51 protein-coding genes, 1 tRNA gene, 1 pseudogene and 1 riboswitch (2 of these 54 only partly in view) are annotated in these 56724 nt (G+C 72.7%); of the genes and pseudogenes, 22 read left to right on the top strand and 31 right to left on the bottom strand.

What is annotated here, in order from left to right; genetic code table 11:
* The 8 genes from ACZ7KX_RS06260 to ACZ7KX_RS06225 form a co-directional block, all read right to left on the bottom strand.
* On the bottom strand, positions 1-217 hold the 5' portion of the coding sequence (locus ACZ7KX_RS06260; protein WP_350626643.1) for a LysR family transcriptional regulator. 689 nt of this gene lie to the left of the window's left edge; only the first 217 of its 906 coding nucleotides appear in the window; it begins with the start codon at positions 215-217; the stop codon falls past the left edge of the window.
* A gap of 142 nt (positions 218-359) precedes the next feature.
* Positions 360-1229 carry an amino acid ABC transporter permease gene (locus tag ACZ7KX_RS06255; RefSeq protein ID WP_470325533.1) on the bottom strand — a complete coding sequence of 290 codons (870 nt, stop codon included), beginning with the start codon at positions 1227-1229 and terminating at the stop codon, positions 360-362.
* Positions 1226-1870, bottom strand: a complete 645-nt coding sequence (locus tag ACZ7KX_RS06250; protein WP_470325532.1) for an amino acid ABC transporter permease — start codon at positions 1868-1870, stop codon at positions 1226-1228. The genes ACZ7KX_RS06255 and ACZ7KX_RS06250 overlap by 4 nt, the downstream gene beginning before the upstream one ends.
* A gap of 13 nt (positions 1871-1883) precedes the next feature.
* On the bottom strand, positions 1884-2765 hold the full coding sequence (locus ACZ7KX_RS06245) for a glutamate ABC transporter substrate-binding protein (protein WP_470325570.1): 882 nt from the start codon (positions 2763-2765) through the stop codon (positions 1884-1886).
* 108 nt (positions 2766-2873) lie between these two features.
* The gene (locus tag ACZ7KX_RS06240; RefSeq protein WP_470325569.1) at positions 2874-3602 is read right to left on the bottom strand and encodes an amino acid ABC transporter ATP-binding protein; all 729 of its coding nucleotides are present in this window, start codon (positions 3600-3602) and stop codon (positions 2874-2876) included.
* Between the two features lie 47 nt (positions 3603-3649).
* Positions 3650-3895 (bottom strand): LapA family protein, encoded by a 246-nt coding sequence (locus ACZ7KX_RS06235; RefSeq protein ID WP_350524239.1) that lies wholly within the window; start codon positions 3893-3895, stop codon positions 3650-3652.
* A 151-nt stretch (positions 3896-4046) separates the two neighbouring features.
* Positions 4047-5819: an ABC transporter ATP-binding protein gene (locus ACZ7KX_RS06230; protein WP_470325531.1), complete on the bottom strand. Its 1773-nt coding sequence runs from the start codon at positions 5817-5819 to the stop codon at positions 4047-4049.
* 54 nt (positions 5820-5873) lie between these two features.
* The gene (locus tag ACZ7KX_RS06225; protein ID WP_470325530.1) at positions 5874-7649 is read right to left on the bottom strand and encodes an ABC transporter transmembrane domain-containing protein; all 1776 of its coding nucleotides are present in this window, start codon (positions 7647-7649) and stop codon (positions 5874-5876) included.
* 609 nt (positions 7650-8258) lie between these two features.
* Here ACZ7KX_RS06225 and ACZ7KX_RS06220 point away from each other — a divergent pair.
* Complete coding sequence (locus ACZ7KX_RS06220) at positions 8259-9122, top strand: aldo/keto reductase (protein ID WP_470325529.1); 864 nt, start codon at positions 8259-8261, stop codon at positions 9120-9122.
* Between the two features lie 195 nt (positions 9123-9317).
* Here ACZ7KX_RS06220 and ACZ7KX_RS06215 read toward each other — a convergent pair whose 3' ends face one another.
* Positions 9318-10214 (bottom strand): MarR family winged helix-turn-helix transcriptional regulator, encoded by an 897-nt coding sequence (locus tag ACZ7KX_RS06215; protein WP_350524235.1) that lies wholly within the window; start codon positions 10212-10214, stop codon positions 9318-9320.
* A gap of 372 nt (positions 10215-10586) precedes the next feature.
* Between ACZ7KX_RS06215 and fabG the strand changes: the two genes are divergently transcribed.
* Positions 10587-11354, top strand: a complete 768-nt coding sequence (gene fabG / locus ACZ7KX_RS06210) for a 3-oxoacyl-ACP reductase FabG (protein ID WP_470325528.1) — start codon at positions 10587-10589, stop codon at positions 11352-11354.
* Positions 11355-11768: 414 nt separating this feature from the next.
* Positions 11769-12440 (top strand): phosphatase PAP2 family protein, encoded by a 672-nt coding sequence (locus ACZ7KX_RS06205; protein WP_470325527.1) that lies wholly within the window; start codon positions 11769-11771, stop codon positions 12438-12440.
* Positions 12441-12553: 113 nt separating this feature from the next.
* Here ACZ7KX_RS06205 and ACZ7KX_RS06200 read toward each other — a convergent pair whose 3' ends face one another.
* Positions 12554-12772 (bottom strand): I78 family peptidase inhibitor, encoded by a 219-nt coding sequence (locus ACZ7KX_RS06200; protein WP_350524232.1) that lies wholly within the window; start codon positions 12770-12772, stop codon positions 12554-12556.
* Positions 12773-12849: 77 nt separating this feature from the next.
* Here ACZ7KX_RS06200 and ACZ7KX_RS06195 point away from each other — a divergent pair, with 77 nt between their 5' ends.
* A complete protein-coding gene (locus ACZ7KX_RS06195) occupies positions 12850-13122 on the top strand; it encodes a DUF6343 family protein (RefSeq protein WP_350524231.1) in 273 nt (90 codons plus the stop codon).
* 161 nt (positions 13123-13283) lie between these two features.
* Here ACZ7KX_RS06195 and ACZ7KX_RS06190 read toward each other — a convergent pair whose 3' ends face one another.
* From ACZ7KX_RS06190 to ACZ7KX_RS06120, 15 genes are all read right to left on the bottom strand, one after another.
* On the bottom strand, positions 13284-14684 hold the full coding sequence (locus ACZ7KX_RS06190; RefSeq protein WP_470325526.1) for an aspartate aminotransferase family protein: 1401 nt from the start codon (positions 14682-14684) through the stop codon (positions 13284-13286).
* Positions 14674-16584 (bottom strand): 1-deoxy-D-xylulose-5-phosphate synthase, encoded by a 1911-nt coding sequence (gene dxs, locus ACZ7KX_RS06185; RefSeq protein WP_470325525.1) that lies wholly within the window; start codon positions 16582-16584, stop codon positions 14674-14676. Before dxs ends, ACZ7KX_RS06190 begins: the two co-directional genes overlap by 11 nt.
* A gap of 116 nt (positions 16585-16700) precedes the next feature.
* The gene (hpnH, locus tag ACZ7KX_RS06180) at positions 16701-17729 is read right to left on the bottom strand and encodes an adenosyl-hopene transferase HpnH (RefSeq protein WP_470325524.1); all 1029 of its coding nucleotides are present in this window, start codon (positions 17727-17729) and stop codon (positions 16701-16703) included.
* A gap of 2 nt (positions 17730-17731) precedes the next feature.
* A complete protein-coding gene (locus tag ACZ7KX_RS06175; protein WP_470325523.1) occupies positions 17732-18412 on the bottom strand; it encodes a 5'-methylthioadenosine/S-adenosylhomocysteine nucleosidase family protein in 681 nt (226 codons plus the stop codon).
* Positions 18409-20490 (bottom strand): squalene--hopene cyclase, encoded by a 2082-nt coding sequence (gene shc, locus ACZ7KX_RS06170; RefSeq protein ID WP_470325522.1) that lies wholly within the window; start codon positions 20488-20490, stop codon positions 18409-18411. Before shc ends, ACZ7KX_RS06175 begins: the two co-directional genes overlap by 4 nt.
* Positions 20491-20497: 7 nt before the next feature.
* Positions 20498-21586, bottom strand: coding sequence for a polyprenyl synthetase family protein (locus ACZ7KX_RS06165; protein ID WP_396553413.1), 1089 nt, complete (start codon positions 21584-21586; stop codon positions 20498-20500).
* A 242-nt stretch (positions 21587-21828) separates the two neighbouring features.
* Positions 21829-23262: a hydroxysqualene dehydroxylase HpnE gene (gene hpnE, locus ACZ7KX_RS06160; protein ID WP_470325521.1), complete on the bottom strand. Its 1434-nt coding sequence runs from the start codon at positions 23260-23262 to the stop codon at positions 21829-21831.
* A gap of 127 nt (positions 23263-23389) precedes the next feature.
* The gene (gene hpnD / locus ACZ7KX_RS06155) at positions 23390-24247 is read right to left on the bottom strand and encodes a presqualene diphosphate synthase HpnD (protein ID WP_350524277.1); all 858 of its coding nucleotides are present in this window, start codon (positions 24245-24247) and stop codon (positions 23390-23392) included.
* A 41-nt stretch (positions 24248-24288) separates the two neighbouring features.
* Entirely contained in the window at positions 24289-25236 is a 948-nt protein-coding gene (gene hpnC / locus ACZ7KX_RS06150) for a squalene synthase HpnC (protein ID WP_470325520.1), read from the bottom strand.
* Positions 25237-25549: 313 nt separating this feature from the next.
* Positions 25550-26359 (bottom strand): ABC transporter ATP-binding protein, encoded by an 810-nt coding sequence (locus tag ACZ7KX_RS06145; protein ID WP_470325519.1) that lies wholly within the window; start codon positions 26357-26359, stop codon positions 25550-25552.
* On the bottom strand, positions 26352-27293 hold the full coding sequence (locus ACZ7KX_RS06140; RefSeq protein WP_470325518.1) for an ABC transporter permease: 942 nt from the start codon (positions 27291-27293) through the stop codon (positions 26352-26354). The genes ACZ7KX_RS06145 and ACZ7KX_RS06140 overlap by 8 nt, the downstream gene beginning before the upstream one ends.
* Before the next feature lie 137 nt (positions 27294-27430).
* Complete coding sequence (locus ACZ7KX_RS06135) at positions 27431-28330, bottom strand: glycosyltransferase family 2 protein (protein ID WP_470325517.1); 900 nt, start codon at positions 28328-28330, stop codon at positions 27431-27433.
* Positions 28327-29064, bottom strand: coding sequence for a CDP-alcohol phosphatidyltransferase family protein (locus ACZ7KX_RS06130; protein ID WP_350524276.1), 738 nt, complete (start codon positions 29062-29064; stop codon positions 28327-28329). The genes ACZ7KX_RS06135 and ACZ7KX_RS06130 overlap by 4 nt, the downstream gene beginning before the upstream one ends.
* A gap of 91 nt (positions 29065-29155) precedes the next feature.
* Positions 29156-30217, bottom strand: a complete 1062-nt coding sequence (locus ACZ7KX_RS06125; protein WP_470325516.1) for an iron-containing alcohol dehydrogenase family protein — start codon at positions 30215-30217, stop codon at positions 29156-29158.
* Positions 30205-30960 (bottom strand): phosphocholine cytidylyltransferase family protein, encoded by a 756-nt coding sequence (locus tag ACZ7KX_RS06120; protein WP_350524220.1) that lies wholly within the window; start codon positions 30958-30960, stop codon positions 30205-30207. The genes ACZ7KX_RS06125 and ACZ7KX_RS06120 overlap by 13 nt, the downstream gene beginning before the upstream one ends.
* A 522-nt stretch (positions 30961-31482) precedes the next feature.
* Between ACZ7KX_RS06120 and idi the strand changes: the two genes are divergently transcribed.
* Complete coding sequence (gene idi, locus ACZ7KX_RS06115) at positions 31483-32130, top strand: isopentenyl-diphosphate Delta-isomerase (RefSeq protein ID WP_470325515.1); 648 nt, start codon at positions 31483-31485, stop codon at positions 32128-32130.
* 35 nt (positions 32131-32165) lie between these two features.
* Here the strand turns inward: idi and ACZ7KX_RS06110 are convergent, their stop codons facing one another.
* Positions 32166-32747, bottom strand: a complete 582-nt coding sequence (locus tag ACZ7KX_RS06110; RefSeq protein WP_470325514.1) for an ATP-binding protein — start codon at positions 32745-32747, stop codon at positions 32166-32168.
* 333 nt (positions 32748-33080) lie between these two features.
* Here ACZ7KX_RS06110 and ACZ7KX_RS06105 point away from each other — a divergent pair.
* Positions 33081-33165, top strand: a tRNA-Leu gene (locus ACZ7KX_RS06105).
* A gap of 295 nt (positions 33166-33460) precedes the next feature.
* Positions 33461-35119, top strand: a complete 1659-nt coding sequence (locus tag ACZ7KX_RS06100) for an APC family permease (RefSeq protein ID WP_470325513.1) — start codon at positions 33461-33463, stop codon at positions 35117-35119.
* Between the two features lie 163 nt (positions 35120-35282).
* Here ACZ7KX_RS06100 and ACZ7KX_RS06095 read toward each other — a convergent pair whose 3' ends face one another.
* Complete coding sequence (locus ACZ7KX_RS06095; protein ID WP_470325512.1) at positions 35283-36284, bottom strand: class I SAM-dependent methyltransferase; 1002 nt, start codon at positions 36282-36284, stop codon at positions 35283-35285.
* A 344-nt stretch (positions 36285-36628) separates the two neighbouring features.
* On the opposite strand from ACZ7KX_RS06095, the pseudogene ACZ7KX_RS06090 reads away from it, so the two are divergent.
* Positions 36629-36946: pseudogene (locus ACZ7KX_RS06090) on the top strand (DUF6624 domain-containing protein); the annotation flags it as partial.
* A 112-nt stretch (positions 36947-37058) separates the two neighbouring features.
* Positions 37059-38486 carry an aldehyde dehydrogenase family protein gene (locus ACZ7KX_RS06085; RefSeq protein WP_470325511.1) on the top strand — a complete coding sequence of 476 codons (1428 nt, stop codon included), beginning with the start codon at positions 37059-37061 and terminating at the stop codon, positions 38484-38486.
* A 193-nt stretch (positions 38487-38679) separates the two neighbouring features.
* On the opposite strand, the gene ACZ7KX_RS06080 is transcribed toward ACZ7KX_RS06085, so the two are convergent.
* Positions 38680-40137: a glycine hydroxymethyltransferase gene (locus ACZ7KX_RS06080; RefSeq protein ID WP_470325510.1), complete on the bottom strand. Its 1458-nt coding sequence runs from the start codon at positions 40135-40137 to the stop codon at positions 38680-38682.
* A gap of 21 nt (positions 40138-40158) precedes the next feature.
* Positions 40159-40255, bottom strand: a riboswitch (ZMP/ZTP riboswitch).
* Between the two features lie 303 nt (positions 40256-40558).
* Here ACZ7KX_RS06080 and ACZ7KX_RS06075 point away from each other — a divergent pair.
* The 6 genes from ACZ7KX_RS06075 to ACZ7KX_RS06050 all read left to right on the top strand — a co-directional run bounded on the left by ACZ7KX_RS06075 (position 40559) and on the right by ACZ7KX_RS06050 (position 47656).
* Complete coding sequence (locus ACZ7KX_RS06075; RefSeq protein WP_470325509.1) at positions 40559-41536, top strand: ABC transporter permease; 978 nt, start codon at positions 40559-40561, stop codon at positions 41534-41536.
* 147 nt (positions 41537-41683) lie between these two features.
* Positions 41684-43438: an ABC transporter substrate-binding protein gene (locus ACZ7KX_RS06070; protein WP_470325508.1), complete on the top strand. Its 1755-nt coding sequence runs from the start codon at positions 41684-41686 to the stop codon at positions 43436-43438.
* 103 nt (positions 43439-43541) lie between these two features.
* Positions 43542-44534 carry an ABC transporter permease gene (locus ACZ7KX_RS06065; RefSeq protein ID WP_470325507.1) on the top strand — a complete coding sequence of 331 codons (993 nt, stop codon included), beginning with the start codon at positions 43542-43544 and terminating at the stop codon, positions 44532-44534.
* 13 nt (positions 44535-44547) lie between these two features.
* Entirely contained in the window at positions 44548-46320 is a 1773-nt protein-coding gene (locus ACZ7KX_RS06060) for a dipeptide ABC transporter ATP-binding protein (protein WP_470325506.1), read from the top strand.
* Between the two features lie 206 nt (positions 46321-46526).
* The gene (locus tag ACZ7KX_RS06055) at positions 46527-46964 is read left to right on the top strand and encodes a cytidine deaminase family protein (protein ID WP_470325505.1); all 438 of its coding nucleotides are present in this window, start codon (positions 46527-46529) and stop codon (positions 46962-46964) included.
* Between the two features lie 128 nt (positions 46965-47092).
* Entirely contained in the window at positions 47093-47656 is a 564-nt protein-coding gene (locus tag ACZ7KX_RS06050; protein ID WP_350524208.1) for an EF-hand domain-containing protein, read from the top strand.
* Positions 47657-47764: 108 nt separating this feature from the next.
* Here the strand turns inward: ACZ7KX_RS06050 and ACZ7KX_RS06045 are convergent, their stop codons facing one another.
* On the bottom strand, positions 47765-48814 hold the full coding sequence (locus ACZ7KX_RS06045; RefSeq protein ID WP_470325504.1) for an EamA family transporter: 1050 nt from the start codon (positions 48812-48814) through the stop codon (positions 47765-47767).
* Between the two features lie 132 nt (positions 48815-48946).
* Between ACZ7KX_RS06045 and ACZ7KX_RS06040 the strand changes: the two genes are divergently transcribed.
* From ACZ7KX_RS06040 to ACZ7KX_RS06015, 6 genes are all read left to right on the top strand, one after another.
* The gene (locus tag ACZ7KX_RS06040) at positions 48947-49372 is read left to right on the top strand and encodes a gamma-glutamylcyclotransferase family protein (protein ID WP_470325503.1); all 426 of its coding nucleotides are present in this window, start codon (positions 48947-48949) and stop codon (positions 49370-49372) included.
* Positions 49373-49529: 157 nt separating this feature from the next.
* Positions 49530-50801: a precorrin-6y C5,15-methyltransferase (decarboxylating) subunit CbiE gene (cbiE, locus tag ACZ7KX_RS06035; RefSeq protein WP_470325502.1), complete on the top strand. Its 1272-nt coding sequence runs from the start codon at positions 49530-49532 to the stop codon at positions 50799-50801.
* Positions 50798-51559, top strand: a complete 762-nt coding sequence (gene cobM / locus ACZ7KX_RS06030; protein ID WP_470325501.1) for a precorrin-4 C(11)-methyltransferase — start codon at positions 50798-50800, stop codon at positions 51557-51559. The genes cbiE and cobM overlap by 4 nt, the downstream gene beginning before the upstream one ends.
* A complete protein-coding gene (locus ACZ7KX_RS06025) occupies positions 51559-52299 on the top strand; it encodes a cobalt-precorrin-6A reductase (protein WP_470325568.1) in 741 nt (246 codons plus the stop codon). The genes cobM and ACZ7KX_RS06025 overlap by 1 nt, the downstream gene beginning before the upstream one ends.
* 56 nt (positions 52300-52355) lie before the next feature.
* A complete protein-coding gene (locus ACZ7KX_RS06020) occupies positions 52356-52859 on the top strand; it encodes a DinB family protein (protein WP_470325500.1) in 504 nt (167 codons plus the stop codon).
* Positions 52860-52930: 71 nt separating this feature from the next.
* The gene (locus tag ACZ7KX_RS06015) at positions 52931-53128 is read left to right on the top strand and encodes a hypothetical protein (RefSeq protein ID WP_470325499.1); all 198 of its coding nucleotides are present in this window, start codon (positions 52931-52933) and stop codon (positions 53126-53128) included.
* A 25-nt stretch (positions 53129-53153) separates the two neighbouring features.
* Here ACZ7KX_RS06015 and ACZ7KX_RS06010 read toward each other — a convergent pair whose 3' ends face one another.
* Entirely contained in the window at positions 53154-54683 is a 1530-nt protein-coding gene (locus ACZ7KX_RS06010; protein ID WP_350524200.1) for a UDP-N-acetylglucosamine 1-carboxyvinyltransferase, read from the bottom strand.
* A 146-nt stretch (positions 54684-54829) separates the two neighbouring features.
* Positions 54830-55993, bottom strand: a complete 1164-nt coding sequence (locus ACZ7KX_RS06005; RefSeq protein ID WP_470325498.1) for a cobalt-precorrin-5B (C(1))-methyltransferase — start codon at positions 55991-55993, stop codon at positions 54830-54832.
* A 415-nt stretch (positions 55994-56408) separates the two neighbouring features.
* Here ACZ7KX_RS06005 and ACZ7KX_RS06000 point away from each other — a divergent pair, with 415 nt between their 5' ends.
* Positions 56409-56724, top strand: partial view of a TIGR03767 family metallophosphoesterase gene (locus ACZ7KX_RS06000; protein ID WP_470325497.1) — the 5' end (the start) only. The gene runs 1424 nt beyond the window's last position; only the first 316 of its 1740 coding nucleotides appear in the window; it begins with the start codon at positions 56409-56411; its stop codon lies beyond the right edge, outside the window.

The raw sequence follows: 56724 nt of genomic DNA, 5'->3' as shown, positions 1-56724 counted from the left end.
GGATCAGTTCGGCGTGCCGGGAGAGCGCCTCGCCCGCCTCGGTGAGCCGCAGCCCTCGCCCGGCACGGGTGAACAGGGGGACGCCGACGGTGCGTTCGAGCGCCTTCATCTGCTGGGTGATCGCGGGCTGGGTGTAGCCGAGTTCGCGGGCGGCGGCCGAGTAGGAGCCCGCCCGGACGACTTCGTGGAACGTCCTGATGTGCCGCGAGTCGAACACCGGCTCCATGGCCCCTCCCGCCCGGGTGGTCGTCGTCCGAACCGCTCGGGCGGTCCCGTCCAGCCCCGCAATCATAAGAGGAATTTGGAGGTACCGACCCCGACCCCATCCGCACCTATGGTTCAGTGCCGAACCAGGCCTCTCACTGCTGCGCGGACGGCGGCAGCCCCATCGAGACCTCGGCCTTGGCCACCGGCGCCCCGCCCCGCACGCTCGGGCTGCGCCGGCTGCGCTTCTCGACGAAGCGGGCGAACCAGGAGAGCAGCAGACACATGCCGATGTAGATCGGCGCGATCACGATCACCACCGGGATGAACGGCAGGTCGTAGTCCAGGTTCGTGGCGATCAGCTTGCCCGCGTGCAGGAACTCCTCGTAGGTGATCAGGAAGCCCAGCGAGGTGTCCTTGAGCGCGACCACCAGCTGGCTGATGATGGCCGGCAGCATCGCCCTGTTGGCCTGCGGCACCAGCACGTACGTCATCACCTGGGTCTTGCGCATGCCCAGCGCGTACGCGGCCTCCCGCTGCCCCTTGGGCACCGCGAGCACGCCGGCCCGGAACACCTCGGCCAGCACCGAGCCGTTGTAGAGCACCAGCCCGGTGACGAGTGCCCACAGCGGCTGCACCTTCAGGGCCACGAACACGAAGAAGATCATCACCAGCACCGGCATGGCCCGGAAGAACTCCACGACCAGGGTGGAGAGCCAGCGCACCGCCCGGTGGTCGGACAGCCGCCCGGCCGCGAACAGCGCGCCGAAGGGCAGCGCGAACAGGACCGTCCAGCCGAAGGCCTTCAGGGTGTTCCCGAGCCCGCGCAACAGCAGTTCCTGCACGCCGCGGTACTGGAAGGCCGTCCACTTCTCGTACGTGAACTGGTCGGTGTGGAACAGCATGTAGACGACCCAGCCGAGCGCCGCCGCGATCAGCACCAGCGCGATCCCGCCGTACAGCCGGTGGCGGGCGAGCGCCTTGGGACCGGGGATGTCGTACAGCGCCGAGGATTCAACGGTCATCGGGACACCGCCACTCGTCGCTCCAGCAGGTAGAAGACGGCGCTGACGCCCAGGGTGATGATCAGATAGCCGACGGCGATCCAGACGAAGGTCCAGACGATGCTGTAGCCCAGCTCGTTGATGGTCCGGTAGGTGCCCAGCAGCTCGGTGACGCTGAACGAGCCGGCGATCGCCGTGTTCTTCGCCAGCGCGATCATCACGCTGCCGATCGGTGCCACCACCGAGCGGTACGCCTGCGGCAGCACCACCAGGCCCATCGTCTGCCCGAAGCTCATGCCCAGGCTCCGGGCCGCCTCGCCCTGCCCGGTCGGCACGGTGTTGACGCCCGCGCGCATCGCCTCGCAGACGAAGGCCGAGGTGTAGCAGCCGAGCGCGAGCACCGCGAAGGTGTAGAAGGGCAGGGTGATGTCGAAGCGGGGCAGGCCGAGCACCACGATGAAGAACAGCAGGGTCAGCGGCGTGTTGCGCAGGATCGTCACCCACACCGCCCCGAACACCCGCAGCGGCCTGACCGGCGAGACCCGGAAGCTCGCGATCAGCACCCCCAGCACCAGCGACAGCACGGCGCTCACCGCGAACAGCGAGAGCGTGCCGAGGAAGCCCTCCCAGTAGGTCGACCAGTTGTCGGTCAGCGTCTTCACGGCGCGGCCCCTCTCAGTACCGGTTGATCTGCGGCGGGGTCGGCGCCGGCTCCCCGGAGAGGCCGAGGGTCGCCTCGAAGGCCTTGTTCCAGTCGCCGTTCTGCTCGTGGCGCTCCAGTGCGTCGTTCAGCGCGGCGCGCAGCACGGTGTCGTTCTTCGGCACCCCGATCCCGTACGGCTCGGTCGAGAACAGCGGTCCGACCACCTTGAGCTCGTCCGGCACCTTGGCCGCGTAGCCGAGCAGGATCGCGTTGTCGGTGGTCACGGCGTCGACCTGGTTGGTGATCAGGTTGTCCACGCAGGCCGAGTAGGTGTCGTAGCCGATCAGCTTGGCCTTCGGGAACTGCGACTGGATGCGCTGGTACGGGGTCGAGCCGGCCGCCGAGCAGACCTTCTTGCCGTCCAGGTCCTGCGGGCCGTGGATGGTGTTGTCGTTCTTGCGCACCAGCAGCGACTGCCCGGCGACGAAGTACGGCCCGGCGAAGCCGACCAGCTTCTTCCGGTTGTCGTTGATGGTGTAGGTGCCGACGTAGTAGTCCACCTGGCCGTTCTGCAGCGCGGTCTCGCGGTTGGCCGACGCGATGGTCTTGAACTGGATCTCGTCCGGCGGGAAGCCGAGGGAGGCGCCGACCATCTTGGCGATCTCGATGTCGAAGCCGGAGTACTCGCCGGTCGCCGGGTTCTTCTGGCCCAGGTACGGCTGGTCCTCCTTGACGCCGACCACCAGGTGGCCGCGCTTCCGGGCGGCGTCCAGGGTCGGCGAGCCGGTGATCGAGGCGGCGTCCTGCACCTGGTAGCTGGGCAGCGCGCTGGGCTGCGGACCTTTGGGCGGCGGGGTGCCGGGCTTGCCGCAGCCCGCCGCCAGAGCGGTGAGCAGCAGGGCGACGGCGAGCACGAGCGTCCGCGCGCGTGCGCCGGACCTCGTCCGCGCGCCGAGCCCCGTCCGCGCCCCGGGCTTCCCCGCCCCCGCGCGGGGCGTCGTCTCACGGTTCACGCCGCCGCCTCAGTGCTTCAGGATCTTGGACAGGAAGTCCCGGGCGCGCTCGGTCTCGGGTGCGCTGAAGAAGTCCTCCGGGGCACGGTCCTCGACGATCCGGCCGTCCGCCATGAACACCACCCGGTTCGCCGAGGCCCGGGCGAAACCCATCTCATGGGTGACCACGACCATCGTCATGCCCTCGTGCGCGAGTTGGCGCATGACGTCCAGCACCTCGTTGATCATCTCGGGGTCGAGCGCCGAGGTGGGCTCGTCGAAGAGCAGCGCCTTGGGGTCCATCGCGAGCGCGCGGGCGATCGCGACCCGCTGTTGCTGGCCGCCCGAGAGCTGGGCCGGGTACTTGTCGGCCTGGGTCGCGAGGCCGACCCGCTCCAGCAGCGCCCGGGACTTGGTGTCGGCCTCCGTCCTGGGCCGGCCGCGCACCTTGATCTGCGCGAGCGAGACGTTCTGCAGCACGGTCTTGTGCGCGAACAGGTTGAAGGACTGGAACACCATCCCGACGTCGGCGCGCAGCCGGGCGAGCCCCTTGCCCTCCTCGGGCAGCGGCCGGCCGTCGATCAGGATGCTGCCGTCCTCGATCGGCTCCAGCCGGTTGATCGCCCGGCACAGCGTGGACTTGCCGGAGCCGGACGGTCCGATGACCACGACGACCTCGCCGCGGCCCACCGTCAGTTCGATGTCCTGCAGTACGTGCAGGTCCCCGAAGTGTTTGTTGACCCCGCGCAGCTCGATCAGCGGGGTGAAGGCCGAGGTGCCGCTGCGGGCCGACTCGGGATCGGTCGTCACCGGCTGCGCCGGCCCTTCAGCAGCCAGCCCAGCACACCGCCCGCGATCAGCGTGGCCAGCAGGGTGATCCAGAGCGGCGCGGTGACGGTGAACACCCAGAACTGGATCTTCACCCGGTCGAGGTTGGCGAACAGGAACCACACGGCGAGGATGACGATGACGCCGATCCCGATGTAGCGCGTGGGGATCCCGCCGATCTCACCGCGCGGGGAGCGGGACGGGCCGTCTGAAATCTTGGTCACCGGAGCAGTCTGCGGGCCGGACCGCCGATTTGCCCGGTTACGCGCCCTTCCGGGCCGGGCAGTAACCCGCACGGGGCAATCCGACCCCGTGCGGGTTTACCGATCTACGCGCTGCGGCCGGGCTCCCCGGACTGCTACCGCTCGTCCCGTACTACCGCTCGTCCCGCCAGGAGCGCCACAGCGCCGCGTACGGACCGCCGGCCGCGACCAGCTGCGGGTGGCTGCCGTACTCGCTGATCCGCCCGCCCTCGACCACCGCGATCACGTCCGCGTCGTGCGCGGTGTGCAGCCGGTGGGCGATGGCGATGACCGTCCGGCCCTCCAGCACCCGGGAGAGCGAGCGCTCCAGGTGCCGGGCGGCGCGCGGGTCCAGCAGCGAGGTGGCCTCGTCCAGCACCAGGGTGTGCGGATCGGCCAGCACCAGCCGGGCCAGGGCCAGTTGCTGGGCCTGCGGCGGGGTCAGCGCGGTACCGCCGGAGCCCACCTCGGTGTCCAGGCCCTCGGGCAGGCCGTCCGCCCAGTCCCCGGCGTCCACCGCGTCGAGCGCGGCCCGCAGCTCGGTGTCGTCCGCGTCGGGCGCCGCCAGCCGCAGGTTGTCCCGCAGGGTGCCGACGAAGACGTGGTGCTCCTGGTTCACCAGGGCCACCTCCGCGCGCACCCGTTCGGCCGGCATCCGCGACAGCGACGCCCCGCCGAGGGTCACGCTGCCGCGGCCGGGGGCGTAGATCCCCGCCAGCAGACGGCCGAGCGTGGACTTCCCCGCCCCGGACGGCCCGACCAGCGCGACCCGGCTGCCCGGGGCGACGTCCAGGCTGATCCCGTGCAGGACGTCCGCGCCCTCGCGGTAGCCGAAGCGGACGTCCGTGGCCTCCACCCGACGGCCGTCGGGACGGGCGGATTCGTCCCCCTCGTGCTCCGGCACCTCGCGCACGCCGACCAGCCGGGCCAGTGAGGCCTGTCCGATCTGCAGTTCGTCGTACCAGCGCAGGATCAGGTCCACCGGGCCGGTCAGCATCTGTGCGTACAGCACGCCCGTGGTCAACTGACCGACGGTGATCCAGCCCCTGAGCGCGAACAGCCCGCCGAGCACCAGGGTGGCGAGCACGGCGGCGGTGTAGACCGCGTCGATGGTGGGGAACCAGACCGAGCGCAGCCACAGGGTGTAGCGCTCCCAGGCCAGCCACTCCCGCAGCTTGCGATCGGTCAGCCGGATCCGTTGCTCGCCCAGGCGCAGCGCCTCGACCGTCCGACCGGCGTCCACCGTCTCGGCCAGCACGGTGTTCACCGCGGCGTACCCGGCCGACTCGTTGCGGTACGACTGCGGCGCGCGCCGGAAGTACCAGCGGGAGGTGGCCAGCAGCAGCGGCAGCCCGATCAGCGAGGTCAGCGCGAGCAGTGGCGAGGTGACCAGCAGGGCGCCGAGCACCAGCAGCAACGACACCACGGCGACGGCGAGTTCGGGCACCGCCTCGCGCACCGACTTGTCCAGCCGGTCGATGTCGGTGGTGCCACGGGAGACCAGGTCCCCGGTGCCGGCCCGCTCCAGCACGCCGGTCGGCAGTGCGACCGAGCGGACCAGGAAGTCCTCGCGCAGGTCGGCGAGCACGCGCTCGCCGAGCACCGCGCCGCGCATCCTCGACCAGCCGGTGAACGCCGCCTGCGCCACCAGTGCCAGCAGGTACCAGGCGACGGCCACGGTGATGGTGGACCCGGCGGTGCCGGTGGCCAGCGATTCGACCAGCCGGCCGAGCACCCAGGGGCCGACCAGCCCGGCGAGCGTGGCCACCGAGTGCAGCGCCACCACCCCGGAGAACCCGCCGCGGTGCCGCCGCGCGAGCAGCAGGAGGTACCCGCGCACGGCGGCCGGGGAGCCGACCGGCAGGGTGGCGGCGGGCCCCTGCTCCTCATGGACGGGTGGCTTCATGACGTACTCCTCGCTTGCGTGGCAGGGCGGTTGACGAACAGCTCCGGGCGGCGTTCACACGGCCTCACCGACCCGGTGGGCGGCCTCCTCGTCGCGGGTGACCACGGCGCGGTAGGCCGGCTCGGTCCGCATCAGCTCGCGGTGCGGCCCCGCCGCGACCACTCGGCCGTCGCGCAGCAGCACGACCCGGTCCGCCTGGTCGAGCAGCAGCGGACTGGTCGCGAACACCACGGTCGTGCGGCCCGCCCGGGTGTCCCGCAGCCCGGTGGCGATCCTGGACTCGGTGTGGGCGTCCACCGCACTGGTGGGCTCGTCCAGCACCAGGACCGGCGGGTCCGCCAGCAGTGCGCGGGCCAGGGCGAGCCGCTGGCGCTGCCCGCCGGACAGCGAGCGCCCGCGCTCGGTGAGCCGGGCGCGCATCGGATCTCCCGCGCACTCGGGCGAGCCGTCCACCAGCGCCTCCAGGACGTCGTCCGACCGGGCGGCCGCCAGCGCCTGCGCCGGGGAGACCCGGCCCGAGGACGGGATGTCGAACAGCTCGGCCAGCGTCCCGGAGAGCAGCACCGGCTCCTTGTCGTGGACCAGCACGGCCGCCCGCGCCTCGGCGAGCGGCACCGTGTCCAGCTCCGTCCCGCCGAGCCGTACGGAGGGCTGCTCCGGCTCGCCGTCGGCGAGCGGGATGTGGCCGCCGAGCCGTTCAGCGAGCGCCCCGGCGAAGTCCGGGTCCCCGCAGACGACGGCGGTCAGCTCGCCGGCCCGCGCGGTCAGTCCGCTGACCGGGTCGTGGAGGTCGGCCTTGGCCGGCCTGGTCAGCGCGGCGTCGGCCGTTCCACCGGTCCGGCCGAGGGAGAGCACCCGGACGGCCCGCCCGGCGGAGACCCGGGCGACGCTCCAGGCGTGCGCCGCCTCGCCCAGGATGCGCAGCGGCGAGGCCAGGAAGGCGGTCGCACCGTAGACCGCGATCAGGGTGCCGACGTCGAGCTCGCCGGAGGCCGCCAGCCGGGCGCCGTACCAGGTGACGCCGACCACGAACAGGCCCGGGAGCAGCACCTGTTGCGCCTGCATCAGCGACCAGATCCGGGCCGAGCGGACGGCGGCCGCCCGGACCTTCTGCGAGGCGGCGCGGTACCGCTCCAGGAAGAGCTCCTCACCGCCGATGCCGCGCAGCACCCGCAGCCCCGCCACGGTGTCGGCGGCCAGCTCGGTGGCCTTGCCGCCGAGCGCGCGCTGCTGCTCGTAGCGCCGCTCGAACGGCCCGATCAGCGGCCAGACGGAAGCCGCCAGCACGGGTACGCCGAGCAGCACGCCGACGCCCAGCACCGGCTCGACCACCAGCACCACCGAACTGACGGCGAGCCAGACGATCACCGCGGACCGGACCCGGGCGATCAGCTCGACGTACCAGCCGATCCGCTCGACGTCCCCGCTGCCGACCGCGACGACCTCGCCGGTGGCGATCCGGCGGGACAGTCCGGCCCCGAGCCGAGAGGCCTGCCGGGACACCAACTGCCTTACCTGGCAAGCGGCGTGGATCCAGTTCCAGACCGCCTGGCGGTGCGACAGGACGGTACCGAGGGCGGCGCCCGCGGCGAGCAGCAGGGCGAGCCCGCCCGCCCGCCAGATCCCGTCGGCGTCACCGTCGACGGCGGACTGCACGCCCGCCCCGAGCGGCACCGGCAGGGCGGCCTGGCACCCCATTTCGAGCAGGGTCCAGCAGGTGGCGAGCAGCTGCCCGCGCCGCTGACTGCGCTGCAGCCAGCGCAGGAAGGCCAGGGGCGAGGACAGATCGGGGCTGCCGGGGTCGGCCAGCGGCAGGGGGGTGAGCGGCATGACACTCCGATGCGAACGGTGCGGAGGTACGGGGAAGGAGGGAACGGACGCGCGAACGGGTGCGCGCCGGGCTCGCCCGCCGGCCCGGAGCCCGGCTCACCCGAGCAGCGCGGACCCACGGGCGACGGGCAACAGGTGAGAAGCACCGGGCGACGGACGGCCGGCGACGGGCGACGGGCGACGGGCGACGGACCCGCGGCGCAACGGCACGGCGGCGTCGATGCGTCCGGCGGGAGGGCCGGACGGACTGGGAAGGGCACGAAGGGCCCGGAGTTCAGGAGGCCATGTCCGCGAGCCTGCCAACCCCGGTGTGACCCGCGCAACAGGTTTTCCGCCGCCATGACCGGTCGACCGGCCGACGGACCGACGGGGCCGGCCGCCCGCGTTCGCCGGTACGACCCGGCCGGGGCGCCTCCGCCCCTCCTCCGGCCCGCCGGCCCCCCGCCGGCCCTCCTCGGCCCTCCTCCGGCCCGCTCCGCCGACCCCTCCGACCCGGTCGGGGCCCTGCAAAACAACACCCAAGATTCACCCGTTTGGCGGGAACAATCACGTTCCGGCGCCAGTTGCCCCCCACTGGAAAGACCTACGACCAGGAGGGCACCCCGTCCCGTGAGCAACATCCCCAGCGTCACCCTCAACGACGGCGCGCAGATCCCGCAGCTCGGTTTCGGCGTGTGGCAGGTCCCGGACGCCGAGGCCACCCCGGCCGTCCGCACCGCGATCGACGCGGGCTACCGCTCGATCGACACCGCGGCCATCTACGAGAACGAGGCCGGCACCGGCGTGGCGATCGCCGGGGCACTGGCGGGCGGCGTCGCCCGCGAGGACCTCTACATCACCACCAAGCTGTGGAACTCGGGCACCCGCGACTGGTCCGGCGAGCAGGGCCGCGACGCGGTGCTGCGCGAGTTCGACGCCTCGCTGGCCAAGCTCGGCCTCGACTACCTCGACCTGTACCTGATCCACTGGCCGCGCCCGATGCACGGCAGCTTCCTCAACGTCTGGAAGGCCTTCGAGCAGCTGAAGGCGGACGGCCGGGTCCGGTCGATCGGCGTCTCCAACTTCGGCACCGAGCAGCTGACCCGCCTGCTCGACGAGGCCTCGGTCGTCCCGGTGCTGAACCAGGTCGAGCTGCACCCGTACTTCCCGCAGGAGGAGCTGCGCGCCTTCCACGCCGAGCACGGCATCGCCACCGAGGCGTGGAGCCCGCTGGGCCAGGGCGGCGAGCTGCTCGCCGAGCCGACGCTGGTCGCGATCGCCGAGAAGCACGGCCGCACGGTCGCCCAGGTGGTCCTCCGCTGGCACCTGCAGAGCGGTGTGATCGCCATCCCGAAGTCGGTCACCCCGTCCCGGATCCGGGAGAACCTGGACGTCGCCGGCTTCGAGCTGGACGCCGAGGACCTCTCGACGATCGCGGCCGTCGCCACCGGCAAGCGCATCGGCCCGGACCCGCAGGGCTTCGACTGGAACTGATGCGGGCCCGGAGCTCCGGACCGGGGCCCCGAGCCACCGCGCCGGGCCCCGCCGGAGCCTGACGGCCGGCCACGCCGACGACCGCCAACCCCGTCCGGGGTTGGCGGTCGTCGGCGTGCGCGATTCACGGAACCGAAGGCCAGGAACCCTCAGTACGTTGGCGAATCGTTTTGGCTGCTGTTACCAAAGCTTGGTCTAGAACCTGGCCGCCTTGCCGATGAGCGCGAGTGCAGCCTCGTGCTCACCCTCCTCCAGCGGAGCCAGCAGCAGCCGCTGGACCTCGGCCACCCCGGCGGCCGAACGGTGCAGCAGGTCCTGTCCCGCCGGTGAGAGCGAGAGCAGGTTGCGCCGTCCGTCCGAGGGGTCGCGCCGACGCTGCACCAGACCGCGGCGCACCAGCCGGCTCACCATCTCGGCCATGGTGGCCTTGTCCAGCGAGGCCAGCTCGCCGACCGTGCGCTGGTCGGCGCCCGGCTCCAGCTCCAGCGCGTCCAGCACCGCGTACTGCGGGGCCGTCAGCTCGGCGCCGACGTGCTCCGACCAGAGCTTGGTGTGCACCTGCTGGCTCACCCTGATCAGGTAGCCGATCGCCCGCTGGGCGTCCAGTATCGGCCGCGCGTCCGTGAAGACGGCGACCGCCGCGGGCTCCAGCCTGGCTATCTTGGCCATCACCCGGACGATCTCGACCTGCTCCTCCGCCGTCAGCGGCTCGAACAGGACGCGCTGCACGCGGACCACACCACCGGTGGCCTCGCGCACCGCCTGGGCGCCGCTCTGCGAGAGAGCGAGCAGCTTGCGCCGGCCGTCGGCCGGGTCACGCCTGCGCAGCACCAGGCCGCGGCGGACCAGCCGCGCGACCATCTCCGCCATCGTGGCCTTGTCCAGCGAGGCTCGCTCGCCGACCGTCCGCTGGTCCGCACCCGGTTCGAGGGCCAGGACCAGCAGCACGGCGAACTGTGGAGCCGTGAGATCGGCTCCGACGTGCTCGGACCACAGACGGGTGTGAACCTGCTGTGCAACACGAATGAGGTGTCCGGGCGACTGCTGCAGTCGCGCGGACACGCGGGTTGTCGGGATCTCCCCCAGCACCATGTATCCGTCCCGATGTCACACCCGGTGTGTGTGGGACACCCGGGTGGGGCAGTAACGGCGAGTGGGCGTCCAGCTATGAGGGAGGGCGCTCCAGCCGTGCAGCCGGTGGCTGCTGGCGGACACTATACAAACGGCGGGCCCTTGCTGGCAGGCAGGGGCGGATAGTAGACGCAGGTTCGGCAACATTGGCATATTTACGCGCTGCCACGCCCTTGCAGTAACCCGTTCTCAGCAGAAAGCCGACCGGTCGGTCCTTACCGACCGTCACCTGCGCCTCTCCGCTCTGGCCGCCTTCCCTACTCGCCGGTAGGGTGTGGCCACCCTCTCCGGGGGCTCTCCCCGGAGGAACCCCCGAGAGAGACGAGAGCGAGCATGACCGAGCAGAGCACCGCCCCCCGGGTCGCCGTCGTCACCGGCGCCGCCCGCGGCCTGGGTGCCGCCACCGCCGAGCGGCTGGCCGCCGACGGCTACGCGGTCGCCGTCCTGGACCTCGACGAGGCGGCCGGCAAGGACACCGTCGCCCGGATCACCGCCGCCGGCGGCAAGGCGCTGGCCGTCGGCGCCGACGTCTCGGACGCCGAGCAGGTCCAGGCCGCCGTCGACCGCGTGGTCGCCGAGCTCGGCGCCCCCGTCGTGCTGGTCAACAACGCGGGCGTACTCCGCGACAACCTGCTCTTCAAGATGTCCGAGTCCGACTGGGACACGGTCATGAACGTTCACCTCCGCGGCGCCTTCCTGATGACGCGCGCAGTGCAGAAGCACATGGTCGACGCCGGTTTCGGCCGCATCGTCAACCTGTCCTCCTCCTCGGCCCAGGGCAACCGCGGCCAGGCCAACTACTCGGCTGCCAAGGCGGGCCTGCAGGGCTTCACCAAGACTTTGGCCATCGAGCTCGGCAAGTTCGGCATCACCGCCAACGCGGTCGCCCCCGGCTTCATCGCCACGGACATGACCGCGGCCACCGCCGCCCGCGTCGGCATGGACTTCGAAGACTTCAAGCGGGCCGCCGCCTCTCAGATCCCGGTCCAGCGGGTCGGTCTGCCTGAGGACGTCGCCCACACCATCTCGTTCCTCGCGAGCGAGGGCTCCGGCTTCGTCTCCGGACAGGTGATCTACGTCGCGGGCGGCCCCCTCGACTGAGCACGGAACCTACACAGGGTTACCACGGAGTGGGAAGCCGGACCGACCGGCTTCCCACTCCGTTTCCTTTACCGGGGCTTTTGCAGAATCATTCGAAGACCACACGGGCATTCGATCCATGAATGGCGTGAATCACTCCCGGAACGCTCGGGGGTGAGCTCAATTGTCGATTTCACGGGAAAATGACAATTCCCTCCGAAATGGCCCTGTCCGGATGGGTAAGGTCACCCCGTGCAATCCAGAAGTACCCACGCTCCCATCCCGCGACCGCGGTCAGAACACCACGTCGTCACGCCGGGCCGGGAACGACCCGCCACCGCCGGCGGCGCCCACGGCCGGGTCGTCCCCGTCCGCCGCGGACCGGACCGCCGGGGCCCGGCCGGCCCCGGCCACCGCGAGCCCGGCTGGCCCCCGATGAGCCGGCGGCAGGCCGCACTGCTCGCCGCCACCCTCGTCGTCTACCTGCTGGTACTGGCCGGCGTCCTGCTGAACACCGCCCTGGTCGACCTCGACTGGTCGGTCCGCCTGCTGCGCCCGTACGAGCGGTGGCCCAGGCCGGAGCCGCTGCTCGACACCTGGGTGGTCGCCGGGCAGCGCGGCCCCTCGGCGATCGCCGCCTTCGCCTGGCTCGCCTGGCGCGCCCACCGCCTCGGCCGGCTGCGTCCGCTGCTGGTCATGGCCGTCGCGCTGCTGCTGCTCAATGTCACGGTCGGCGCGGTGAAGATCGTCACGGGCCGGCTCGGCCCGCACTACGCCCAGTACGTCGGTTCGCCCGAGCTCTTCTCCGGCGGCACCATCTTCCCGTCCGGCCACACCGCCAACGCCGTGGTCACCTGGGGCGTGCTCGCCTACCTCGCGGTCCGCTGGCGCCGCACCGGCGCGCTGATCGCCGCCGCGACCGCCTGCTCGATCGGCCTGACCACGGTCTACCTGGGCACCCACTGGGTCACCGACGTGCTGGCCGGCTGGGCCGCCGGACTGCTCGTCCTGCTCTCACTGCCCCTGCTGGAACCCCTGGTCGCCGTCGCCGAACAGCGACTGCACCGCCGCTTCGGCCGCCGCGTCGTCCGCTACCGGGCCCGATGAGCGACCGGACCACCGAGCTGCTGAACCGCTGAGCCACTCAGCTGCCGAACCCTCCGAGTCCTCCGAGTCCACCGATCCCCGTCAGCCCGCGGCGGAGGCGGTGGAGGCGACCGCTACCCCTCCCAGCTCCGCTCGACCACGCCGTCCCGCACCGCCAGGTTGAGGCGCCCCTGCCGGTACTCCATGGTCATCAGCTCCCCCGGCTCCAGCACCCGCACCGAGGCCCAGCCGTGCCGCCGTGCCAGCTCCTTGGCCCGTTCGACCCGCAGCCCCGCGTACCCCTCGGCGTCCGCCCCGGCCGCTCCCGACCCCACCGCGTCCGATCCCGACATCGCGCCTCCCCCGGCCAGCTCCCTCGGACGTACGCTGGAATCGTAGCCCGACCCGAGCGGTCCGGAGGTGAACGCCCATGCGCACCACCACCCCGCGACGGTGGCGCAGCGGCACCGAGCCGGCCACCGCCCGCAGCGACCTCAAGCTCCGCTACCTGCTCTCGCTGGTCTTCACGCCGCTGTTCATCCTGGGCACGGTGGGCTTCGCCGTCTGGGCGGCCACTTCCCCCGTCAACGGCGCCCCCAGCCGGGGCACGCTCACCGGCTTCGCCATCGCCTGCGGCCTGCTCTCCCTGTTCGCCGTTGTCGATCTCGTGGTGGTCGTCCGGCGCCGCCGGACCGAGCTCTGACGCGGTGTCTCCCATGGAGTGGGAAGTCGGCCCGGCCGACTTCCCACTCCTCGCGTCCGCTCCCGCGCTCCCGCCGGCACCTCCCCGCGCTCCCGCCGGCACCTCCCCGGGCTCCCGCCCGCCGTGCCCCGGGGGCCCCGGCGCCCGCCGCGCCCCGGGCCTCAGCGACTGCCGACCGCCTGCTTCACCAGCGTCCGCCCGAAGTCCCACATCAGACCGCTTCCCCGGTGCGCCTCGTCCATGATGTCGGTGAAGGCGGTCATGAACCGGTCGACGTCCCGCTCGGTGATGATCAGCGGCGGAATCAGCTTGATCACTTCCAGGTGGTCCCCGGACACCTGGGTCAGGATCCGGTGCCGCTGCAGCAACGGGACCACGACCATCTGTGCGAACAGTCCCTTGCGTGCCGCCTGCAGGGCCGTCCACCCGGTGCGCAGCTTGAGCGATTTGGGCCGCCCGAACTCGATGCCGATCATCAGCCCGCGCCCGCGCACCTCGGCGAGCAGCTCGTACCGGTCGACCAGCGCGGTCAGCCGCTCGCGGAACAGGTCGCCGACCGCGCGGGCGTTCTCGACCACCTTCTCGTCCCGCATCACCTCCAGGGTCGCCAGGCCGGCCGCCATGGCCTGGGCGTTCGACCCGAAGCTGGCCGAGTGCACCAGCACCCGGTCCATCGAGGAGTAGACCTTCTCGAAGATCCAGCCCTTGCCGAGCGTCGCCCCGACCGGGATGTACCCGCCGGAGAGCGCCTTCGCCGCGCAGACCAGGTCGGGCAGCACGCCGTCCTCGTGCTGGTAGGCGAAGAACTCGCCGGTGCGGCCGATCCCGGTCTGCACCTCGTCGCAGATCAGCAGCGCCCTGTGCTCGTGCAGCAGCGCCTGGGCGGCGCGCAGCCAGCCGGGCGGCGGCGCCTGGACGCCCTTGCCCTGGATCGGCTCGACGATCAGCCCCGCGACGTCGCCGCGCTTCAGCTCCTTGGCCAGTGCCCCGAGATCGCCGAGCGGGATCGCGGTGTCCGGGAGCAGCGGGTCGAACCCCTTGCGGAAGCCGCTCTCCCCGTTGACCGACAGCGAGCCGGTGGTCAGCCCGTGGAACGCGTGGTCGACGTAGAGGATGCGCTTGCGGCCGGTGGCGTACCGGGCGAACTTGAGCGCGGTCTCCACCGCTTCCGTGCCGCTGTTGCCGAAGAACACCCGGTCCAGCCCGGGCGCGTACGACAGCAGCCGCTCGGCCAGCAGTCCGGGCAGGGGCGAGCAGTCGAAGCGGACCAGGTCCGGCAGGTCGAGGTCCATCACCTGCCGGATCGCCGAGCGCACCACCGGGTGGTGGCGGCCGAGGGCGAAGATGCCGAAGCCGGCCAGCATGTCGAGGTACTCGTTGCCCTCGGCGTCGTAGAAGTACGGGCCCTCGGCGCGCTCGTAGTACTTGTCGAAGCCGATCGTGTGGAGCATCCGGGACAGCTGCGGGTTGAGGTAGCGACTGTTCAACTCGTAGCGCTCACGGCCGCGTTCGGCGAGGAGGGCGGCGAGGTCGAAGGCGGGGCGGTCTGGGTCAGCCGGCATGGCGCGGGTTCGCTCCTCTGGTCGGTAGCAGGTTCTTGGCGAAGACGGCGGCCTGGGCGGCGACCCCTGTCCCGGTGAGCCCGGCCTCCTCCAGGATCTCTCCGCGCGACGCGTGCCCGAGGAACTCCTGCGGCAGGCCGAGCACCCGCACCGGTACGTCGACGTCGGCGTCGCGCAGCGCCTGGGCGATCGCCGAACCGACCCCGCCGGTCCTGCCGTTGTCCTCGACGGTGACCACCAGCCGGTGAGCGGCGGCGAGTTCGGGGAGTGCCGGGTCGACCGGCTTGACCCAGCGGGGGTCGACCACGGTCGCCGTGAAGCCCTCGGCGAGCAGCAGCCGGGCGGCGTCCAGGCAGGCCGGGGCGGTGGTGCCGACGGCGACCAGCAGGATCTCGGCCGGCCGGCCGGTGCGCAGCAGGACGTCCACCCCGCCGGTCCGCTCGACGGCCGGCACGGCGGGGCCGACGTTCCCCTTCGGGAAGCGCACGACCGTCGGCGCGTCCCGGACCTCGACGGCCTCGCGCAGCTGCGCCCGCAGTTGTTCGGCGTCGCGCGGCGCGGCGAGCCGCAGGCCCGGCACGACCTGCAGGATCGACATGTCCCACATGCCGTTGTGCGAGGCGCCGTCCGGTCCGGTCACCCCGGAGCGGTCGAGCACGAAGGTGACGCCGAGCCTGTGCAGGGCGACGTCCATCAGCACCTGGTCGAAGGCCCGGTTGAGGAAGGTCGCGTACACCGCGACCACCGGGTGCAGCCCGCCGGTCGCCAGCCCCGCGGCGCTGGTGACGGCGTGCTGCTCGGCGATCCCGACGTCGAAGGTCCGCTCCGGGTACGCCTTGGCGAACGGCGCCAGGCCCACCGGCTGCAGCATGGCCGCGGTGATCGCCACCAGGTCCGGCCGCTCGGTGCCGAGCGCGAGCAGTTCCTCGCCGAACACCGAGGTCCAGGAGACGCCACCGCTGGGCGAGATCGGCAGGCAGGTGTACGGGTCGATCGGGTTGACGGCGTGGAAGCGGTCGGCCTCGTCCTGCTCGGCGGGCCGGTAGCCGCGCCCCTTGACGGTCAGGCAGTGCACGATGACCGGCCCGCCGAAGTTGCGGGCCTGGCGCAGCGCCTGTTCGACCGCTCCCAGGTCGTGGCCGTCGATCGGACCGAGGTACTTGAGGCCGAGGTCCTCGAACATGCCCTGTGGGGCGAAGGCGTCCTTGAAGCCCTTCTTGGCGCCGTGCAGCGCGTCGAAGATCGGCTGGCCGACCAGCGGGGTGCGCTGCAGCGCCCCCTTGCCGAGGGCGAGGAAGCGCTCGTAGCCCTGGGTGGTGCGCAGGGTGGCGAGGTGGTTGGCGAGGCCGCCGATGGTCTTGGCGTAGGAGCGCTCGTTGTCGTTGACGACGATGACCAGCGGCCGCTCACGGGCTTCGGCGATGTTGTTGAGCGCCTCCCAGGCGAGCCCGCCGGTGAGCGCGCCGTCGCCGATCACCGCGACGGTGTGCCGGTCGTGCTGGCCGAGCAGCTGGGCGGCCTTGGCGAGGCCGTCGGCGTAGGACAGCGCGGTGGAGGCGTGCGAGTTCTCGACCAGGTCGTGCTCGGACTCGCCGCGCGAGGGGTAGCCGGAGAGTCCGCCCCGCATCCGCAGCCGGGTGAAGTCCTGGCGGCCGGTGAGGAGTTTGTGGACGTAGCTCTGGTGGCCGGTGTCGAACACGATCCGGTCGTACGGCGAGTCGAAGACCCGGTGCAGCGCGATGGTGAGCTCCACCACGCCGAGGTTGGGCCCGAGGTGTCCGCCGGTGCGGGTGACGGCGTCGATCAGGAAGTCGCGGATCTCGTCGGCGAGCAGCGGGAGTTCGGCCGCCGGTAGCTTGCGCAGCTCGGCCGGCGACGTGACGCGGGAGAGCAGTGACATGGGTACACCTCACGACTCGGAGCGGTGCGGTGGTGCCTCCGCCCCGGCTTGGGGGCGGAGCCGGCCCGGGCTCGGGAGCCCGGGCCGGGGTGCCGACCTGGCGGTCAACTCCCGGCTCAGCGGCCCTTGTTGCCGCTGACGGTCTCGGTGATGGCGCGCAGCGACTGCTGCAGCGAGCCCATGGTCGCGAGGACGGCCGTCGGCTCGTAGCCGCAGTGCGCCATGCAGTTGGCGCAGCGGGGGTCCCTGCCGCGGCCGTACTTGCTCCAGTCGGTCTTCTCGACCAGCTCGCGGTAGGTCGGCACGTAGCCGTCGGCCATCAGGTAGCAGGGCCGCTGCCAGCCGAACAGCGAGTAGTTGGGGATGCCCCAGGGGGTGCACTCGAAGTCGGCCTTGCCCTCCAGGAAGTCCAGGAAGAGCGGGCTGTGGTTGAGCCGCCAGCGCCTGCGGTTGCCGCCGGCGAAGGCCTTGCGGAACAGCTCCCGGGTCTGCTCGACGCCGAGGAAGTGCTCCTGGTCGGGGGCCTTCTCGTAGGCGTAGGCGGGCGAGATCATCATCTCGTCCACCTTCAGCTCGTCGTTGAGGTAGTCCAGGACGTCGATGACGGTCTGCGGGGTGTCGGTGTTGAAGAAGGTGCTGTTGGTGGTGACCCGGAAGCCGCGCCGCTTGGCCTCCTTGATCGCCGCCACCGCCTCGTCGAAGGTGCCCTCCTTGGCCACCGACTCGTCGTGCCGCTCGCGCAGGCCGTCGATGTGCACGGCGAAGGTGAAGTACGGCGAGGGCGTGAACTTGTCCATCTTCTTGCGCATCAGCAGCGCGTTGGTGCACAGGAACACGTACTTGCGCCGCTCGACCAGCTGGCGGACGATCTCGTCGATCTGCGGGTGCATCAGCGGCTCGCCGCCGGCGATCGAGACCATCGGGGCACCCGACTCCAGGACCGCACCCACCGCCTGGGCGACGGGCATCCGCTGCTTCAGGACGCCCGCCGGGTGCTGGATCTTGCCGCAGCCCTCGCAGGCGAGGTTGCAGGCGAAGAGCGGTTCCAGTTCCACGATCAGCGGGAACTTGTCCCGTCGCTTGAGCAGTTTCTGCTGCATGAGGTAGGTGCCGACCCGCACGGTCTGGCGCAACGGCATGGCCATGGCTAGCTCGCCTCCTGGGGGAGCGTCGAGGATGTGGGGTGGTTCAGGTCTGCGGGGCGGGGCAGGAGCTCCTGGCGGTACCAGTCGACCAGGGCGGGGACGGTCGCCCGCAGGGTCCGCCAGGCCCGTACCCCGGCCGGGAGGGTGCCGGGGCGCAGCAGCTCGTGTTCGGGGGTGTCGACCACCACCCGCAGGACGGCCGCGGGCAGCGCGGGCTGCACCTCCCGCAGCACGGCCAGGACGGCGGCGGCCTCCATGTCGACGGCGAGCGCGCCCTGCAGGTGCAGTGCCCGGCGCTCGATGCCGCGCACCACGTGGTCGGCGGTGTGGTGCACCCCGGTGTGCACGGTCAGGCCGCGTTCCTTCAGCGCCCGGGTGAGCTCCGGCCCGGAGCCGACCGGGTAGAGGTGCCCCTCCGCGTCGCGCACGCCGTCGGCCGCGACGACGTCGCCCGGCTGCACGCCCGGTCCGAGCGCGGCGCCGAAGCCGGCCACGACGACCGCGCCGTAGGCGCGGGGGGCGGGGCCGAGCAGCTGTCGCACGGTCAGCCCGGCGCGCCGCCGGCCGACGCCGGTGCGCACCAGCACCGGGGGTCCGCCGGTCGCGCCGCGCCAGTCGCCGCCGCGCAGGGCCCAGACCTCGGGGCCCAGGGCGCAGAGCACCAGCAGGGGGGCGGTGGTCACCGCGCCGCCCCGATCGTCGGGGTGCCGGTCGTCCGTCCGGTGCCCGGGCTGCCGTGGAGGTAGCGGCCGAGCGCGGTGACCGGGAAGACCAGTCGGTACAGGTGGTAGTTGATGGAGAAGTCCCAGGGGAAGCCGGTGCCGGTGAACTGTGGCTCGTCCCAGGTGCCCTCGGGCAGCTGGGTGCGCACCAGCCAGTCCACGCCGCGCTCCACCGCGGGGTTGGCCCGGCCGTCCGGGCCCTCGCCGGCGGCCAGCAGCGCCATCAGGGCCCACGCGGTCTGCGAGGCGGTGGAGTCGCCGCGCCCGGCCCAGCGCGCGGGGTCGTCGTAGGAGCGCATGTCCTCGCCCCAGCCGCCGTCGGTGTTCTGCCGGTCCTCCAGCCAGCGCACGGCCCGGCGGATCGCCGGGTGCTCGTCCGGGACGCCGGCCGCGACCAGCGCGGGCAGCACCGAGCCGGTGCCGTAGATGTAGTTGGTGCCCCAGCGGCCGAACCAGGAGCCGTCCGCCTCCTGGTTGCGCAGCAGCCACTCGATGCCGCGCCGGGTCCGGGGGTCGCGGGCGCGTCCGGTCTCCGCGAGCATCTCCACCACGTGGGCGGTGACGTCGGCGGACGGCGGGTCGACCACCTCGCCGAAGTCGCAGAACGGCAGCTTGTTGGGCAGCGTGCTGGTGTTGTCGACGTCGAAGGCGCCCCAGGCGCCGTTCTTGGACTGCATGCCGAGGTTCCACAGCACGCCGCGGTCCACCGCCGCGTCGACCTTGGCAGGGTCGGGGTGGTCCACCCGGCGCAGCGCCAGGACCACCTCGGCGGTGTCGTCGATGTCGGGGTAGGTGTCGTTCTCGAACTCGAAGGCCCAGCCGCCGGCGGGGAGCCCGGGCCGCTGGACGGCCCAGTCGCCGCGCTTGCGGATCTCCTCGCCGAGCATCCAGTCGACGGCGGAGACCAGCGCCGGGTGGTCGGCGGGGACCCCGGCGTCGACCAGTGCGATGGTGGCAAGGCAGGTGTCCCACACCGGGGACTGGCAGGCCTCCAGCCAGCGCCTGCCGTCCTCGGTGTGCACGGTGAAGCGGTCGAAGGAGGAGAGTCCGGCCTGCACCACCGGGTGCTCCAGCTCGTAGCCCTCCAGGTGCAGGGCGATCAGCGAGTAGACGGCGGGGGGCTGGATGCCGCCCCAGCAGCCGTCGGCCTCCTGCCGTTCGACGATCCAGCGGCAGGCCTGGGAGACGGCCAGGCGGCGCAGCGGGCGGAAGGCCCGGCGGTGGTAGGCGTGCAGCGCCTTGTCGAGGCGTTCGAACAGGCCGTCCCAGGTGGTGGCGGGGGCGAGCGGCCGTTCGGGGTACGGGTCGTCCGGGTCGGTGTGCAGCTCGGTGAGCGGGAAGGGCGCCGGGCGGACGGGCCGGTGGGCCGAGACGACGGTCAGCGGGACGATGGTCTGGCGGGCCCAGCAGCCGAAGGCGTAGATGTTCAGCGGCAGCCACTTGGGCAGGAAGATGATCTCGGGCGGCATCTCGGGCAGGCGGTCCCAGGGCCACCAGCCGAACAGCGCGAGCCAGATCCGGGTGAACACCCGGGCGGCCGCGATGCCTCCCGCGGAGCGGACGTAGCGGGCGGCGGCCGCCATGTGGGGGGCGGTCGGGTCGTCGCCGGCCAGTCTGAGCGCGACGTAGGCCTCGACGGTGGTGGACAGTTCGGGCGGCCCGCCGTGGAAGGTGGACCAGGTGCCGTCCTCACGCTGCTGGGAGCGGATCCACTCGGCGGTGGCGTTCGTCTGTTCCTCGGTCCGGATCCCGAGGAACTGGCGGAGCAGTAAATCCTCGGCGTCCATGGTGACGTTGGTTTCCAGGTCACCCTTCCACCACCCCTCGGAGGACTGCAGGGAGAGCAGGTGGGTGGTGGCGCGGGCCAGGGCCTCCCGCGCGTCGGCCGGTCGGAGGTCCGCCTCACCGGCCGGCCGGAGCTGGTCGGCGTCCTCGGGCTGCCACCGCCCCGTGCCCAGCAGGGCCGGGGGGCGGTCGCCCACCGCGACCGGCTCGGGATCGTACTCAGGGTCGAGCCGGCCGTCCGCGGTTGCTGTCAACGTAACGTCACCTCTCTCGTACCACCACGAATTCGGCGAGTGCGACGAAGTGCTCGCGCACCTCGTCGGACATGGGCACCTCGTCCAGGGCGGCGAGGGCAGTCGTGTGCTGGCGGCGGGCCTCCTCCTGGGTCCAGGCGCGGCCGCCGGCCTCCTCGATCAGCGCGGCCCGGGCGGCGAGCTCGGGCTCGCTCTCCTCCCCGCGTCCCTTCGGGTCGGCGAGTTGCTCGGCGAGCCGGCGCGAGGCCGGACCGCCCTCGGCCAGTGCGGCGGCGACCGGCAGGGACTTCTTGCGCTGGCGCAGGTCTCCCCAGTGCGGCTTGCCGGTGACCTCGGTGGCGCCCCAGATGCCGAGCAGGTCGTCCACCGCCTGGAAGGCCAGCCCCAGGTGGTGGCCGTAGCGCTGGAGGGAGTCGGAGACCTTGTCGTCGGCCCCGGCCAGGACGGCACCGATCGCCGAGGCGGCGGCCAGCAGGGCCGCCGTCTTCCCGCCCTCCATCTCCAGGCACTCCGCGACGGTCACGGTGTCGCGCTGTTCGAAGGCGACGTCCCGGGCCTGGCCGTCGATCAGCCGGCGGGTCGCCGTGGTGAGCAGCCGGACGGCCCGCGCGGCGTCGGTGGGGCTCGCGCCGCCCGTCACCGCGGCGTCGAGCAGCACCTCCGTGCCGAGCGTCGCCAGGGCGTCGCCGACCAGGATCGCCTGGGCCGGCCCGAAGACCGTCCAGGCGGTCGCCCGGTGCCGTCGGGTCTCGTCACCGTCCATCAGATCATCATGGAGCAGGGAGAAGTTGTGCACCAGTTCAACAGCGACCCCGCCGGGCACCCCCGCCTCGGCCGCCGCACCGGTGGCCTGCGCGGACAGCAGGGCCAGCGCCGGACGCACGGCCTTGCCGCCGTCGCCCGTGACCGGTGTGCCGTCCCGGTCGATCCAGCCGAAGTGATAGGCCGCGACGGTGTCCATCGGTGCGGCCAAACGGGCGACGGCGGCCCGTAGCGGCGGGGTGCAGAGCGTACGGCTGCGGGCGAGCAGCTCCGGCACCGAGACCGGTTCGGCGTGCGCCGTGCCTCCGACGGCGAAGCCGGTGCGTGACTCCACGTGCGTTCCCTCTCCCTGGTGCCCGACCGCACGGGGCGGCCGGGTGCTGTCGGTGCGGCTGGTGTCGATTCGTGTGGTGCCGGTGGCGGTGACGCGGGTGCCGGAGGCCCCGGTCCGGCCGCTCCGGCCGACGGCGCCGGTTCCGCCGGTTCCGTCGGTTCCGTCGCTCCCGCCGGTTCCGTCGATGCGCACGACGGTACGCCGGTCGGCTCTGGCGGGCTCTCCGGCGGCGCGGCCCGTCGTCACCTGGGCCACCTCCCGTCGCCGTGGTCCACCGGCACCCCGGCGCCGACGGCGGCGAGCGCGGCGTCGGCGGCGGCGTGGCCGCTGCGCACGGCGCCCTCCATGGTCGCGGGCCAGCCGGTGGCCGTCCACGAGCCGGCCAGCAGCAGGCCGGGCACCCCGGTGCGGGCCGACGGGCGCAGCGCTGCGCTGCCCGGAGCCGGGTCGAAGGTCGCGGTGCGCTCGCGGGTGACGAAGAAGTCGAGCACCCGGGCCCCGGCCGCGGCCGGCAGCAGCCGTTCCAGCTCGGGCAGGTAGCGGCTGCGCAGCTCGGCGACCGGCAGGTCGATCTCGTCCTGCACGGCGGACTGCGAGAGCGCCAGGTACTGGGCGCCCGGGTGGGCCCGGCCGAGCTCGGTGGCGGCCAGGCCGGAGTGCGCGGTGCGGTCGAAGACCCACTGGACCGGGGAGCCGAGGGCGGCGAAGAACGGCCGGCGCAGCAGCTTGCGGTCGTAGATCACGTGCACGTTGAGGATCGGCGTGGTGCCGAACCCGGCGAGCCGCTCCTGGCCCGGGACGGCGTTCGGCGGCAGCAGGGCGGCCGCGCTGTCCTGGGCGCCGGCCAGGACGACCGTGTCGGCGGTGAGCAGCTCACCGCCCTCCAGGCGGACGGCGTGCTGCGGCGCGGCCGGCTTGAGCTCGGCCACCCGGGAGCGCAGCAGCACCGTCACGCCGGCGCGCTCCAGCTCGGCGAGCGCCCGGTCGTGGTGGATCGCGCCCAGCGGGGCTGCGGCGATGCCGATGTCGGCGGCGCCGGGGTCGGACAGCAGACCGGTCTGGAACACCTTCGCCGCGAGCGCCATCGACACCTGGTCGGCCCGCCCGTTCAGGGTGGCGACGCCGACCAGGTCCCACAGGGCCGCCTGGGTGGCGGCGTTCTGCCCGTTGTCGCGCAGCCACTCGCCGAAGGAGATCCGGTCCAGCGCCGGGTCGGCGAGGTCCAGGCCCTTCAGCGCGAGCGCGCCGCGGACCACCCGGGCGCGGTCGGCCGGGGACAGGTGCGGGTAGCGGGCGAGACTGGCGGCCAGGTGCAGCGGGACGGGCAGGCCGGCCCGCCGCAGCCGGCCGAGGGTGCGCACGGGGGCGTCGTCGGGGCCGGTGACGGAGAGCACCGGGACGTCGAGGCGGTCCTGCAGGTGGACCAGGCGGGTGGCGCCGAGCCGCTCCAGCAGGCCGCGGTAGGCGGTGCAGCAGCGCAGGTAGACGTGCTGGCCGTTGTCGACGGTGAGCTCGCCGCGCCGGAAGGAGAACGCCAGGCCGCCGAGCCGGGGGCGGCCCTCGGCGAGGGTGACCCGGTGACCGGCCTCGGCCAGGCGCAGCGCCGCGGTGATCCCGGCCAGACCGCCGCCGACCACGATGGCGGCCGGGCGCGCGGCAACGGCTCGCCCGGTCATCGGCCCTCCCCCTCGCAGTCGCTGGACCGCCGGGAGGCGGTCGCTGAAGCCGGTACCCGTTCGGTCAACACGGAACTGCCCGCACGTGATTCCCCGCTGACACAGCGTGACAGAACGGTGGCGAGAATCAAGAACGCCCCCCGGCGAGCCCGGAAAGCGCCACGTACGCCTTCTCCCAGCCCGGCAGCGAGACCCGGCCGCGCAGCACCGACTCGGGATCGGCGGCGATCCGGCCGAGCAGCCGGTGGTAGATCCCGGCCATGGCGGCGGTGCAGGCGCGGCTGCGGCGGTCGAGCATCGGCAGCAGCCGCAGGCCCTCCTCGAAGGCGGCCTGGGCGCGGGCGGCCTCGAAGGCCACCAGGCCGGTGAAGTCCGCGCCGACCGGCGGCTTGGGCAGCGCGAAGCCCTGCTCGCAGCCGAACCGGACGAGGTCCTCGGTGGGCAGGTAGGTGCGGCCGTTCAGGGCGTCCTCGCGCAGGTCGCGCAGGATGTTGGTGAGCTGCAGCGCCAGGCCCAGGGTGTCCGCGTAGCGCGCCCCGAGCTCGGGGTCGTCGCAGCCGTAGACGCCCAGCGAGAGCCGACCGATCGCCCCCGCGACGCAGCGGCAGTAGACCTTCAGCTCCTCGTACGTCTGGTACTCGGCGCCCTTGAGGTCCATCTCGACGCCGTCGATCAGCTCGTCGAAGCCGCCGAGCGGGACCGGGAAGCGCCGGGCCGTGTCGGCCAGGGCGACCTTGATCGGGTCGGTGTCGTCCTCGGCGACCACCCCGGAACGGACCTCGTCCACCAGTTCCCGGGTGCGCAGCAGCGCCTCGGCCTTCCGGTCGGACGGGAGGTCGCCGTCGCCGATGTCGTCCACCCGGCGGGCCAGGGCGTACAGGGCCGACATGGCCAGCCGCTTGGGTTCGGGCAGCAGCCGGATGCCGTAGCTGAAGTTGCGCGCCTGCAGACCGGTGACTGCCTCGCAGTACCGGTACGCCGCCATGACCTGGGCCGACGCCAGTGGTGATGCCGCCACTCGGGCGTTCACCTTCCCTTCGCGAAGATGGCCGCCGCCTTCGCTGCGAGGCGGCGCTTGTCCGGCTTCGCCTGCCGGGCGAGCACGTCGTACCCGGCGTCCTCCACGGCCGCCAGGGCCGCGTACCCGCCGGCGGTGAATCCCGCCAGGAGCAGTCGAAGCCTCCCCCGAACCGTACCTACCAATGGTGCGCCGTGATCGAGCAGGGTGCGGGCCCGCTCCGCCTCGAAGGCGATCAGCTCCCGCACCGCGCCGTCGGCGGAGGGGGCGGCGAGGTCGGCCTCGGTCACGCCGAAGCGTTCCATGTCCTCGGCGGGGAGGTAGATCCGGCCGTGGCGCAGGTCCTCGGCCACGTCCTGCAGGTGTTCGACCACCTGGAGGGCGCTGCAGACGGCGTCGGAGAGTTCGATCCGCTCGGGGGTGGAGACGCCCGCGATGGCCAGGACGAGGCGGCCGACGGGGTCGGCGGAGAGGGTGCAGTAGCCGATCAGGTCGTCGTACGTGGCGTAGCGGGCGGTGGTCTGGTCCACCCGGTTGGCCTCGATCAGACGGCGGAACGGCTCGGGGGTCAGGCCGTGCCGGTCGACCAGCGGGACGAGGGCCCGCATCAGCGGGTGGCGCGGGGCCTCGGCGCCGGAGGGGTGCAGCGCCTTCTCGAAGACCCGGTCGAGGTCGTGCTCCAGCCCGTCGAGCAGGGCGAGGCGGAAGGCGACCTCGTGCGCGGTCGGCGGGCCGGACTGCTCCGAAGGGGTGACCGGGGGCATCCGCTCGACCCCGAGCACGCGGGCGGTGGCGGCCGGGTCGGCCAGGTCGCCGTCGCCGGCGTCGTCGACGAGGCGGGCGAAGCCGTACACCGCCATCAGGTCGTCGCGCCAGGCCGCGGGCAGGAAGAACGGGGCGACCGGGAAGTTCTCGGCCCCCGCCTTCTCCAGGGTCTGACCTGCGGAACGGTTCACCGGCGTATCACTGGGCTGGGCCGAAGCCGACACTGCTGTCACTCCCCCGTTCTACACCGCTGGGTACCACCGGCCCGACTCGGACACGCGTCCGAGCGCGGGCGTCACGTACGGCACAGCGCCCCCGCGACTACCAGCCTGACACCCCGGGGCGCGCCGGAGAAGAGCGCCCCGCCCGCGGACCGGGGCGCTCACCCCTGCGGCGGCGGCCACCCGGGGCACCGGCGGGGCACGCCGCAGGGCCGGTCCCGGAGGTTCCGGAACCGGCCCTGGTGGCGGGGTGGCTCAGCCGGGCACCGCGGGGCGCACGGTGCTACGGGCGCTCGCCGCGCTCGTAGCGGCCGACGACCTCGTCGGTCGGGCCGTCCATGATCAGCTCGCCGGCCTCGATCCAGATGGTCCGCTCGCAGACCTCGCGGATCGAGTTGTTGTCGTGGCTGACCAGGAAGACCGTACCGGCGGACCCGCGCAGCTCGTCGATGCGCCGCTTGCTGCGCTGCTGGAAGGCCTGGTCACCGGTGGCCAGGGCCTCGTCGATCAGCAGCACGTCGTGGGTCTTCGCCGCGGCGATCGAGAAGCGCAGGCGGGCGCCCATGCCGGACGAGTAGGTGCGCATCGGCAGGGAGATGAAGTCGCCCTTGTCGTTGATGCCGGAGAAGTCGACGATGTCCTGGTAGCGCGCCCGGACGTCGGCCGGGGACATCCCCATCGCCAGGCAACCCAGGACGACGTTGCGCTCGCCGGTGAGCTCGTTCATCAGCGCGGCGTTGACGCCCAGCAGCGAGGGCTGGCCGTTGGTGTAGATGCCGCCCTTCTCGGTCGGCAGCAGGCCCGCGATGGCGGCCAGCATGGTCGACTTGCCGGAGCCGTTGGAGCCGATCAGGCCGATCGCCTCACCCTTGTACGCGGTGAAGCTGATGCCCTTGACCGCGTGCACCTCGCGCACGCCGGCGGCGCGCCTGCGGCTGAGGATGCGGCTCAGGGCCGAGGTGGCGCTGCCCTTGCCGGAGCCGGCGCCGTGCACCCGGTAGACGATGTGCACGTCGTCGACGACGACGGTGGGCTCGCGGGCCACGTCCGTGTCCCGGACGTTGCCGTTCTTGCTCAGGTCGACGTCAGCCACGGCCGTACTCCTCCTCGGCCTTCCAGAAGAAGACGTATCCGATGACGAACATCCCGACGCCCCAGGCGAGGCCGTACACCCACTGGTGCGGCGGCAGGGACTGGTGGGGGTTCTGGTGCGGGTTGTAGATGATCGGCGCGAAGGCGTGCCGCAGCAGGTCCATGTAGACCGAGGCCGGGTTGATGTTGCAGATCACCTGGATGTAGTGCGGCCACTTGTGGACGCGGTCCTGGATGCTGAACATCACGCCGGACAGGAACATCCACGCGCGCATCACGAACGGGATCAGCTGGGAGATGTCGCTGGTCTTGGCGCCGATCCGGGCCATGATCAGGGAGATGCCGGTGTTGAACAGGGTCTGCAGGATCAGCGCCGGGACGATCAGCAGCCAGGTCTTGCCCGGGGCGATACCGCTGGCCAGGACGGTCACGACCAGGACGACCATCGAGATCAGCAGCTGCTGGAGCTGGATCACGGTGAAGGCGATCGGCAGGCTGGCACGGGGGAAGTGCAGCGCCCGGATCAGGCCGAGGTTGTCCGAGATCGCCCGGGTGCCGGACTGCACCGCGTTCTGGGTGAACTGGAACACGAACACGCCGATGCAGAGCCAGGCGATGTAGGTGTTCGGCGGGAAGCCGTCCTTGCTCGACAGGATCACGCCGAAGACCAGGTAGAAGACCGCGCAGTTGAGCAGCGGGGTCACGACCTGCCACAGCTGGCCGAGCTTGGCGTCGGTGTACTGGGCCACCAGGCGGGCGGTGGCGAAGGCCCAGATGAAGTGGCGCCGGGCCCAGAGCTGCTTGGTGTAGGCGAACAGACCCGGCCGGGCGCCGCTCACCGACAGACCGTACTTGTCCGCAAGCTGCTTGGGGGTCAGGCCCGCGTCCACCCCCCTGGGGGTCGAGAGGCTGACGGGTTCACTCACTGTCGACACATTCGTCCTTCACGCGGGATCGGTCGGGGCGGCCGGTCGGCGGGGGTCCGCCGGCGGCGCCGATGGGGATCCACTGGATCTCGGGGGAGCCGGCCGGTGTGTGGCCACCGGCCGCGGCGATCGATCATTCGATCAGATCAGATGATCGGTGGTCGGCCCAGCCTGGTCAGTTGCCAAACGGTACGCCATCGCATGGGCCGTCGCGGACCGCAGGGTTCGCGCCAGCCCGCCCGGAATCCGCCCCACCAGGCCTTCAGCGCCTCGGGGGAGGGGCGGCGGGCCAGGGTGAGCAGAAGCCAGGTTCCCAGATAGAGAGGCACCAGAAGGGCCGGAAGGTTCCGCCTCGCGAGCCAAACCCGGTTTCGGGCCACGTTGTGGAAGTAGGTGGCGTGCCGGGCCGGGGAGGTCGTGGGGTGGTGCAGCACCACGTCCGCCCGGTAGTCGATGGCCCAGCCGGCGTCCGCCGCGCGCCACGCGAGGTCGGTCTCCTCGTGGGCGTAGAAGAAGTCGGCGGGCAGCTGGCCGGCCTCCTCGAACACCTTGCAGCGCACGGCGCTCGCGCCGCCCAGGAAGGTGGTCACCCGGGAGGAGCGCAGCGGGTCGCTGGCGCGCAGCCGGGGGACGTGCCGCCGCTGGGTGACCCCGGTGTCCGGGTCGGCGATCCGGAAGGACACGATGCCCAGCTCCGGGTCGGCGGCGAAGGCCTCGCGCAGCAGCCGGGCGGAGTCGGTGCGCGGCAGGTGGCCGTCGTCGTCCAGGAAGAGGACGGCGTCCACGTCCTCGCCGTCCCGGCCGAACAGCTCGATGCCGACGTTGCGGCCACCCGGGATGCCGAGGTTCTCCGGCAGCTCGACGGTGCGCACGCCCTCCGGCAGCGGGGGCAGCGGGGCGCCGTTGGCGACCACGGCCAGCTCGACCGCGGGACCCTCCTGGGCGCGGACTGACTCGATCAGGGCGTTGAGCTCGGCGGGCCGGTTGCCCATCGTGATGATCACGGCGCCGAGGCGGAAGCTCTCCGCGGTGGTCGGGCCGGTCATCGCAGCCTGCTCGACAGGACGATGCTCAGCAGGTGCAGAACGGTCTGCAGCATGGCGATCGCCGCCAGGACGACCACCGCGAGCCGGGTGAAGAAGAGCCCGCCGTGCACGGCGTCGGCGATCCCGGCCGCGAGGATGAACAGCGAGGCCTCGACCGCACCGACCAGGCGGTGGAACTTCAGCAGGGAGGCCGCCTTGCGGGCCTTGGCGACGGTGGCCGAGCGCGGCACCGAGGCGCTGTCCTCGACGGCCGTCAGGCCGCTGCGGGCCCGGGCCACGTCCACCAGGTCCGTCTCGGACTTGATCAGGATCGCACCGAGCGCGGCCAGCGTGCCCAGGAAGGCCCACTCCCAGTGGGAGCCGCCGCCCTCGCGGTGCAGCAGGTCGGTGGCGCGCAGGCCGAGGCCGGTCAGCAGGGCCGCCTCGGACATGTAGTGGCCGACCCGGTCCAGGTAGACGCCGGTCAGCGAGGTCTGCCGGCGCCAGCGGGCCACCTCGCCGTCCACGCAGTCCAGCAGCAGGTAGACCTGGATCAGCAGGGCGCCCAGGACCGCGCCCGCGATGCCCGGCACGACCAGCGCCAGGCCGGCCAGGATGCCGGTGAACATCATCAGGTAGGTCAGGCCGTTGGGCGTGATCGCCGTCATGGTGGAGAGCACGCGGGTGATCCGCAGCGAGATCTTCCGCATGTACAGGCGCCCGGCCCAGTGCTCGGCGCTACGGCGCTGGAGCATGCCCTCCGGATGGATCACCGCGCGCAGCTCCTCGATGGAGGGCCGGCGGGTCAGGTCCACCGGGGGCCGTTCGGCTCCCGCGGTGGAGGGGTCAGCTGTTGACGGCTTGGACATAGTCGGCGTACGCGTCCCTGATTGCGGAAGGGGAGAGGTCGAGGTGTTCGAGGATGGTGAAGCGCCCCGGTCGGGTGTTCGGAGCGTAGTGCACCGCTTCGGTGAACTCCGCCTCGGTGAAGCCGATCTGAGCCGCGGTCACCGGCAGTCCGTGGCTCGCCAGGCGCTCCACGATCAGACCGGTCAGCTCGTGCTCGCCCCGCAGGAAGCTGGCGAACGCGGCGCCGAGGCCGACCTGCTCGCCGTGCTGGGCGGACCGCTTGGGGAACAGCACGTCCAGGGCGTGGCAGATCTCGTGGCAGGCGCCCGACGAGGGCCGGCTGCTGCCCGCGATGTTCATCGCGATGCCGGACAGTACCAGGGCCTCGGCGAGCGCTGTCAGGAGGTCCTGATCCTGAGTGTTTCCTGGGTGCCGCAGCAGGTTCTCGCCCGCCGAGCGGGCCATCGCGATGGCCAGTCCGTCCACCGGTTCACCGGTGACCGCGTGCGACAACTCCCAGTCGGCGCAGGCCGAGATGTTGGAGACGACGTCCCCGATGCCGGCCGCCACGAAGCGCGCCGGGGCCTGCCGGATCACGTCCAGGTCGACGATGATGCCGATCGGGCTGGGCACCCCGTAGGAGCCGCGGCCGGCGTCGTTGTCGAGGGTGGAGACCGGCGAGCAGATGCCGTCGTGGGCCAGGTTGGTGGCGACCGCGACCAGCGGCAGGCCGACCCGGGCGGCGGCGTACTTGGCGACGTCGATGATCTTGCCGCCGCCGAGGCCGACGATCGCGTCGTAGTGCCCGCCGCGCGTCGCCTCGGCCAACTGCACCGCGCTGTCCAGGCTGCCGTCGTCCACGTTGTACCAGTCGGCGCCCGGCAGGGCCGGCTCCAGGCGTCGGCGCATGGCGGCGCCGGAGCCGTTGCTGATCGCCACCGCGATCCGGCCCGACGCCGACAGCCGCTGGTCCGCGAGGATCCCGCCGAGCGCGTCCAGCGCGCCCGAGCGGATCTCCACGAACAGCGGCGACGGGACCAGTCGGGTCAGTACCGGCACGCGATCTCCCGCGCCTTCGCCAGGTCGTCGTGGTTGTCGACCTCGACCCAGGAGACCTCGCCGATCGGCTGCACGTCGATCCGCAGGCCGCGGTCGACCATCTCCTGGTAGCCGTCCTCGTAGTACAGCTGCGGGTCGCGCTCGTAGGTGGCGCGCAGCGCGTCGGTGAGGTCGGCGGCGGCGGACGGGTTGATCACGGTGACGCCGATGTACTCGCCGCTCGCCTCGGAGGGGTCCATCAGCTTGGTGATGCGGCGCATCCCGGCGGCCGGGTCGACGACGACCTTCATCTCCTCGTCGGCGAGCTTCTTCACCGTGTCGAGGGCGAGCAGGATGCCGGGGGCCGCACCGTCGTCGAGGAGGCGCCGGTTGCCCTCCAGCATGGTGCGCTGGACGGAGGCGGGGTGGACGGTGTCGCCGTTGGCCAGCAGCAGGCCCTCGCCGAACAGCTCGCGGGCGCACCAGAGCGAGTACGCGTTGTTCCACTCCTCGGCCTTGTCGTTCTCGACCAGGTGGAGCTTGACGCCGTACTTGCTCTCCAGGGCGTCCTTGCGGTCGTACACCGCCTCCTTGCGGTAGCCGACGACGATCGCGGCCTCGCGCAGTCCGACCTCGGCGAAGTTGCCGAGGGTGAGGTCCAGGACGGTCCGCTCCCCGTCGACCGGCACCAGCGCCTTGGGCAGGGTGTCGGTGTACGGGCGCAGCCGGCGGCCGGCGCCGGCTGCCAGAACGAGGCCGATCATGCGGGGTCTCCTGATCCGTCGTGCTGTGCGCGCGGGCCGTGCCGAGGGAGGCGGCGCCGCTTCGCCGGACCGGTGTGCGACCCGGCCGGGCAGCGGCGCGCCGGTACCGGCACGGATCCGGGCACCGTGTCGTATGTGATGGTAGGCGACGTGGACGACCGGCCCGAACGCGCCCGGAGACGGGACGGTGACGGAGGGGTGACCGGGGGACGGCGCCGGGGAGCGGGCCGACGTCCGGGCCCGGCCGGGCCCGCGGGCTCGAACGCCCCCCGAACGCACGTCGAACGATTCTGCGACGATCATGACCCTTACGAGGGCTTCCGGGACCCTTCTCTGCTCGAATTCCTTCTCCTCCGGGTCATGATCCGCCCGGTTGTGCGTGGGACCCCTACCCGGTGCCACCCATACGGCAGACTGGAGCCCGACGCCGGCGCCGGTGCCCCCGCTGCGTCCGCCGTGCGCCACCCGGTGCGCCGGACGCACCCGATGCTCCCGTTGCTCCCGCCCCCGGAAAGAGGCCCCATGCCCCAGAGTCTGCCGACCGAGCCGACCCATTTCGACGCCGAGGTCGACACCGGTCTCGACGTGGAGACCGATGTGTCGGCCGACCCCCGGACCGCCCCGGCCACCGTTACCGAGATCCTGTTGGAACTGGTCGACGACGAGGGCGTGACGATCGGCACCGCCGAGAAGCACTGGGCCCACCAGCAGCCGGGCCGCCTGCACCGCGCCTTCTCGGTCTTCCTCTTCGACCGCCAGGGCCGCCTGCTGCTCCAGCGCCGGGCGCTGGGCAAGTACCACTCCCCCGGCGTCTGGTCGAACACCTGCTGCGGCCACCCGTACCCGGACGAGCCGCCCTTCGTCGCCGCCGCCCGGCGCACCGCGGAGGAGCTGGGCGTCGCACCGGCGCTGCTCTGCGAGGCCGGCACCGTCCGCTACGACCTGCCGGACGAGGCCTCCGGGCTGATCGAGCGGGAGTGGAACCACCTCTTCGTGGGACTGGTCACCGCTCCGGTCCGGCCGAACCCGGACGAGGTGGACGACTTCGCCTTCGTGACGGCGCAGGAGCTGCGGGAGCTGCGGGCCGAGCGGCCCTTCTCGGTCTGGTTCGAGACCGTCTTCGAGGCTGCGCTGCCCGGGATCCGGGAGATCGCCGGACGGGACTGGTAGGCGCTCCGGCCGCCTCGCCCGCCCCGGCGGACCGGTCAGCGGTCGGACTCCGGGGGGACGGGCAGCGAGGCCCAGATGACCTTGCCGCCCTCCCCGGTCCGCTCGACGTCGCACACCCCGCCCGCCTGCAGCGTGACGCTCTTCACCAGCAGCAGGCCGCGACCGCCGGTGCGTCCGGTGTCGTTCTCCAGCGCCTTCGGCCGGTACGGGTCGCCGTCCTCGACCGACACCCGCACCCAGCCGCCGCGCACCGACAGCTCGGTGACCACCTCGGGCGAGAGTTCGGCCGCGTGCGTCACCGCGTTGCTCACCAGCTCCGAGACGATCAGCAGCAGGTCGTCCACCAGCTCCTGGTAGCGCACCCCGGCCATGCCCTGGGCCAGCAGGCGGTCGCGCACCGCGTGCCTGGTGCGCGGCACCGAGGCCTCGGCGGCGGGCACCGGGAACCGCCACACCCCCTCGACGGGGCCGTGCGCCGGACCGCCGGGCGCCGCGACGGCGTCGCCCTGCCCCTCCCCCGGCCTGCCGCGTCTCGGTTCGGCCTCCGCCGTCCCGCTGATCTGCTCCACGTCCAGCCGCCCTTCGTCCGCGACCCGGGAATCAGGCGATCCGCTCATGGCGCCCTCGGTCCACAGAGGCTAGGAGAGCGGTCGCGACGGCTGCGGCACCGTCGACAACTTGCCCGTGTCGGACCGCTTCCGGCCGGAACCGATCGCGGGCGGCACCGGAGTCGACCGGTTCCTTCGCGGTCGCCATCGCTTCGGGCCCGGTTCGAGTGTGTTCGCCAGCCGTACCAACGTGTGCGCCGGAGCCGCCGGGGCCCCGGGGCGGCTCCGGCGGCCCCGGGGGCGCGGGCCGGAGGAAGCGCAGGTGAGAAGCACTCCAGAACCCTGGTAATGTTCTCTCTGTCGCCGAGGGGGCGAGAGAAAAACCCCCGGAGCACACACCCCGTCCGGGTGGCGGAATGGCAGACGCGCTAGCTTGAGGTGCTAGTGCCCTTTATCGGGCGTGGGGGTTCAAGTCCCCCCTCGGACACAGCCGAATTCCCCGTGGGATCCGAAAGGAACCCACGGGGAATTTCCTTTTTCCCCGCCCGACTCCCCGGCCGGCCCCGACCGCCACCCCCGTGGCGGTGCGGCGCGGCCTCTTCGCGGGGTCCGTCGGTCCGGAAACCGGACACGAGATGGCAACGATCGAACGGTTTGAGCTTCCTCTGAGGTATTCGCCCGTTTTTGGACCATAAGCTGCTGTGCGTTTGTCCGGAATACCGACTCAAAACAGCAAAAACACCGACACCACCCGATGAACCCCGAGCGAAAGGACCGATACGTTGAGTGAGCCCGAATCCTCGACGGCGTCTCACCAGAACTACCGCCGATCGCTCGGCACCGTCAGCCTGACCGCGGTCGGGCTGGGGTCGATCATCGGATCCGGGTGGTTGTTCGGTGCCGAGCGGGCCGCCAAGCTCGCCGGGCCGGCCTCGATCCTCGCCTGGGTGATCGGTGCCGCGGTGGCGCTGACCATCGCCCTCACCTACAGCGAGCTGGGCTCGATGTTCCCCAAGGCCGGCGGCATGGTCCGGTACGGCCAGTACTCGCACGGCTCGCTGGCCGGCTACCTGGCGGCCTGGGCCAACTGGATCGCCATCGTCTCGGTCATCCCCGGTGAGGCCACCGCCTCCGTGCAGTACATGAGCTCCTGGCACTTCGGCTGGGCCAAGGGGCTCTACAACGGTCAGGAGCTCACCCTCAGCGGTGTGGCGCTCGCCAGCGTGCTGCTGCTCGTCTACTTCGCCCTCAACTGGTTCGCGATCACGCTGTTCGCCAAGACCAACACGGCGATCACCGTCTTCAAGGTCGTCGTGCCGACGCTCACCGCCGGTGCGCTGCTGCTCGCGCACTTCGACACCGCGCACTTCACCGACCACGGCGGCTTCGCGCCGAACGGCTGGAGCGCGGTCTTCACCGCCGTCGCGGTCTCCGGCATCGTGTGGGCCTTCAACGGCTTCCAGTCGCCGCTGAACCTGGCCGGCGAGGCCAAGGACCCCGGCAAGTCGCTGCCCAAGGCCGTCATCGGCTCGATCCTGATCGCCCTGGTGATCTACGTCGCGCTGCAGATCGCCTTCCTCGGCGCCATCCCGGCCGCCGACCTCTCGGGCGGCTGGAGCAGCCTCTCCTACACCTCGCCGCTGGCCGACCTGGCCATCGCCTGGGGCATCAACTGGCTGGCGATCCTGCTCTACGCGGACGCCTTCGTCTCGCCCTCCGGCACCGGCATGATCTACGCCGCCACCACCTCGCGCATGATCCACGGCGTGCAGGAGAACGGCCACCTGCCGAAGCTCTTCGGCAAGGTCGACGCCAAGACCGGCATCCCGCGCCCGGCGCTGGTGCTCAACCTGGTCGTCGCCTTCCTGTTCCTCGCGGTCTTCCGCGGCTGGGGCTCGCTGGCCGAGATCGTCTCGGTGGCCACCGTGATCTCGTACATCACCGGCCCGGTCGCCGTGATGGCCCTGCGCCGCCTCGCCCCGGACCTGCCGCGCCCGGTGCGGCTGCGCGCCATGCCGGTCATCGCCCCGGTCGCGATGGTTTTCGGCTCGCTGGTGCTGTACTGGGCCCGCTGGCCGCTCACCGGCAAGGTCATCCTGCTGATGGCCGCCGGCCTGCCGATCTGGGCCTGGTACGAGCTGCGCAAGCCGTTCGCCGAGCTGAAGCCGCACCTCCTGGCCGGCGCCTGGATGGTCGCCTACCTGTTCGTGATGGCCGGTGTCTCCTGGGCCGGCAGCACCGACTTCGGCGGGCAGGGCTACCTGCCCGAGGGCTGGGACCTGCTGATCGTGGCCGCGATCGGGCTGGCGTTCTACTACTGGGGCGTCGCCAGCGCCTGGGCCAACCCGTCGCTGGCCGCCGTCCGCCAGGAGATGGCGGACGACCAGGACGCCCAGGACGCCCAGGCTCCCGTCGAGGCGGGCGAGCCCTCGCGGGTCTGAGCCACCGCAGCACGTGACGTGCCGGAGGGCCGGTGTTCCGACCGGCCCTCCGGCGTCTTCGGAGCCGTACGACGGGGGAGCTGTGCGCCTTCCGGGACCGCACGGCTGCCGGCGTCGACCTCGGCATCGACCTCGGTGTCGTCCGAGGGGGCTCGCGCCCCGGTCAGCCGCGGCGGGCGCGGCGGATCGCGGAGGTGACGACCGGCGGCAGGAGGTCCCGGGCGGCGCGCTTGGCGACGTTGACGGGGCGGCGTGCCTCGGCGGCCCGGGCCCGTCTGGCGGCCAGGTCGACGGCGGCCTCGTCGTGGGCCGACCGGAGCGCCCGGCGGGCCTCGACCGCGGACTGCTCGGCCTCGCGCCGGGCGGCCTCGGCGGCCAGTCGCTCCCGGTGGCGGGAGCCGCGGAAGCGGTCGATGCCCTCCGAGTCACCGGTCATGCGCAGCACCTGGCGGCCGTTGACGGTCTCGGCGCTCAGCTGACAGCCGACCGCGAGGTCGACCCGGTCCAGCAGCTCGCGCTGGAACGGCTCCACGTCCCCCCAGGTGCCGTAGAACTTGCACTCGGTGAGCAGGATCGGCTTCAGCCCGTGGTTGAACACGGCCTCCCAGGTCGCGGCCGCGACGCCCGGGGTGTGCTGGGAACGGTAGTCGTCCAGCACGACGACGCCCTGCTCCTGCAGCGCGACCCGGGCGACCTGGAGGTCCCCCACGACGTGCTCGTACAGGTGGGAGGCGTCGATGTGGATGAAGCGGAACGCGCCGACGGGAATGTGGCCGCGGGACAGGACGGAGGTCGGCGCCTGGATGATCTCCGGCAGCTCGTCGTGGAAGGCGAGGTAGTTGCGCTCGAAGGCCTCGCGGGTCAGCGTCTTCCGGTAGGACAGGTCCATCTCGGCCGCGTTCTCCTCGTCGGGCGCGTCCGAGTCGAAGAGGTCGCAGACGGTGAACGTCTCGCCGGGCTGGAGGTGCTCGCCGATCACGATCGCGCTGCGGCCGAGGTAGGCCCCCATCTCCAGCAGGTCGCCGGTGACACCGGCCTTCTCCTGACGCCCCAGGAACCAGTCGAAGGAGTGCCGGTCGTGGTCCCAGAACCACCCCGGGACGTCATCCAGGCTCGCCGGCTCGGCGGCCTGCTGCGACTCGCCCGGGAACGCGGCGTCGGTCATGGAAGCTCCTTCGGGGCACGGGTGGACCTGTGGATCTCTAACCGGACCTCAGCGGAAGCGGGAGTTCCGGGCCGGTCGCAGAATGCGCCGACCCGACCGTACGCGCGCGCACGTCGAAGTGTCGTCAGCTTTAAACCCCCGCAGCTGAGTTCACTGCAATGTACCTGCGTGCCGACCACTGTGTGGAGGTCTTGGCCGGGGGAGTTTCCGGAACCGTCACGGAACCGCCGGAGGGTGAACACGGCGCATCCCGAGCGTGGATCCATTATGTCCCGATCGGGGTCCGCGGGGCACCGTCCGGATGATCTCCGTCTCGGCGTCCGCGCCCGGCTTTGGGGACCGGCGGCCCCGAGGCGGCCCGGGCGGGCTGGCTCCTCGCCCAGCACGCGGACCGGCAACTCGACGTCCAGCGGCGGGCGGTGACACTGACGGGCGAGGCCGTCGCGCGCGGCGAGGCGAGCCCGCGCGACCTCGCCTTCCTCCAGGACCGACTGGCCGTCACCGAGGGCCGTGAGCAGCGCTACGGCACCCGGATCGGTGCGGTGACGGACCGTCGGCCGGTGCCGTGGCCGCGCGAGGAGGCGGAGCGGCTGGACGAGCGGCGCGCCGAGGTGGGCATCGAGCCGTTCGACGAGTCCACCGCACGGTTCGCCCCGCACTGACCGGCAAGTCTGCCGGTCCGGATTGACCCTTGCGCGCTGCCGCCCGGCCGTTTTGACTGGCCTCCGACTAGCACTGTCGGTCAATCGGCTGATCCTACGAGAGGACAACTCGGTGCAGGAGTACGCGGAGTACGGCGACCAGTACATCGACGGCTCTTGGCGGCCCTCCGGGGACCCCGGTTCGATCGCCGTGCTGAACCCCGCGACCGAGCAGGTGCTCGCCACCGTGCCGGCCGGTGGGACCGCCGACGTCGACGCGGCGGTGGCGGCGGCCCGCCGGGCCGCCCGGAGCTGGGCCGCGACCACCCGCGAGGAGCGGCTGGACCTGCTGACCCGGCTGCGGGACGGGCTCGCCGCCGCGCAGAACGAGATCACCGGGACGGTGGTCGCCGAGCTGGGCGCCCCGGTCGGCTTCACCGCCGCCGTGCACGCCGGGCTGCCGCTGACCGTGGCGACCTCCTACCTGACCCTGCTCGCCGATCACCCCTTCGAGGAGCGCATCGGCAACTCGGTGGTGCACGCCGAGCCGGCCGGAGTGGTCGCGGCGATCACCCCGTGGAACTACCCGCTGCACCAGATCGTCGCCAAGGTCGTCCCCGCGCTGGCGGCCGGCTGCCCGGTGGTCCTCAAGCCCGCCGAGCAAACCCCCCTGGTGGCCCGGCTGTTCGCCCGGCTGGTGCACGAGGCGGGCTTCCCGGCCGGCGTGTTCAACCTGGTCACCGGCACCGGGGAGGCGGCGGGCGCGGCGCTCGTCGCCCACCCGGAGGTGGACGTGGTCTCCTTCACCGGCTCCACCGCCGTCGGCCGGCAGGTCGCCGCGACGGCCGGCCGGGACCTCAAGCGGGTCGCCCTGGAGCTGGGGGGCAAGTCGGCCAACGTGGTTCTGCCGGGCTCCAACATCACCCGCGCGGTCAAGGCCAACGTCGCCGGGGTCTTCGCCAACTCGGGCCAGACCTGCAGCGCCTGGACCCGCCTGCTGGTCCACGAGGACCAGTACGAGGAGGCCGTCGCCCGGGCCGCCAAGGCCGCCGCCCAGTACGTGCCCGGCGACCCGACCGACCCGCAGACCCGGATCGGTCCGGTGGCCAGCGCCGAGCAGCTGGCCCGGGTGCGCGGCTACATCGACGGCGCACTGGCCGAGGGCGCCCGGCTGGTCGTCGGCGGCTCGGAACCGGTCGCCGGACTGCCCACCGGTTTCTACGTCCGCCCGACCGTGCTCGCCGACGTGAAGCCGGACATGGCGGTCGCCCAGGAGGAGGTCTTCGGCCCGGTCCTGGTGATCCTCGCCTACCGCGACGAGGACCACGCCGTCGAGCTCGCCAACGGCACCCCGTACGGCCTGGCCGGCGGCGTCTGGGCCCGCGACACCGACACCGCCGCCGCCTTCGCCCGCCGCCTCGACACCGGCCAGGTCGACCTCAACGGCGGGCGCTTCAACCCCCTCGCCCCCTTCGGCGGCTACAAGGACTCCGGCCTCGGGCGCGAACTGGGGCGTCACGGGCTGGAGGAGTTCCTGCAGTACAAGTCGCTGCAGTACTAGCCACTACACCGGGGCCGGACGTGGCCCGGGGTCGTCGGCGGAGGTGCCGGCGGCCCCGGGCGTCCGGGTGCTCGGGGTGTTCCGGGTGCTCGGGGCTTTCCTGGCGTTGCCGGTGTTCCCGTTGGTTCAGGCACTCCCGGTGTGCCCGGGCGTTTCGGGCGTTCCCGGCGGGTGCGGTAGCCCGGGGTGCCGGTCAGACCAGGTCGACGCCCGGGTAGAGCGGGTACGGGGCGAGGAGGTCGGCGGCGCGCTTGGCGGTGGCGTCGCGCAGGGCCGGGTCGAGGCCGTAGCCGGCCTTGGACGGGGTGCCGCCGGCAGCGGTGGTGGGGGTGGTGGCGCGCAGGACGGTGTCGATCAGCTCGGCGATCTCGTCCATCTCGGCGACGCCGAGGCCGCGGGTGGTGAGGGCCGGGGTGCCGATCCGGATGCCGGAGGTGTACCAGGCGCCGTTCGGGTCCTGCGGGACGGAGTTGCGGTTGGTGACGATGCCCGAGTCGAGCAACGCCGCCTCGGCCTGGCGGCCGGTCAGGCCGTAGCCGGAGACGTCGGCGAGCACGAGGTGGTTGTCGGTGCCGCCGGTGACCAGCGTTCCGCCGCGGCGCAGCAGGCCCTCGGCGAGCGCCCGGGCGTTGTCGACGACGGCGTGGGCGTAGGCCTGGAACTCGGGGCGGCGGGCCTCGGCGAAGGCGACGGCCTTGGCGGCCATGACGTGCGAGAGCGGGCCGCCGAGCACCAGCGGGCAGCCGCGGTCGACGTGTTCGGCCAGTTCGGCGGTGCAGAGCACCATGCCGCCGCGCGGGCCGCGCAGGGACTTGTGGGTGGTCGTGGTGACGATGTGGGCGTGCCGGACGGGGTCGTGGTCGCCGGTCAGCACCTTGCCCGCGACCAGGCCGGCGAAGTGCGCCATGTCGACCATCAGGGTGGCACCGACCTCGTCCGCGATCTCGCGCATGGTGCGGAAGTCCACCAGCCGCGGGTACGCGGAGTAGCCCGCCACGATGATCAGCGGGCGGAACTCGCGGGCGGTCTCGCGCAGCGCGTCGTAGTCGATCAGGCCGGTGACCGGGTCGGTGCCGTAGCTGCGCTGCTCGAACATCTTGCCCGAGATGTTGGGGCGGAAGCCGTGGGTGAGGTGGCCGCCGGTGTCCAGGGACATGCCGAGCATGCGCTGGTTGCCGAGCTCGTGGCGCAGCTTCGCCCAGTCCTCCTCGGTGAGGTCGTTGACGTTGCGGACCTCGGCACGCTCCAGGGCCGGGCTCTCGACCCGCTGGGAGAGGACGGCCCAGAAGGCGGTGAGGTTGGCGTCGATGCCGGAGTGCGGCTGGACGTAGGCGTGGTCGGCGCCGAACAGCTCGCGGGCGTGCTCGGCGGCGATGGCCTCGACGGTGTCGACGTTGCGGCAGCCCGCGTAGAAGCGGCGGCCCACGGTGCCCTCGGCGTACTTGTCGCTGAGCCAGTTGCCCATGGCGAGGAGGACGGCCGGGGAGGCGTAGTTCTCGCTGGCGATCAGCTTGAGCGAGGCGCGCTGGTCGGCGAGTTCCCGGCCGATGGCGGCGGCGATCCGCGGTTCGACGCCGGCGACGACGTCGAGGGCACTGCGGAACGCGGTGTCGGCGGCGGGGGTCGCGGCGGTGTGGGGCTGCTGGGCCAAGGCGGTCTCCTGGTGGGGATTGCGGATGGCCCAGGCGCTCGGCAACTTCACGTGAGGTTTCACGAGACCGCTTCCCGATGGTTGATTCCATCCCTACGCGCCAGTCGCAGTCCACCGGGATCGTACCAACATCGGAGGGACTGTGGCGGAGGTCTCAGAATACGGAACAGCCGGTCCGGTTTCATGGGATATGTCCGTTCCTCTGCAACGCCGTTGTTTCGGCGAAATGAAGCCGCCACAATTCCCGAAACAGTCCCGCAGGAATTCCCCGGGGAGCCGTCGGAAGCGATTTGCGGAACGTCGGACGCATCCGATCGAATGGCGCTCGAACGGCCCCGGGAAACCCCCGGATGCCGTACCGGAAATGCACACCAGCGCACCCCCACCCACGGGGCGGCGGAGAATTCGGGGGTCATGCCTCATGGCAGCGGTCGACACAGTCCCAGTCCGCGCGGCCGGGCCCGCGACCCCCGCGGCCCCGGGCCTGCTCCGCCGGCTCCTGCGGGACCGGGTCGGTGCCGCCGCGCTGGCCGTCGTACTGCTGTTCCTGCTGCTCGCCGCAGCGGCCCCGCTGATCGCCGCGCTGTACGGGCGGAATCCGGTCGAGCACTACGGCCAGAACACTCCGGGTCTGCTCAGTGACGGCGGCCTGCCGATGCTGCCGAACGGCGGGATCTCCGGCGACTTCTGGTTCGGCCTGGAGCCCGGACTCGGCCGGGACGTCCTCACCCAGCTGCTCTACGGCATCCGCACCTCGCTGCTGATCGCTCTCGCCGCCGCCACCGTGACCACCGCCCTGGGCGTCCTGGCCGGTGTCGCGGTCGGCAGTCTCGGCGGAATCGCGGACCGGCTGTTCGGATTCCTCGCCAATGTTCTGCTGGCCTTTCCGACGCTGCTCCTGCTGCTCGCGCTCAGCCCGGTCGTCGAGTCCCGACTGGTCGATCCGGGCACTGCGGAACCGGAGTGGATGCAGTTCCTGGTGCTGGTCCTGGTTTTCTCCGCGTTCGGCTGGATTCCGCTCGCGCTTTCCCTGCGGGCCGCCGTGCGCTCGCTCCGGGAAAGGGATTTCGTGCAGTCCGCCCGGGCCCAGGGCGCGAGCCGCTTCCACGTCGTCGTCCACGAACTGCTGCCGAACGTCCGGTCACAGCTCCTGGTGCACGCCACCATGGCGGTGCCGACGTACGTCGCCTCCGAGGCCGCGCTGTCCTTCCTCGGCGTCGGCGTCACCGAGCCCGTCCCGGACTGGGGGCGGATGATCTCGCGCGGCTCCGAGGTCTTCCGGGCCGACCCGACGTACCTGGCCTTCCCCGGGGTGGCACTGCTGCTGTTCGTGATCGCCTTCAACCTGCTCGGCGACGCCGTCCGGGACGCGCTGGACCCGCGCTCCGGCACCCGCTGAGCGATCCGCGCACCCTGCTCCGCCTTTCCTTTCTGTTCCTTTCTGTTCCTTTCTGTTCCTTTCTGTTCCGTTCGCACCCTTCCGTCCGTTTCCGTTCGTCACCCGAACCCTCCCGGCGCGATCCGCCGGGGCGAGGAGAGATTCGCCATGCGCTGGACCCGACCGTCCCTCGCCGTCATCGCCACCGCCCTGCTGGCGACCTCCTGCTCGGCCGGCGCGGGCAGCACCGGCTCCGCCGGCACCGGGGCCTCCGCCAAGGAGACCTCCCCGCTGACCGCCGCACTCGGCACCGAGCAGGAGAGCGCCGGCCCCGCCCCCGCCGTCCCGGGCGCCCGTGCGGGCGGCACGGTCAACGTGTACAACAGCGTCGAGTTCCGCCACCTCGACCCGCAGAAGGTCTACGCCGGGGCCACCTACAACGCCTCCCTGCTCTGGGGGCGCCAACTGACGCAGTATCAGGTCATCGACGGCAAGGCCAAGTTGGTCGGCGACCTGGCCACCGACACCGGCACCCCGGCCGACGGCGGGCGCACCTGGACGTACCGGCTCAAGCAGGGCGTGGCCTGGGAGGACGGCAAGCCGATCACCGCCCAGGACGTCAAGTACGGCATCGAGCGCACCTTCGGCAAGGGCTACGAGGTCGGCCCGCCCTACTGGCCGCAGTGGCTCACCGGCGCGGCCGACTACCAGGCGGCGCGGGCCGCGTACGAGGGCCCGCAGGACGGCGACCTGGCCGCGATCGAGACGCCGGACGAGCGCACCGTCGTCTTCCACTTCCCGCAGCCGCAGGCCGACGTGCCGTACATGGCCGCGCAGTCCTCCTCCTCACCGGTGCGCCGGGACAAGGACACCGGGACGGCCTACGACCGGCAGCCGTTCGCCACCGGCCCGTACCGGATCGTCGAGCACGTCCAGAACACCCGCATGGTGCTGGAGCGCAATCCGGCCTGGAAGCCCGAGACCGACCCGATCCGCAACCAGTACCCGGAGCGGTTCGTCTTCACGTACGGCAAGGAGGCGCTCAACCTCAACCAGGAGATCCTCTCCGGACGGGACGGCGGCGCCGACGCCACCACGGCCGCAGACACCCTCTCCCCCGAGCTGTACCAGACGACCGACACCGATCCGAAGGCCCGCGAGCTGGTCGTCTCCGGCCGGCAGGGCGCCTTCGTCACCCAGCTGGTGATCAACAACGAGCGGGTGCCGGACGTCGAGGTCCGCAAGGCGCTGCACCTGGCCTACCCGCGCCAGCAGGCCCGCCAGGTCCAGGGCGGCGCCCGCACCGGCGAACTCGCCACCACGCTCAGCTCGCCCGCGCTGATCGACTGGCAGAAGTACGACCTGTACCCGGCCAGGCCCGAGGGCGACCCGGAGGCGGCCAGGGCCGAGCTCGCCAAGGCCAAGGGGGCCCCGGGCAGCCTGACCTACGCGTACAGGAACACGCCGAACGGGCAGCGCGTCGCACAGGTGCTGGTCGACGGCTTCGCCAAGGCGGGGATCACCGTCGTGCCCAAGCCGATCGACCCCAAGGCCTTCCTGGACGAGGTGCACCGCGCCGACTCCCCGTACGACCTGTTCGAGGAGACCTCGTCGGTCGACTGGCCCACGCCGTCCACGCTGGTCCCGTTCTCCTTCGACGGGCGCGCCGGCGGCGACATCAACTCCGCGCGCTACCGCAATCCGGCGGTGGACGCGGAGATCGACCGGATCAACCGGATCGGCGAGCCGCGCGCCAAGGCCAAGGAGCTGTACGCGCTGGAGCAGACGGTGATGAAGGACGTGCCGGTGCTGCCGTTCGCCTACCCGACCGTCAGCCAGCTGCACGGCAGCAACCTCGGCGGGGCGTTCATCCACCCGATCTACGGGACGGTGTCGCTGGCGTGGCTGTACCTGAAGTCCTGAAGCCCTGAAGCCTGAAGGCCTCAAGTCCTGAGGTCTTGAGGCCTTCAGGCCTTGAGGTCCCGCCGCCTCCCACCCCTGCCACCACCCCTCCCCCGGATCGGCCATGCTCTCCTTCGTCCTGCGGCGGACCGCCCAGGCCCTCGCCGTCCTGGTCGCGGTCTCCGCCGCCGCCTTCGCCCTCTTCTACGCCGCGCCCGCCGACCCGGCCCGCGCCGCCTGCGGTCCGCGCTGCGACAGCGGGCAGGTCGCAGCGGTGCGCCGGAGCATGGGCCTGGACCAGCCGCTCGTCGCCCAGTACACCGACTACCTGGCCGGGATCGTCGCCGGCCGGGACATCGACGACGTGGACGGCTCGACCATCCGCTGCTCCGCACCCTGCCTCGGCTACTCCTACCGGCTGCACCAGCCGGTCAGCGAGGCCCTGGCCGACCACCTGCCGGTCACCTTCTCGCTGACCGCCGGGGCCCTGGCCGTCCTGCTGGTGCTCGGCCTCGGCACCGGATTCGTCTCCGCGCTGCGGCACGGACGGCGGACCGACCGGCTGCTCTCCGGCTTCACCCTGGTCGGCGCCAGCGTGCAGATCTACTTCCTCGGGTACGTCGCGCAGTGGCTCCTGGTCTACTCCACCGGCCTGCTGCCGCTGCCCTCCTACACCCCGCCGGGCGAGGACCCGGCGGCCTGGGCGGGCGGGATGCTGCTCCCCTGGATCGTCCTCGGCTTCGTCAACTCGGCCGTCTTCGCACGGCTTTCGCGCTCGCAGCTGCTGGAGACGATGAACGAGGAGTACGTCCGCACGGCCCGCGGCAAGGGGCTCGGGCGGCTGCGCGCCCACCTCAAGTACACCTCGCGCGGCGCCGCCGGGCCGCTGGTGCAGTTGCTCGGACTGGAGGCCGGAGCGCTGCTCGGCGGGGCGGTGATCACCGAGACGGTGTTCGGGCTGAACGGGGTCGGGCGGTTCGCCGCGCAGGCCGTCGCCGGGCAGGACCTGCCCGCCGTCGTCGGCGCGGTGCTGCTGGCCGCCTGCTTCGTGGTGCTGTTCGTCGCGCTGGCCGACCTCGCGGTGGCCTGGCTCGACCCGCGTGTCCGGCTGAGCTGAGGGGAACGGTTCGATGAAGTCCACTGCCACGAGGGTCGCCGGCGCGAGGTCCGCCGGCGCGGCCACTGCCACTGCCCCTGCCGCCGTCACGGGTGTCGGCGCCGACGGTGCCGTGCCGGGTCTCGACGGGAGCACGGCGGAGCCGGTGCTGAGCGTCCGCGACCTGACCGTCAGCTTCGCCGACCCGCGCGGCGGCCCGCCGGTGACCGCCGTCCAAGGGCTGTCCTTCGACCTCGCCCCGGGTGAAGTCCTGGGCCTGGTCGGCGAATCGGGCTCGGGCAAGTCGACGGTCGGCCTCGCCGTCCTCGGTCTGCACGACCCGCGCACCACCACCGTCTCCGGTTCGATCCGGCTGGGCGGACAGGAGTTGGTCGGTGCCGGGGAGGCGACGCTGCGCGCGGTGCGGGGCGGCCGAGCCGCCCTGGTCTTTCAGGACGCGCTCACCTCGCTCAGCCCCTTCCACGGTGTCGGCGCCCAACTCGCCGAGGCGTACCGCCTGCACCACCCCGGGGCGGGCCGCGCCGAAGCCCGTCAGCGGGCGGTCGAGATGCTCGACCGGGTCGGCATCCCGGCGGCCCGGTTGCGCGACCACCCGCACCGGTTCTCGGGCGGGATGCGACAACGCGTGATGATCGCGATGGCGCTGATGAACGACCCGCAGCTGCTGATCGCCGACGAGCCGACCACCGCCCTGGACGCCCGCGTCCAACGGCAGGTCCTCGACTTGCTGGGCGAGTTGCAGCGCGAGCACGGCACCGCGGTGCTGCTGGTCAGCCACGACCTGGGCGTGGTGGCCGGCACGACGGACCGCACACTGGTGCTGCGCGGCGGCGTCCGGGTCGAGTCCGCGCCGACCGCCGACCTGCTGGCCGCACCGCGCGAGCCGTACACCCGGGCGCTGGTGGGAGCGGCGCTCCGCCTCGACTCCGTGCCCGGCACGGCTCTGCCGACAGTCGACGACCCGTCACCTCGGCGGTCTTTCCGGCCGAGGGCCGTCGAGCGGCCCGCGCGGTGGCTGGTCGAGGTGGACGACCTCACCGTGCACTTCCCCGGGCGGCGGCGCCTCCCCGGCCTGCGGGCCGAGCCGCTCCGGGCGGTCGAGGGCGTGGGCCTGCGGATCGCGCCCGGCGAGACGGTCGGCCTGGTCGGCGAGTCGGGCTCCGGCAAGTCCACCACCTCGCGGGTCCTGGCCGGCCTGCAACGGCCCACCGGTGGACGGGTCTCGTACGACGGCCGGGACGTCACCCGCCCGGACCGGGAGCTGCGGCGCCGCCTCGGCCGCGAGATCCAGCTGGTCTTCCAGGACCCGTACGCCTCGCTCAATCCGCGCCGCACCGTCGCCCAGACGCTCGACACCCCGCTGCGCCTGCACACCCCGCTGACCGCGCCCGAACGGCGGGAGCGCTCCGCCGAACTGCTGGAGCAGGTCGGGCTGGAGGCCGCGCACCTGGACCGCTACCCGCACGAGTTCTCCGGCGGGCAGCGCCAGCGGATCGGCATCGCCCGGGCCCTGGCGCCCCGGCCGCGGCTGATCATCGCGGACGAGCCGGTCTCGGCGCTCGACGTGTCGGTGCAGGCGCAGGTGCTCAACCTGTTGATGGAGCTGCGCGAACGCCTCGGCGTGGCCTTCCTGTTCGTCTCCCACGACCTGGCCGTGGTCCGGCACTTCTGCGACCGGGTGGCGGTGATGCACGGGGGCCGGCTGGTGGAGTCCACCGACCGGGACCGGCTGTTCGCCGCGCCGCACACCGACTACACCCGGGAGCTGCTGGCGTCGGCGCACTGAGGGCGCGCCTCCCCGACCGGCCCGGGGCCCGGCAGGGGAGGCGGCGGGGACACGGGGGTGGAGGCGACGGGGACACGGGAGCGACGGAGACACGGGGGCGGCAGGGACACGGGTGGAGGCGGCGGCAAAAGGGTTGGCACGATCGCCGGCGGGTGGATCATGATCCAGCCCTGTCAGGTCCGACCGGAGAGCAAGGTGTGACGAACATGGTGAACACGACGAATGCGGCGGACCCGGCGAGCGGCAACGGGGCGCCCGTGGACGAGGAGCTCGTCGCGGCGGCGCTGGAGGTGGCGCGGCGGTACGCGCGGGGTGACAACCACACCGTGGCGGCGGCCGGGCGCAATGCCGACGGACGGATCGTCACCGCCCTGAACGCCTACCACTTCACCGGCGGGCCGTGCGCAGAGCTGGTGCTCATCGGCACGGCGGCCGGGCAGGGGGCGTACGAGCTCAACACCGTCGTGGCGGTCGGCGACCGGGAGCGCGGGGTGATCCCGCCGTGCGGGCGCTGCCGCCAGGTGCTGCTGGACTACTTCCCGGAGGTGCGGATCGTCGTCGGGCAGGGGGCCGACCTGCGTACCGTTCCGGTGGCGGACCTGCTGCCGGAGACGTACGTCTGGGCCGACCACCAGGTCGACTGAGACCTGCGGGCACGGGGCGGACCGGCCCTGCGTTCGCCCTTCGTTCGGCTGCGCGAGCGCGACCCGAGGCGTTAGCGTGCAGGCGATGTGACGTAGGAGACCCAGGAACCGCCAGCCGAGGGGACACATTGTCGGACGACCTTCTCATCGCAAAGATCAACCACGGCTTCGACCACCTCGACGCCGACGGCGACGGCCTCATCACCGAACGGGACCACGTCCTGATGGGCCACTCGGTGGCCCGCTCGCTCGGGCACCAAGAGGGCTCGGAGGCGGAAGCCGTCATCGTCCGCGCCTACCTGACGATCTGGCACGACCTGCACCTCGCCCGGCTGCCCGCCGGCACCGAGGCGATCACCCGGCAGCAGTTCGTCGTCTCGACCGGCTCGCTCGTCGACGACCCCGAGGCCGCCCGGGACATCCTCGGGGCACTCGCCGAGGCCTTCCTCGCCGTCGCCGACGCCGACCGCAGCGGAACGGTGGACGCCGGCGAGTTCTTCGTCTTCCAGCGCGGCCACTTCGCCGGCCTGTGCCGCGACGACGCCGACGAGGCCTTCCGCCACCTCGACACCGACGGCGACGGCGTGCTGTCCGCGACCGAGTTCACCAACGCGATCATCGAGTACTGGACCAGCCGCGACCCCGACGCACCCGGCAACTGGTGGACGGGGAAGCCCCCGCACGCCTTCTGAGCCGGGCCTCGGCCCCGCACCTCCGACCTGCACGAACCGGGGCCGCCCCCGCGAGCCGGAAGCTCGGGGGCGGCCCCGCGACCGTCACCCCGACGGCGGGCCGTCACCTCACCGGCGCGCGGACACCCCCTTCGCCGGAGACGTCGACGACGGACCGCGCCGCCGGCTGACGCTCACCACCAGGCAGACGCCCACGACCACGATCGCCCCGCCCGCCAGGGTGGGGCCGGTCAGCGGCTCGGCCAGGATCAGCCAGCCCAGCAGCACGGCGACCACCGGGTTCACGTACGCGTAGGTGGCGACCAGTGTCAGTGGCGCCGAGCGCAGCAGCCAGGCGTACGCGGTGAAGGCGAGCAGCGAGCCGAACAGCACCAGGTAGGCGAGCGCCAGCCAGGAGCGGCCGGAGACGGCCGCCGGGTCCAGCCCGTGCTGCTCGCCGCGGACCAGGCCGATCAGCAGATCGCAGAGGCCGCCGGCCAGCATCTGGTAGGCGCTCGCGGCCAGCACGTTGCCCGGCATCGGGACCTTCTTGCTCGCGAACGAGCCGGACGCCCAGAGCAGCGTGGCGCAGATGATCAGCATCACGCCGAGCGGCTCGACGGACCCGCCGATCGCCGGGGCCGAGAGCACCCCGAGGCCGACCAGCCCGAGCAGCACACCGACGAGCTCGGCCGGCTTCGGGCGCTCGCCGCCGAAGGCCGTCAGCACCACCATCCACAGCGGGACGGCGGCCACCAGCAGGGCCGCCAGGCCGGACGGGACCGAGGTCTCGCCCAGGACCACCAGTCCGTTCCCGCCGGTCAGCAGCAGCACGCCGACCAGCGCGGAGGAGGCCAGCTGGCGCCCGCTCACCTTCAGCCCGGCCGGGCCCTGACGCACCAGCAGGTAGCCGGTCAGCAGGAGTCCTGCCACGAGGAAGCGGGCGGCGGCGGAGAGGAAGGAGGGCATCGTCTCCACCGCGATCCGGATCGCCAGGTAGGTCGAGCCCCAGACGACGTAGACCACGGCGAGCGCGAGCCAGACCGCGCCGCCCAGGCGGGCGGCGGGGCGGGCGTCCTTGATCAGGGAGGGGACGACGGCGTCGTTGACCGGGGTGGGGATGGCGTCGGACGGCGGGTCGGGGGTGGTGGCCGGTTGCGAGGAAGCGGGCGGTGTCATGTGTGTCCCCCTTGAATGGTGCTGGCCGAACATCCGATATGACAGCGCATCGACGGCCCGGTGCGCCAGTCGGTATCACGAATCGGACCGGAGCACGTACCGTGGGCGCTCCCCAGCCAGGAGGTCGAACCCGTGTCCGCATCCGACGAGGACCTGCCCTTCTTCGTCTACGGAACCCTGCGCAGCGGCGGCCGCAACCACGCGGTGCACCTGGCCGGACGCTGTGCGGACATCCGCCCGGCGGTACTGGAGGGCGCCGCGCTGCACGCGGGCCCCGGCTTCCCGTACGCGCTGCTCGATGCGACGCCCGGGCGCCGGATCCTGGGCGAGCTGATCACCGTACGCCCGGGCGCGTACGCCGGAGCGCTGGCAGACCTGGACGTGCTGGAGGAGTGCCGGGCGGACGGAACCGGACTGTACGTGCGGCGGCGGCTGGCGGTGCGGACGGCGGCCGGCGGGTCGCGGGACGCCTGGGTCTACCTCGCCGGGCCGGCCGTGGCGGCGCGGCTCCGGGAGCGGCCGACGCTGATCGCGTCGGGGGACTGGGCGGACAGGTGACAGGTGACAGGTGACAGCTTTCAGGTTTCAGCGAACAGAGTTTGAAAGCTGTCAGCTGTTCTCCGTTGCCCGCCGGCAGTCGGCTGACCCCCCGGACCCGCCCGGATACCGCCAGGTAGGCTGCCCCGACCAGCAGGATCGCTGGACCCAGGACCGAATGACGAGGAGCCACCCGGTGCCCGAGCTGCCACCCCCGATCACCGTCGTCGGGATCGGGGCCGACGGCTGGCCCGGCCTCGCCGCCACCTCCCGGGCCGCGCTGCGGGACGCCGAGGTGGTCGTCGGCGGCCCCCGCCAACTGGACCTCCTCCCCGCGGACGACGTCACCGCCGAGCGCGTCCCCTGGCCGTCCCCGCTGCGCCCCGCCGTCCCCGCCCTGTTCGCCGCCCACGCCGACCGCCGCGTCGCCGTCCTGGCCAGCGGTGACCCGATGTTCTACGGCATCGGCCGCACCCTCGCCGAGACCCTCGGCGCCGAGCGGCTGCGCGTCCTGCCGCACCCCTCCTCCGTCTCCCACGCCTGCGCCCGGCTCGGCTGGCCGCTGGAGGCGACCGAGGTGGTCAGCCTGGTCGGCCGCCCGCTGGACACCCTCGCGCTCACACTCCACCCCGGCCGCCGCCTGCTGGTGCTCAGCGCCGACGCCGCCACCCCGGCCGCCGTCGCCGCGCTGCTCACCGCGCGCGGCTACGGAACCGCCCGACTGCGGGTCCTCGAACAGCTCGGCTCCCCCGCCGAACGGCACCTGGACGGCCCGGCCGACGGCTGGCCGCACCTGCCCGGCGACGCACTGAACCTCATCGCCGTCGACCTCGGCGACGGCCCCCGCAGCTCCCTCGTCCCCGGCCTGCCCGACACCGCGTACGAGAGCGACGGACAGCTCACCAAGCGCCACGTCCGCGCCGCCACCCTCGCCACGCTCGCCCCCTCCCCCGGCGAGCTGCTCTGGGACGTCGGCGGCGGCTCGGGCTCGATCGCAATCGAGTGGCTGCGCGCCCACCGCGACTGCCAGGCCGTCAGCGTCGAGCGCGACCCGGTGCGCGCCGAGCGGATCACCCGCAACGCCGCCGCGCTCGGCGTGCCCCGACTGCGCGTGGTGACCGGCCGCGCCCCCGCCGCGCTCACCGGACTCCCCACCCCCGACGCCGTGTTCATCGGCGGCGGCCTCACCGCGCCCGGCCTGCTGGACGGTTGCTGGGCCGCACTGCGCCCGGGCGGCCGACTGGTCGCCAACACCGTGACCCTGGAGTCCGAGGCGCTGCTCACCGAGTGGTACCGGCGGCACGGCGGCGAGCTCGTCAAACTGGCCGTCGCCCACGCCGTCCCGGTGGGCGGCTTCACCGGCTGGCGCCAGGCCATGCCGGTCACCCAGTGGTCCGCCGTCAAACCCGAACCCGGCACGCCCAACACCCGCCAGGAGGAAGCCTCGTGACCGTCTACTTCATCGGAGCCGGCCCGGGTGCCGCCGACCTGATCACCTTGCGCGCCCAGCGGCTCCTGACCCGCGCCGAGGTCTGCCTGTACGCCGGCAGCCTCGTCCCGGAGGAGCTCCTGGCCGAGTGCCCGACCGGCGCCCGCCTGGTCGACACCGCCAACCTGACCCTGGACATGATCATCGACGAGATGACCAGCGCGTTCGACCAGGGCAAGGACGTGGCCCGGCTGCACTCCGGCGACCCGTCCGTCTTCTCCGCGGTCGCCGAGCAGATGCGCCGCCTGGACGCGGTGGGCATCCCGTACGAGGTCGTCCCCGGCGTGCCCGCCTTCGCCGCCGCCGCAGCCGCGCTGAAGCGGGAGTTGACCGTGCCGACCGTCGGCCAGACCGTCATCCTCACCCGGATCGCCAAGCGCGCCACGCCCATGCCCGAGGGCGAGGACCTCGCCACCCTCGGCCGCAGCGGCGCCCTGCTGGTGCTGCACCTGGCCGCCGGGTACGTGGACGACGTGGTCGAGCAGCTGCTCCCGCACTACGGCGCCGACTGCCCGGCCGCCGTCGTCGCGATGGCCAGCCGCCCGGACGAGCTGGTGCTGCGCGGCACCGTCGGCGACATCGCCGGACAGGTCAAGGCGGCGGGCGTGGTCCGCACCGCCGTCATCATCGTCGGCCGGACGCTGGCCGCCGAGCAGTTCCGCGACAGCCACCTCTACTCGGCGGACCGCGAGCGGCCGCACGAGCCCTGCGGGTCGTGATGCGCCACCTGCTCGTCCTCGGCGGGACGACCGAGGGCCGGGAGCTGGCCGCCGCCCTGGACGGCCGACCGGCCCTGCGGGTCACCAGCTCGCTGGCCGGCCGGGTCGCCAACCCCCGGCTGCCCGCCGGGGAGGTGCGGATCGGCGGGTTCGGCGGCCCGGAGGGTCTGGCCGACTGGCTGCGCGCCGAGCGGGTGGACGCCGTCGTCGACGCCACCCACCCGTTCGCGGCCGGCATGTCGCAGAACGCGGCCCTCGCGGCGGCCGCCACCGGCGTACCGCTGCTGGTGCTCCGCCGCCCCGGCTTCACACCCGTGGAGGGGGACCGCTGGCTCCCCGTCCCCTCGCTCGCCGCGGCGGCCGACCTGCTGCCGCGGCGCGGTCAGCGGGTCCTGCTCACCACCGGACGGCAGGGCATCGCCGCCTTCGCCCACGTCGACGGGGTGCACTTCATCGCCCGCTCGGTCGACCCGCCCGAGCCGCCGCTGCCGCCCTCCTTCGAAGTCCTGCTGGACCGCGGCCCGTTCACGGTCCAGGGCGAGGAGGCGCTGTTGCGCGCGCACCGCATCGACGTCCTGGTCACCAAGGACAGCGGCGGCGCCGCGACCGCGCCCAAGCTGACCGCCGCCCGCGGGCTCCGGCTGCCCGTCGTCATCGTGGAGCGCCCTCCGGTGCCGGACGGCGTGCCGGTCGTTCCGGACGTCGCGGGCGCGGTGCACTGGCTGGAGCAGCTCGGCTGAGTCCGGTCCGTGGAAAAAGCCGGGCGGCGGCGCCGTCCGCCCGGCAGGATGGCCCGATGAGCGACGATCAGCGCACCCGGACCCCGCAGACCGCCGACGAACGCGCCACCCTGGCAGGCTTCCTGGACTACCAGCGGGACACCCTCGCGATGAAGTGCGCCGGTCTGACGACCGAGCAGCTCCGCGCCCGGGTGCTGGAACCCTCCGGACTCTCCCTGCTCGGCCTGGTCCGGCACCTCGCCGAGGTGGAGCGCGGCTGGTTCCGCAACGTCCTCGCCGGCGAGGACGCGCCCGGCTTCTGGAAGCACCCCGACGGCTCCTTCGCCGAGTTCGACGTCGACACCGCCGACCCGGACGAGGCCTTCGCGACCTGGCGCGGCGAATGCGACCACGCCCGGGAACTCGTCTCCGCCGCCGAGTCGTTGGACGTCCTGGGCCACCACGGCGAGGAGGTCTTCTCGCTGCGCTGGATCGTCACCCACATGATCGAGGAATACGCCCGCCACAACGGCCACGCCGACCTCCTGCGCGAACACCTCGACGGGACCACCGGCGAGTAGCGCCGGACGGGTCGGCCGAGAGGGAGCACCAGCTCACGACGACGGCCGTCCGCCGGGGCCGTCGGACGCTGGTGCGCTGCCACTCGGGCTACAACCGCTCGGGCCCGGTGGTGGCGCAGGCACTGGTCGGGCTCGGCCGGGACACCGGTGGGGCAGTCCGGCTGGTGCGGGAGCGGCGCTCGCCCCGGGCACTGAACAACCCGGTGTTCACGGAGTACCTGAACACCGGGTTGGACGTGGCGATCCTGCTGGCCGGGCTCAACGGGTGAGCCCGGCCAGCGAAATGACGATGCGTCAGATGTCGCGGAAGGTCTCGATCCGGGCGCCGATCGAGTTGAGGCGCTCGGCCAGGTCCTCGTAACCGCGGTTGATGACGTACACGTTGCGCAGGACGGAGGTGCCCTGAGCGGCGAGCATCGCGAGGAGGATGACCACGGCCGGGCGCAGCGCGGGCGGGCACATCATCTCGGCGGCGCGCCAGCGGGTGGGGCCCTGGACCAGCACGCGGTGCGGGTCGAGGAGCTTGACGTCCGCGCCGAGGCGGGTCAGCTCGGTGAGGTAGATCGCGCGGTTGTCGTAGACCCAGTCGTGGATCATCGTGGTGCCGTGGGCGGCCGCGGCGATGGCGGCGAAGAACGGCACGTTGTCGATGTTGATGCCGGGGAACGGCATCGGGTGGATGGTGTCGATCGGCGCGGTCAGCTTGGAGGGGCGCACCGTGAGGTCGACCAGACGGGTGTGGCCGTTGTGGGCCCGGTACTCGGGGGTGCGGTCGTAGTCGAGGCCCATGCCTTCGAGCACCGCGAGCTCGATCTCCAGGAACTCGATCGGCACCCGGCGGATCGTCAGTTCGGAGGAGGTGACGACGGCGGCGGCGAGCAGGCTCATCGCCTCCACCGGGTCCTCGGCCGGGGTGTAGTCGACGTCGCGGGTGATCTGCGGGACGCCGTGCACGGTGAGGGTGGTGGTGCCGATGCCCTCGATCCTGACGCCCAGCTCCTCCAGGAAGAAGCAGAGGTCCTGGACCATGTAGTTGGGCGAGGCGTTGCGGATGACGCTCACGCCGTCGTGACGCGCGGCGGCCAGCAGGGCGTTCTCGGTGACGGTGTCCCCGCGCTCGGTCAGCACGATCGGGCGGTCCATCGGCACGCCCGGCTGGACCGAGGCGTGGTAGGCGCCGCCGGTGGTGGCGACCTCCAGGCCGAAGCGGCGCAGCGCGGTCAGGTGCGGCTGGACGGTGCGGGTGCCGAGGTCGCAGCCGCCCGCGTACGGGATCTCGAAGTGCTCGGCGCGGTGCATCAGCGGACCGAGGAACATCAGCACGCTGCGGGTGCGGCGGGCGGCCTCGACGTCCATCGCGGCGAGGTCCAGCTCGGCGGGCGGGGTGAGTTCGAGGTCGCGGCCGTCGTTGATCCAGCGGCTCTTGACGCCGATGCTGGTGAGCACTTCGAGGATGCGGTAGACCTCCTCGATCCGGGCGACGCTGCGGATCGTGGTGCGACCGGTGGTCAGCAGCGAGGCGCAGAGGATCGCGACGCAGGCGTTCTTGCTGCTGCGGACGTCGATCGCGCCGGAGAGCCGGGTGCCGCCGGCGACCCGCAGGTGCATCGGGCCGGAGTAGCCGAGCGAGACGATCTCGCTGTCGAGGGCTTCGCCGATACGAGCGATCATCTCAAGGCTGACGTTCTGCTTGCCCTGTTCGATGCGGTTGACCGCGCTCTGGCTGGTGCCGAGCGCCTCTCCGAGCTGCGCCTGGGACCAGCCACGGTGCTGACGCGCGGTGCGGATGAGGGTGCCGATACGGGTGAGGTAGTCGCCTGTCACTCGCCAGACCATATCTCATGGTTGAGATGGCAACGGAATCCAAGGGCGGCGTGGCGCTCCTTTTGTCCGTTTCTCTCCCTGTATGGCCGTCAGATCTTCACATCACCGCGCGGCGTTGTCACGCTCCCATGACAGTCGTGACGATGTCACGGGCCCAGCGGCTCCGCCCGGCCGACGACGGTTCCGGCGCGGTCGATGCAGATGACGTCCACCGCGACGGGCGAGCCCAGCAGCACGCCGAGCGCCGTCGCCCGCGCCGCCTCGGCGACCAGGTCCCCGAGCGGAACCCCTGCCGCACGGCACAGCTGCACCGCCTCCAGACCGGTGTTGGCGGCCGCCACCGCCGCGGCCAGCGCCTCGTCCGCCCCACCGCGCCGCGCCAGTTCGGCCAGGTACCCCTTGTCCACCTGGGAGCGCGCCGAGTGCAGGTCGAGGTGGCCGGCCGCGAGCTTGGACAGCTTGGCGAAGCCGCCCGCGATGGTCAGCCGGGGCACCGGGTGGCGCTTCAGGTACTTGAGCACGGCACCGGCGAAGTCGCCCATGTCGAGCAGCGCGTCCTCGGGCAGCCCGTGCACCGCGACCGCGACCTTCTCCGAGGTCGAGCCCGTGCAGCCGGCCACGTGCGTGCGCCCCGCCGCCCGGGCAACGTCCACGCCGCGGCGGATGGAGTCGATCCAGGCCGAACAGGAGTAGGGGACGACGATCCCGGTGGTCCCGAGGATCGACAGGCCTCCGAGGATGCCGAGCCGCGGGTTCCAGGTCGAGCGGGCGATCTCCTCGCCGTGGTCGACGGAGATCTCGACCACCACGTCCCCGCTGCCGCCGAACTCGGCGGCCACCTCGGCGACGGCGTCCCGGATCATCTGCCGGGGCACCGGGTTGATCGCCGGCTCGCCGACGGGCAGCGGCAGGCCGGCCTTGGTGACCGTCCCCACCCCGGGACCGGCCCGGAACACCACACCGGCGCCGGGCTCCCCGGCCCGGACGGTCGACCGGATCAGCGCGCCGTGCGTGACGTCGGGGTCGTCGCCGGCGTCCTTGACCACCCCGGCCGTGGCGTGGGGCCGTCCGCCCGTCCCCAGCTCCTCGGCGGCGAGGGCGAAGGAGGGCTGCTGTCCCTTGGGCAGGGTGACTGCCACGGGGTCGGGGAACTCGCCGGTGAGCAGCGCGGTGTACGCGGCCTTGGTGGCGGCGGTGGCGCAGGCACCCGTCGTCCAGCCGTGTCGCAGGCCGCTGCTCTTCAGCTGCCCGGCCCGGCCGCCCGGCCCGGCCTCCGCCTGGGCTCCGCCATCGGCTCCCGCTGCGGCCACCTGCGCCTCGCTTCCGACGGCGCCCCGCGCCGTCCCGTCTTCCCGGGCGGCCACCTCGGCCGCCACCGCCGATTTTCCCCCACTCACCCGGGCGGGGCCCGACCGGGGTGACCGGCGGTGACCGACGGCGGGCCGTGGCCGACGGCGGGCCGTAGCGGGCGGCGGGCCGTGGCGGGCGGAGCGCGAGCGGCAGGCGGAGCGCGAGTGGCGGCACGGGCCGCCGGGGGGCCGTGTGCGACGTGCGGAGGAGTCCTTCCGATCCGTTCCCGAAGAGTTCTCTGCACGGGTCTCGCCCCGCGGCCTACCAGTGAGTAATCTGGCCGTCCGCCAGATGCGGGTTCATGACACGTCGGTCCGGTGCACGGGTTGTCCGCCCTGCCGGGCCATCACTATGTGGGGGTTTTCTGTGGCAGGGATGAGTCGGCGTACGTTCCTCACCGGTACGTCGGTGGCCGCGGCGTGGTCGGCCTTGTCGCTCGGCGGCGCACAGTTCGCCTCGGCCGCGGCACGCGACCAGGCGCTGGCGGCCACGGCCGCGCGGGCGGTCAGAGCCACCGGGACCACCCTGGAGCAGGTGGCCACGCCGGTCGGGACCGGCGGCTACAAGCGGCTTACGGCCGGTCCGGGCTGGCCGCTGGTGGTGCGCGGCGACCTGGCGGCGGCGGGCTCCGGCCGCGACGACCGCCGCACCGGCCTCGCCAGCTTCGTCCAGTTCAGCGACCTGCACCTGG

This window comes from Kitasatospora sp. NPDC038210, assembly GCF_055600605.1.
Note: the sequence above shows the minus strand (reverse complement) of the source record. Positions and strands in the feature narration are given on the sequence as shown.

Coding starts and splice junctions, on each gene's coding strand:
- cbiE (WP_470325502.1), top strand. CDS start 49,530: ATGACGAGGAGCCACCCGGTGCCCGAGCTGCCACCCCCGATCACCGTC.
- ACZ7KX_RS06045 (WP_470325504.1), bottom strand. CDS start 48,814: ATGACACCGCCCGCTTCCTCGCAACCGGCCACCACCCCCGACCCGCCG.
- idi (WP_470325515.1), top strand. CDS start 31,483: ATGCCCCAGAGTCTGCCGACCGAGCCGACCCATTTCGACGCCGAGGTC.
- ACZ7KX_RS06055 (WP_470325505.1), top strand. CDS start 46,527: ATGGTGAACACGACGAATGCGGCGGACCCGGCGAGCGGCAACGGGGCG.
- ACZ7KX_RS06110 (WP_470325514.1), bottom strand. CDS start 32,747: ATGAGCGGATCGCCTGATTCCCGGGTCGCGGACGAAGGGCGGCTGGAC.
- ACZ7KX_RS06025 (WP_470325568.1), top strand. CDS start 51,559: ATGCGCCACCTGCTCGTCCTCGGCGGGACGACCGAGGGCCGGGAGCTG.
- ACZ7KX_RS06075 (WP_470325509.1), top strand. CDS start 40,559: ATGGCAGCGGTCGACACAGTCCCAGTCCGCGCGGCCGGGCCCGCGACC.
- ACZ7KX_RS06020 (WP_470325500.1), top strand. CDS start 52,356: ATGAGCGACGATCAGCGCACCCGGACCCCGCAGACCGCCGACGAACGC.
- ACZ7KX_RS06225 (WP_470325530.1), bottom strand. CDS start 7,649: ATGCCGCTCACCCCCCTGCCGCTGGCCGACCCCGGCAGCCCCGATCTG.
- ACZ7KX_RS06060 (WP_470325506.1), top strand. CDS start 44,548: ATGAAGTCCACTGCCACGAGGGTCGCCGGCGCGAGGTCCGCCGGCGCG.
- dxs (WP_470325525.1), bottom strand. CDS start 16,584: ATGTCACTGCTCTCCCGCGTCACGTCGCCGGCCGAGCTGCGCAAGCTA.
- fabG (WP_470325528.1), top strand. CDS start 10,587: ATGACCGAGCAGAGCACCGCCCCCCGGGTCGCCGTCGTCACCGGCGCC.
- ACZ7KX_RS06195 (WP_350524231.1), top strand. CDS start 12,850: ATGCGCACCACCACCCCGCGACGGTGGCGCAGCGGCACCGAGCCGGCC.
- ACZ7KX_RS06255 (WP_470325533.1), bottom strand. CDS start 1,229: ATGACCGTTGAATCCTCGGCGCTGTACGACATCCCCGGTCCCAAGGCG.
- ACZ7KX_RS06200 (WP_350524232.1), bottom strand. CDS start 12,772: ATGTCGGGATCGGACGCGGTGGGGTCGGGAGCGGCCGGGGCGGACGCC.
- ACZ7KX_RS06215 (WP_350524235.1), bottom strand. CDS start 10,214: ATGGTGCTGGGGGAGATCCCGACAACCCGCGTGTCCGCGCGACTGCAG.
- ACZ7KX_RS06120 (WP_350524220.1), bottom strand. CDS start 30,960: ATGATCGGCCTCGTTCTGGCAGCCGGCGCCGGCCGCCGGCTGCGCCCG.
- hpnH (WP_470325524.1), bottom strand. CDS start 17,729: ATGGCCATGCCGTTGCGCCAGACCGTGCGGGTCGGCACCTACCTCATG.
- ACZ7KX_RS06205 (WP_470325527.1), top strand. CDS start 11,769: ATGAGCCGGCGGCAGGCCGCACTGCTCGCCGCCACCCTCGTCGTCTAC.
- hpnE (WP_470325521.1), bottom strand. CDS start 23,262: ATGACCGGGCGAGCCGTTGCCGCGCGCCCGGCCGCCATCGTGGTCGGC.
- ACZ7KX_RS06190 (WP_470325526.1), bottom strand. CDS start 14,684: ATGCCGGCTGACCCAGACCGCCCCGCCTTCGACCTCGCCGCCCTCCTC.
- ACZ7KX_RS06135 (WP_470325517.1), bottom strand. CDS start 28,330: ATGACCGGCCCGACCACCGCGGAGAGCTTCCGCCTCGGCGCCGTGATC.
- ACZ7KX_RS06130 (WP_350524276.1), bottom strand. CDS start 29,064: ATGCTCCAGCGCCGTAGCGCCGAGCACTGGGCCGGGCGCCTGTACATG.
- ACZ7KX_RS06095 (WP_470325512.1), bottom strand. CDS start 36,284: ATGACCGACGCCGCGTTCCCGGGCGAGTCGCAGCAGGCCGCCGAGCCG.
- hpnD (WP_350524277.1), bottom strand. CDS start 24,247: ATGGCGGCGTACCGGTACTGCGAGGCAGTCACCGGTCTGCAGGCGCGC.
- ACZ7KX_RS06065 (WP_470325507.1), top strand. CDS start 43,542: ATGCTCTCCTTCGTCCTGCGGCGGACCGCCCAGGCCCTCGCCGTCCTG.
- ACZ7KX_RS06230 (WP_470325531.1), bottom strand. CDS start 5,819: ATGAAGCCACCCGTCCATGAGGAGCAGGGGCCCGCCGCCACCCTGCCG.
- ACZ7KX_RS06070 (WP_470325508.1), top strand. CDS start 41,684: ATGCGCTGGACCCGACCGTCCCTCGCCGTCATCGCCACCGCCCTGCTG.